The following is a 55,610-nucleotide window of genomic DNA, read 5'->3' as shown; positions in this document are numbered from 1 at the left end:
ACGTGACGGTGTCGAAAAAGAGGATTTCGCGCTCGCCGAGCAGGCCGAAGACACTCTCCAGACTGTTCCAGATGACGTAGAACATGAGGAAGACGCTACCCATCGCGGCTCCGGCGATGGTCGTCGAGCGCGTCAGCGAGGAGAGCGTGACGGCGATGCTCATGTAGGCGACGCCGTAGATGATCGACATCGCGAGCAGCCCGGCGTAATCGACGATATCGAAGGCACCGAGCAACGCCGCGACGACGACGGCGGCGAGCACGAAGCCGACTGTCAGTGACAGCGAGAGGACGGCCGACCGTCCGAGCAGTTTCCCGAGCAGCACGTCCTTTCGAGAGTGGGGCAGCGAGAGGAGGACTTTGATGCTCCCGGACTCGCGCTCGCCCGCGATCGACTTCCAGCCCAGGACCAGCGCGATCAGGGGGACGACGACTTTCGTGATCTGGCTGACGAAGACGACCAGCATGTCGGTCGTCGCTCCCTGCGCTGCGATGTCATTGCCGAAGTACGAAAGCGCCCCGGTCACGACGACCAGGAGCGCGAAGAAGAACGCGCTCAGCCCCCAGAACAGCCACGAGCGGACGGCGTCCTGAAAGTCCTTCTTCGCGACCGCGCGGACGCTCTCGAGGTTGATGGAACTCGAGGCCGAGCCGCCCGAATCCACCGATCCCGTTCCGGTACCCGTATCGGTGCTCATCGCGCGTGCACCTCCGTCCCGGCGTCGGTCGTATACGACTGGAAGACGTCCTCGAGCGACGCTTCGGTCGTCTCGAAGTCCCGGACCTCGATGCCGCGGTCCTCGAGCGCGGAGAGGACGGCCGTCTTGGAGCCGTCGACGGCGACGACGACCGTCGGCGGACTCTGCCCTTGGACGGTGGCGTCACTGACATCGGGAAGCGAGCGGACCGCCTGCAGCGCGTCGTCGTCGATCCGATCGACGGTGACCCGTAGCGTTGTTCCGCCTTCGACGGAGTCGCGCAGTCCCTCGACGGAGTCGACGGCGACCATCTCGCCCTCCCGGAGGATGCCGACGCGGTCGCAGACCGCCTCGACCTGTTCCATGATGTGACTCGAGAAGAAGACGGTCGCGCCCCGCTCGTTCTCCTCGCGGACGATCTCGCGCATCTCGCGGGCCCCGTTGGGGTCGAGCCCGGTCGAGGGCTCGTCGAGGATCAGCAGGTCCGGCTCGCCGACCAGCGCCATCGCGAGCATGAGCCGCTGGGCCATCCCCTTCGAGTAGCCGCCGGCCTTCCTGTCGATGGCGTCGACCAGGCCGACTCGCTCGAGCAGCGCTTCGGGGTCGTCGTCGGCGTTCTTCGAGTCGATCGCGAACTCGAGGTGCTGGCGGGCGGTAAGCCGGTCGTACAACTCGACGCCCTCTGGGAGGACGCCGGTTCGTTGTCGGATGTCCCGGCTGTAGCGCTGGGCGTCCATTCCGAGAACGCTGACCTCGCCGGCCGTCGGGCGGGCGAAGTCCAGAACGATGTTGATCGTCGTGGATTTACCGGCGCCGTTGGGACCGAGGAAGCCGAACACCTCGCCCTCTTCGACCCGGAAGGAGAGATCATCGAGTGCGACGGTTTGACCAAACGACTTGGTCAGGTTGTCGACTGTGATAGCGGGCATGGAAAAGTGGTCGTAGCGTTGCCCGATAAGGTTTGTGACATCACCATTACAGTTGTATTCAACGGTTTCCGGCCGTTATGCGTCGATATCGCCGATTTGCATGCTGAGAGTTAGCACGGTTAGATCGGATCGTCGGGATCGTACTGCTCGGCGGTCCGTTCGATCTCCGTGGCGTAGCGTTCGCGGGTCTCCTCGTCGGCGACTGGCTCGAGTTCGTCGTCGGGGATCTCCGCGGCCGCGGTGACCGTCGACCCGGTCTGTAGCGACGTCGCGGATCGCTCCCGTTGCTGGTAGCGCGAGCCGTCAGGCGTCGCGTAGACAATCGTCACGAGGTTACGGTTATCGAACGTTCGTTCGACGAGCCAGCACTGAACCGTCGAGTCACTCATACGCGTCCGTTGACGGTCGAGCACCGAGAAAGTACCGTGTCGAACCCGTCCCGACTGTCGAGCCCCTTCCGTCGGTAGTGGATCCGCCCCGAAGGCGCGCCCTACTCGCGCGAACGGGCACCGACGTACTTGAGGGTCGACGGTGGAGCAGTGATGACGATCACCGATGGCCGAGACCCGAAGCGAGCGCGTCGCACAGTGGAGTGAACACGCCGATCAGCTGTGTGACGACGGGGAGAGCGTCGAGCGACGCGTCGACCTCGAGAACGCGACGGTCGTCGTCACGAACCGTCGCGTCATGACGTTCGTCCCGGACGCGGACGGGCCGGAGTTTCGCCACGCCGAGCGGCCGAACGTCGGGACCGTGAGCGTCGAAACGGTCGACCGGTTCCGTCGGCTCTGCTGGGGAATCGCCGCCGCTTTCGTCGGCGTCGGGTTGCTCGAGGCGGCGAGGGCCGTCAGCTTCGTTGATTACGTTCCGGCGTCCGGACTCCAAGACACCGGCCCGTTCCCGGGATCGACCGCTATCGAGCGCCTCGTCGACGGCGCGCTCTCGGCGATCGAAACGGTCCTCCTGGTGCTCGACTGGGGCGTTCTCCTGAGCGGCGTCGGCGCGCTGGTCGTCGCCGTCGCCCTGGTCTGGCGCTACGTCCGCTCGCGTTCGCGCCGGATCGTCCTCCGGGTTCGCGGCGGGAACGACATCGTGGTCCCCGTCAGCCGGGCCGATCTCGAGACCGATCTGATCGCCGAGATCGAGACCGCAATTCGACCGAAAGCGGCGTCAGAATCGGCGTCTGCGTCGATGGGGGCGTCGACGCTCGAGGAGAGCGCCGATATCGACGGCGGTCGCGACGAGGGGCTGCGGGACGATCCGCACGATGACGAGCGGGCTCGGACGGACCGACCCGACGCGGAGTGGCTCGGGGACGAGGAGTCAGGCTGAAACCTCCTGACTCCGTAGGGCGGCCGATGAACGCCGACGCGGTTCGCGAGCGCGCCGGATCGTTGCCCCGAGAGCCCGGCGTCTACCAGTTCCGGGAGGACGGAACCACCCTCTACGTCGGGAAAGCGATCGATCTCCGCAGCCGGGTCCGATCCTACGCCGATCCCCGCAGCGCGCGGATCCGTCGGATGGTCGACCGCGCCGACGGGATCGAGATCGCCGTCACCGACACCGAGACGCAGGCGCTGCTGCTCGAGGCGAACCTGATCAAGCGCCACCAGCCACGCTACAACGTCCGGCTCAAGGACGACAAATCGTATCCGATGGTCCAGCTGACGGCCCACGACGCCCCGCGGATCGAAATTACGCGCGATCCTGATGAGTCCGCGACCGTCTTCGGCCCCTACACCAGCAAGACGCAGGTCGAGACGGTCGTGAAGGCGCTGCGGGAGACGTACGGCGTGCGGGGCTGCTCGGATCACAAGTACGCGGGCCGCGAGCGGCCGTGTCTGGACTACGAGATGGGACTCTGTACCGCGCCCTGCACTCGCGAGATCGACCTCGAGCGCTACGCGCAAGACGTCACCGCCGTCGAGCGCTTCCTCGAGGGCGAGACCGGAATCCTCACGGATCCGCTCCGGCGGGAGATGGAAGCCGCCGCGGAATCGCAGAACTTCGAGCGCGCGGCGAACCTGCGGGACCGACTCGAGACCGTCGCGGCCTTCCACGGCGAGGGCGGCGAGGCGGTTCAGTCGACCGGTGACGAGCGGGGCGTCGACGTGCTCGGCGTCGCGATCGAGGGCGAGGACGCGACCGTCGCCCGACTGCGCGCGGAACGCGGTAAACTGATCGACCGGGACCGGCACACGCTCGAGGCGCCCGGCTCCGCGGGGGTCGACGCCGACGGCGGGGCTGACGGCGTTCCGAGCGTTCTGGCGGCGTTCATCGTCCAGTACTACGCCGAACGCGAACTGCCCGACGCCCTGCTCCTGCCCGAGCGCCACGGCGACGACGAGGTCGCGGCCTGGCTCGAGGCCGAAGGGGTCGCCGTCCGGGTCCCAGGCGCGGGCCGAGAGGCGAAACTCGTCGAACTCGCGCTGAAGAACGCCAGACGCAACGTGGGTCGTCGCGACGAGTGCGGCATGCTCGCTGACGCCCTCGAGATCGACTCAGCCCGGCGGATCGAGGGCTTCGACGTGAGCCACGCCCAGGGGAAAGCGGCGGTCGGCAGCGACGTCACCTTCGTCGACGGCAGCGCCGAGAAGGCGGACTACCGGCGGAAGAAGCTCACCGACCAGAACGACGACTACGACAACATGCGCACCCTGCTCGAGTGGCGCGCCAGCCGCGCCGTCGAGGACCGCGACGACCGGCCCGACCCCGATCTATTGCTGATCGACGGCGGCGAGGGGCAACTCGATGCCGCCCGCGACGCGCTCGAGACGGTCGGCTGGGACGTGCCCGCGGTGGCGCTGGCGAAAGCCGAGGAGCGCGTGGTCACGCCCCGTCGAACGTTCTCATGGCCGAGCGACGCGCCGCACCTGCACCTCCTCCAGCGCGTGCGAGGCGAGGCCCACCGCTTCGCGGTGCAGTACCACCAGACCGTCCGCGACGAGGTCAAAACGGTGCTCGACGACGTCCAGGGAGTCGGCCCCGAAACTCGAAAACGGCTTCTGGGACGGTTCGGCAGCGTCGAGAACGTTCGGGACGCGAGCCTCGAGGACCTCCGAAGCGTCGAGGGGATCGGCGAGAAGACCGCCGAGACCATCAGATCGAGACTCTGACAGCCGCTCGATCACGCGGTCTTTCGCTCGAGACGTGCGTTTCCGGAGCCCTGTTGTCCGCCGAACTCCCGTTGCCCGGTTCGTCCCACCCCGCCGGACACCTACGCTTCGGCCACTATCCGGACATCTCCGCCGTTACGGACGCGGACGACGTATCCCTCGTACGTGAATTCGACAGTCACGTCGCAATCGTGTCTGTCCGAATGGGCCATCAACTGTTCCATCGCGGCCGGGTCGATCGTTTCGTACAACGGATCGAGGTCGTGTTCGGGAACTCCTTCCATCGCAGCGATGGCGCGGAGGAGCGCGACAGTCGTCGGTTCGTTCGCGTGCTCCGCGACCAGAGTTCCGGCTCTGTCATCGGCGGCCGGGTCTTCGCGGTGGTGGTCTCGGTGCATTCACCGAATACGGTCTTGCCGGAGATTTCAGCCTGTTCCCATGTTATTTGGAGTGTGAACATCCGAGTTAATCGCTCACGGGGAAGCGAGGGTCCAACGGACGGCCCGAACGACGGGAGAGTGACGGAGTCGAGCCGGGAGAAGCGATACCGTCCGGCGAACTGACCTCTCGAGCCTGGGACCGTTGCAACGGCAAGGACAGGGCTATCCTCGCACACGTCCCATGCGAAGATATGGCAGACAACGACGACCTCGACGACCTGCTCGACGAACTCGACAGCCAGGGGGACCTCGAGACGTCCCAGCAAGTACTGTCGCTGCGGACGGAGAGTCGGCGCTACGACAAACCGGTGACGATCATCGAGGGCTTCGACCTCACACAGTCGGAAATCGAATCGACCGCCTCGGACCTCAAGAGTTCGCTCGGGACGGGCGGAACGGTCGATGAGGGTCGTATCGAACTGCAAGGCGACCACCGTGATCGCGTCCCGGAACTGCTTCGGGATCGAGGGTTCGACGTTCGAGAGTGACCCCCGCTGGGAGCGGCTCCGCTCTACCCGTATGTTACGCGACGACCGAGTCACGGCTCCGTTGGCGCGGTCGCCTCGTGGCAGCGTGTTATTTATGTCCCACGTTCGATGATGAGGTATGAACGTTCGATCCGCGACGTCCGACGACTTCGAGGCGATCACAGCCGTCGCCCGCGACACCTGGCACGACACCTACGACGAACTCGAGGCCGACATGATCGATCGGACCGTCGACGACTGGTACACCGACGACTCGATGCCGCTCGAGGCTCCCGGGACGGTCGTTCTCGTCGCCGAGCGCGCGGAGGAACGGTCCGCGGATGGGAGTCGGACGGAGTCCGACGAACGCGACGGCGACCTCGTCGGCTTTACCCACGCGGTCGTCCAGGGCGAGACGGCCGACATCCTCCGGATGTACGTCCACCCGGACCACCAGGGCAAGGGGATCGGCTCCGAACTCCACGAGCAGCTGATGGCGGAGATCGAATCCCAGGAGGCCGAGCGGGTCCGGTCGTTCGACTTCGCGTTCAACGACGCCAGCCGCGCTTTCTACGAGGGACTTGGCTTCGAGCAGACCGACGAGGGAGAAGTCGAAATCGACGGCGAGTTCTACCCCGAGGCGGTCTACACGCTCGAGCTGTAGGCGGCGGTTTCCTCCGGTCGGAACTGACTCGAGCGAGGGATCGGTCGTCCGCGAGGACCGGGTTCGTTCCCTGCCAGTGCACCGATAGTAACAACTGAAACGGTTCACACACCGATCGCACAGCAGTCGTGCAATCGGGTGTACAGTGACGTTCAGCGGCTCCTATAACACAGTGAGGTGATACCACTTTGGTACTCGCTGTCGTATCCCATCGCATGGAGATCAGACCAGCCACCCGCGACGATCGCGAACAGATCAGGGCCGTCGCCCGCGAGACGTGGCACGACACCTACGACGAACTCGACGATGAGACGATCGACGAGACGATCGATGAGTGGTACGGCGACGAGGCCCTCGAGACGGCGCTGTCGAAACCCGGTACCGCCTTCCTCGTTGCAGAAGCCGACGGCGACCTCGTCGGCTTCACCCACGGCGTCGTCACGGCGGAGGAAGGCGACATCCTTCGGATGTCTGTCCACCCGGGCCACCAGGGCGAGAGGATCGGAACCGCGCTGTACGAGCGGCTGCGAGAGGATCTTCGGGACTTCAACATGGAGCGAATGCGCGCGATCGACCTCGCCTCGAACGAGAGCGGCCGGGAGTTCTACGAGACCCACGGGTTCGAACCGACCGACGAGGACGAGGTTGAAATCGGCGGCGAGCAGCGACGGGAAGTGGTCTACACGCTCGAGTTGTAGCGCGCGACGGCGACGAAGCGGATGGAACTGATCGCTCCAAGACCTTGCAAATGCACCGCACGGACGCAAGTGAGGCGCTGGTGTGGTCCTCCATAGCACGATGGGGACGAAAACGCCGAGCGAGGCCGACATTCTGCGGCCGATCGGAACGACCTCGAAAACGTACTTCGCGATGGTCGCCGTGGCGGGACTGGCGCTTCTCGCCTTCCTCGTCGGCTGGGCCTACCAGCTGCAGGAGGGCCTAGCCGTCACCGCGCTCGGTGACTGGGGGAGCGGCGGCGGCGTCACGTGGGGAATCTACATCGGCGCCTTCATCTGGTGGGTGGGCATCGCCCACGGCGGGATCATCCTCTCGGCCGCGGTCCGTCTGCTGGGGATGGATCGCTACATGCCGGTCGCACGACTCGCCGAGTTGCTGACTCTCGCCGGGCTGTCCGCGGCGGGCTTTTACATCATCGTCCACCTCGGCCGGCCGGACCGGATGGTCACGAGCGTCGTCGGTCACTACCACATCACGATCCACAACTCGCCGCTGGTGTGGGACGTGACCGTCATCACGGCTTACTTCGTATTGACGGCGACCTATCTCTCGCTCACCCTGCGTTACGACGTCAGCCGACTGCGCGACCAGCTTCCCGACCGGCTCGATCCGATCTATCGGCTCATCACGATCGGTTACACCAAGACGGAAGATCGGATCGTCCAGCGTATGGTCTGGTGGCTCGCGCTCGCGATCATCATCATGGCCCCGCTCTTGCTCCACGGCGGCGTCATTCCATGGCTGTTCGCGGTGATCCCGACGATGCCGACCTGGTTCGGCGGCGTACAGGGGCCGCAGTTTCTCACCATCGCGCTCACGTCGGCCATCAGCGGCGTGATCATCCTCGCCTACTCGTTTCGCTACGCCTACGACTGGGACCACATCTTCACCGACGACATCTTCCGCGGACTGCTCCTCTGGCTCGGCTTCTTCTGTCTGCTCTTCCTGTGGCTGCAGCTCCAGCAGAACATCACCGGGCTATTCGCCGCACCCGTCGACCTGACCGTCGCAGCGCTGGCCAGAGCGACCAACCCCATCTACCTCACCTCGATGTCGCTGGTCTTCCTGACTCTGTCGTACATTTTCGCCCAGACGCTCCGGCCGACGCTGTTCACCAAGCGACGGGCCGTCATCTCCGGCCTCGCCGTCCTCACCGCGACGATCCTCGAGAAGGTGCTGTTCGTCGTCGAGGGGTTCCTTCACCCGACGTTCGATATCTACGCGGCCGTCCCGGGCGTCTACATCCCGAGCCTGATCGAACTCGCGTCGATCTTCGGGACGATCGGCATGGTCTGTCTGTTCTTCCTCACCGTCGCCAAAATAGTTCCCGTGGTCGAACTCCACGCGATCAAACACCTGCGTGAGGACCACGAGAACGAATGACAGTCTCCCCGGCGTGAACGCCGAGGTTACCTCGCGCTGAATTAGGCGGGGCCGCGTGACGACGAGCGAGACCGACCGCTCCCGTTCTCTCGTGGGAATGAAATCGAGGGAAACGACCGGTACGGCTGAGCTGACGGCCCGAAGACGGGGTAAACAAACGTGAGCGAAGCGGCGACACCGTATGCGAACGACCGGCAACAGCCACCAGCAACTTTTTATCCTACTATACTAAACCTATTTTTAGAGATGTCTAATCTTTGGGTACCGAGCGCCCAAACCGGAAGTGAGACGCCGTGAACGAACTGCTCGAGGTCCTCCTCGCATCGCTCCGGGACGGCTACGTTCAGGTGAGCGCGTTCGTCGCGGTAACGGTACTGGCCTTCGGTCTGCTCCAGTACGCGACCGACGGGGCCGTCATCGGCGCGATAGAGGACAACGAACGATTGCAGGTGCTGTTCGGCGGCCTCCTCGGGCTGACTCCCGGCTGCGGCGGCGCGATCGTCGTCATGCCGCTGTACGTCCGCGGGACGGTCAGCTTCGGGACCGTCGTCGCGACGCTAGGTGCGACCGCGGGCGACTCGGCGTTCGTCATCCTCGCACTGGCCCCCGAAGCCGCACTCTACGCCTACGCCATCGCCTTCGCGGCCTCCGTCGCGACCGGCTACCTCGTCGACGAAGTCGGACTGGGCGTCTCGCGGGTCGACGCTGCCGTCGCGAAACTCTCGCCAGCGATGGCCGACGGCGGCACCGTGGTCAACAGCGGCGTCGGGCCGAATCCGGCCCACGATTACGGCGGCCCGGCCCCCACCCACGCCCATGAGTCGGGACCGGATCGACACTCTCGAGTGCTCACCCCGCTCTCACACCTCGCGCACGTCCTATGGTGGGGAGCCGCCATCTCGGGGCTCATCTTTGGAAGCCTCTACCTGCTCCGCGGCGGCCCCGAGGTCGCGCTGTCGCTCGGCCTCGGCTTCGATGGACTGTTCACCGTCACCGGCATCGTCGGCGCGGTCCTGTCGCTGTACCTCTACGCCGTCGGCCGCCACTACGTCGGAGAGGGGGAAATCGCCCGGGCTCGAGACTCCTTCGGCTCCGTCTACGACACGCTCACGCACGCGGCGATTGAGACCAGTTTCGTCACCGTCTGGGTGCTCGTGGCCTTCCTCGTCTACGAGTACTTCGTCCTCTTCAGCGGGGCGAACATCGCGACTCTCGCCGCGGCGGCGGGCGTGCTGGCACCGATCGGCGGCGCGGTTGTCGGGCTGATCCCCGGCTGTGGCCCCCAGATCCTGCTCTCGAGCGTCTACGCCGAGGGCGGCCTGCCCTTCTCCGCGCTGAGTGCCAACGCGATCGCCCAGGACGGCGACGCCCTGTTCCCGCTGCTGGCCGTCGACGCCAGGGCCGCCATCATCGCGACTATCTACAACTTCCTGCCCGCCGTGGTCGTCGGCGTCGCGCTCCACTTCCTGTGGGGGCCGGTTTTCGGCATGGCCGAGTTCGGATTCGGCGTGCTGTGAATTTTGTACAGAATCCTCGCAGCAAATATCGACGACAATTAGTGGAATCTCCGTATCAAAATGGGGGTAGCTTCAATCTCGGTAACCGGGGCAGTCACAATAGTTTCGAATTCTATTTCACCATCCTTTCGATGATCTTCGACTCTCCCGCGTTCCCAATCACGTTCCCAATTTCGGTTTTCGTGATCGAAGTTGTCTTATCAATGTACTCCCAACCGTAGCCGCGGTCATAGCCATCCTGCTCATAGATGGCCCCGCTCAGGAGCGCGATCTCGAGGTCATCCGGCGTCTCCCATGCATCCTCAGTCTCGGCACCGATGTTAACGCTCGAGCTGAACGTCTCTGTGGTCACGTCGCTCCCATCATTAAGAACGGTCTCTTGGGCGATTCCGTAAACTGCTGCGCCGCCGAGGGCAGTAGTGATCATGATGCCACCGGTGCCGCTCGAAACGGGTTCCGGGGTGGCGACCAACCCGGCACCCACAGCGACCGACGCCTCTACGACCCGGGGTTTGTTCCCCGAAACGTCGATCACGTATTCTGCCTCCGCACCGGCCTGATCGCTGACGGTTATCTCGACCTTGTCGGGCTTTTCGATGAGCGCTCCGTAACTGGAACTTCTACCGGGTGAGAGATAGATTTTATGCCCACTCTTCCTGAGAAACTACTTGTGAGATGATTTCTTGGAAATGTTTCCGTTTGTACTCAATACGTCGCTCGAGTGATCTCGCAGTGATTTCACTCTTTGTTTGCTGATCAATACCATGTTCAACAGCGTCCGAAACCGTCAGCATGAATGACATATTGATTTCAAATTCGGGTTCGGCGATCCAGCCGATCACGTTGTCACAGCCTTCGTAATAGCTGGCTGCCATATCATACGCATCCGTCCAGTCCTGACGGTCTGCAATCACTCGGAAGTCACCAATATATTCCCACATGATCCCCTGCTGGGGTTCGTACGCCGCAGTGTAGTCGCGAATTTCTTCTGCAAGGAGGATTCCCTGCGAACACCGCATACGGCACCGTTTGATCGTCTCTGCAAGCCGGTAACATAGTGCCGCAGCAAGCATCGATCGCAGTCCGCGTGCAGTATTTACCTGTCCGTGATCTAGCGACTCGCTCGCATAATTTGCGTGCCCGAGGGCCTCGTGAGCAGCAGCAGTATAATAGTGTCCCGCCTGGGCGAACGCTCCATTCGCTCGATGCTCACTTGCTTGTTCTCTGTACACCCTGTAACTCTCAAACGACATTATATTGTTAACTAGTATATTTTGCGCAGTATATCGTTGATATCATTTTCTAGATATTCATCCACATCCGATCGCGTCTCTGCATATATTACGGTACTCACCTCATATATTACCCCGCCTAGTGTATATACCTTGATTATCCACCACGTTCCATCATCCATCTGTTTTACATAGAAGTCTAGTTCCGATCCTTCCCAAATTCCGTCAGCGTTCTCACTTGCATTGACTAATTCCTCGTAGGTTATCTCTTTTCCCTCTCGAATCGCATGTTCTTCGTCCTTGTCAATGTACACCTCGCGGCCGAGTGGATCTTCGACAGTGTCGTAAGCCGACGCACTGATGATCATCCCCTCGAGCACGCGCAGAATGATTTGCCCGTCTCCACCCGGGTTATCGCCGATAATCAGGTCATAGCGACCGTCTTCCTCGATCGCGTTCGGCGCACGAACGATCTCACGGACATCCTCGTGTTGATTGATTCCCGGGAGTTCTTTGATCTGCTCCCACCCGTGCTTGCGCTCGTGCCCATCGTGGATCTCGTGTTCGTAGACAGCCCCACTTGGGAGCGTGATCTCGAGGCCGTCGACCTCTTCCTGCCACAGTGGTTCGGTGACCGGAACGGACTGAACGTACGCTCGTTGGCTGGCCTCGCCGGCTGCGGAGCCGGTCGTCTCGGCCTACACGGCATACCCGCCGGCGGCGACAGCATCGCTGGCAACGACCGCAGCACTCGAGTACTTTGTAGCGGCTACCTCATAGGCGGTAGACGCTCCGTGGAGTCCACCTGCCGGCTGCTTCAGTGAGATTACCAGATTGGCGGAGATATCTAGCTTCTTTTGAAAGGTTCCGTGCTTTTTCCTTCATTGCTAGCAGTTGATGTCGTTTCTTGGTTCGCTTCCATCTTCTATACTTTTAGCCAACGTTACTACCCTCCCAGTGAAGCGGGGAATTTTGGACATGAAGCATCCGCCGTTTCCCGCTTCAACTCCCTAGTTGTAACGGATCAACTCGACGCTGTCTATCGATTCACCAGAGCCAAATAGTGGAAATGTCTGGTGGGAGTCGAAATTTCAAATAGGTTATCTTTCTGCGTACGCAGACTCTCGGAAGGCGAACTCCGCACAGTTCGAGAAGTAGATATCGTTTCGCCCTTGCGGTGCGCTCCCTGAGCTACTTCCCGAACAATTCCCACATTGTGCTAAATCAGAGTACGCGTTTCGGTCAGCCATCACCGATCGAACGCCCCGAATGCTCGTTCCCAGCGCGTGTTGTGCCTCGTAGTCGTTCAGGTCACCATCGGCGCGACTCTGGGCCTCGTTACCGCCGATATACATATGGATAAACTGATGTAACCCTCGATTGATCATATTCGGGGCGTGCCAAAACGTCGATTCGTACGAGACAGCCGATATTTCACGGCGATCGCTGTTCCAAGCGTTCCCTCCTCTGTTGTGGGTCGATCCGTCGAACGAGTTGTTGATCACGTGGTAGTGAATATCTTCATCAAAGCCCTCGTCGGAGAGCCGATCACCAATGGCGCTCGAATCGTTCGGCCCAGTGTAGGTGACGTCAGTCTCGTTGTACTCGATCCAGAATCCTTTGAACCAGTCGAATCTATTGTACAACTGCTTCAGACCAGTGTACACGCCGTCTCGACACTCACGGGACTTGGCACTCGAATTGCACATGTCCACGATGGACACGTGAATTGAGTCCCAACTGCCGCCATACTCTGCATTACCAACTGAGTATCCGTGTGTCTGTGCTTCAGCCGAAGTCGTCGCCGCGGCAAACCCGGTGAGGGCAACCGCTCCCGCACCACTTTTCCGGAGAAGCCCGCGTCTTGACGTCGTTCCGTGCTCGTTTCGCGATGACGACTGTTGGTTAGCGCTTTGTTCCGTTCCGTCTGGTTTCGATTGCTCGTCCATCTTCCTGAACACCGTCTTGTCTGAAGTCGTTGTGACCGACTTCAAATACATATTATTTTTCTGGGATGTAAATTTTACCCAAATAATAATACTATGAAAATTGTTTTGTCGGCGAACACCGGCAGCTGGACGATCACAGTGAATATCCACAGTTCGGCGCTCTGATTGGCGCAGACGGAATCCAGCTAGAACTCCTCGGTCGGCGGCGCGATCCCCTCGTCGCTGCCCTCGAGTTCGAACTCCTCCCGGACCTCCCGAATCCGATCGCGAATATCGGCCGCTAGCTCGAACTCGAGATTCCCCGCCGCGTCCTGCATCCGCTCCTCGAGTTCGTCGACGTACCGCGCCGCGTCGTCTTCGCTCTCGATCTCCCGGCCGGAGACCTCGCTGGTGTCGGTCTTGCTGCCGGGCAGGTTGGTTTCGCTGACCTCCTTTTCGATCGTCGTGGGCTCGAGGCCGTGTTCCTCGTTGTACTCCTGTTGGATCTCGCGGCGGCGCTGGGTTTCCTCGATCGCGGACTCCATGGCGTTCGAGGGCTCGTCCGCGTAGAGGACGACCTCGCCGTTGACGTTCCGGGCCGCCCGGCCCATCGTCTGGACGAGCGTCGTCTCGCTCCGAAGGAACCCCGCCTGGTCCGCATCGAGAATGGCCACTAGCGAGACCTCGGGGATGTCCAGCCCCTCCCGCAGGAGGTTGATCCCGACGAGCACGTCGATCTCACCCAATCGCAGCGAGCGGATGATCTCGTGGCGCTCGAGCGTGTCAGTCTCGTCGTGCATGTAGGCCACGTCGACGCCCGCCTCCTCGAGGTACTCGGTGAGGTCCTCGGCCATCCGTTTGGTCAGCGTCGTCACGAGCGTGCGCTCCTCGCGCTCGATACGCTCGTCGATGCGGTCCATGAGGTCGTCGACCTGCCCCGTCGCGTCGGAAACCTCGATCGCCGGGTCGACGAGGTGGGTCGGCCGAACGATCTGTTCGACGATCTGCTCGCTCTCCTCGCGCTCGTAGTCGCTCGGTGTGGCGCTCACGTAGAGCGTTTGATCGGTTTTCTCCTCGAACTCCTCGAAGGTGAGCGGCCGGTTGTCGTATGCCGTCGGTAGCCGAAAGCCGTTCTCGACCAGCGAGTCCTTCCGGGACTTGTCGCCGGCGAACTGGCCGCGAATCTGCGGGAGGGTGACGTGGGACTCGTCGACCACGGTCAGGAAGTCGTCCGGGAAGTAGTCGAGCAGGGTGTACGGCGCTTCGCCGGACTCCCGATCGGAGAGGTAGACCGAGTAGTTCTCGATCCCCGAACAGTAGCCCGTCTCCTGCATCATCTCGAGGTCGAAGGACGTCCGCTCCTCGATGCGCTGGGCGGCGATCATGTCGCCTTTGCGTTCGAAGTAGGAAATGCGCGAATCCAGATCGTCGCGGATCTCGTCCATCGCGTCCTCGAGCGTGGTCTCGGGAATCGAGTAGTGCTCCGCGGGGTGGACGAGCACCGCTTGCTGGTCGCCCTGGGTTTTCCCCTCGAGCGGGTCGACCTTGACCATGCGGTCGATCTCGTCGCCCCAGAGCTCGACCCGAACGGCGTACCGGCCGTACATCGGGTAGATCTCGACGGTGTCGCCCCGCACCCGGAACGTGCCCTGCGTGAAGTCGACGTCGTTGCGCTCGTAGTTCAGATCCACCAGGCGTTTGAGGAGTTCGTCGCGGCCGATCTCCTCGCCGACCTCGAGTCGCAGGGACATGTCGATGTAGTTGCGCGGGTCACCGAGGCCGTAGATCGCGGAGACACTCGCGACAACGATGACGTCCTCGCGGGTCAGCAGCGACCGCGTGGCGGAGTGGCGCAGGCGGTCGATCTCGTCGTTGACCGAGGCGTCCTTGTCGATGTAGGTGTCGCTCTGCTCGACGTAGGCCTCGGGCTGGTAGTAGTCGTAGTAGGAGACGAAGTACTCGACGGCGTTGTCCGGGAAGAGATTGCGAAACTCCTCGTAGAGCTGGGCCGCCAGCGTCTTGTTGTGGGCGATCACCAGCGTCGGTTTCTGGATCTCTTCGGCGACCCACGAGACGGTGTTCGTTTTCCCGGACCCGGTCACGCCGAGCAGGGTCTGTTTGTCCATTCCGGACCGAAACCCGTCGACTAACTGCTCGATCGCGTCGGGCTGATCACCCGCGGGCTCGAAGGGAGCGTCGACCCGAAACGGGTGATCGACGTTCGGCCGGTCCGGCTGGAGGGGACCTTGCGCGTCACTCATTATCGGAGTCAGGGGCTCGAGCCACTTGACGCGCTCGCATCTGTGAGAGCAGCGGTGAGAACTTCGCTCGAGTATTCGTGCCGACGATCTCGAGCGACTCGGAACTGAAAGAGCGGACTTCGAACGGGACCCCGTCCGCAGCCGAACAGCGCTCCGACTGCAGCCGAACGTGGCCACTGCTCGCCCAACCGTTATGCATCGGCTCGTGCTGAATTCGGACATGACCGACCAACTCCAGCAGGCCCGCGACGACCTCGAGGAGGCCGCAAAGTCGGCGGACAGCGACGACGTCCGCGAGAACATCCGCGAAACGACGGACGCGTTCGCCGACTACGTGACGAGCGATACCGCGCCCGATCACGCCGTCCTCGATGAACGGCTCAATACGCTTCGCCAGGCCCGCGAGCAGGCGGACGGCAATACGGAAGACAAGCTCGAGTCGGCCATCGAGACGACCGAAGACTATCGCGAGACGCTCTATCAGGCCTGAGAACGGACCAAACGGGCGAAATCGACGAGCGAACCCGACGAACGAAACCGCGGCGGTCAGTATTCTCCCGGCGTTCGATCCCCGACGTCGACGTCCGCGTCCGTCTCCGCGAGCAACTCCTCGGAGAATTGGCGACCTGACTCGCCCTCGGTGCGGTGCCGGCTCAGATTTCTTGGCAACTGTGCGGTCAGATCCTCGGCCTCGTCCTCGATCGATCGAGTCAATGAGAGCGCCGGAGATCCGGTCTCGAGGATCGAGCGTCGCACCTCACTAGAGTAGTGGACTCACCGGTAGCGTCTCGTCCGGCGGCGCCTCGTCGAAGAAGCCGCCGACGCCGGCGATTTCGGAACAGCGTCTGATCCAGTCCGCGGTCGATCGCCTCGCGGGGGATCAGGGTTCCGACGAAGCCGTCCGAGCCGTAACGCAGAAGCATCAGACGAATCTGATGGTCTACGGCCCCGGCGGCTACAAGTTCACCGACTTCCTGCGAGGCGGCGGGCCGCTACAGCTCCTCCTGGCAGTGGTCACGACGGGCGGCATCGCGCTGCTCTGGGGCATCTAAAACGAGCGGTCGTTTCGGCGTCCGCGTCCGGGCGAGATCACTCGAGCCGGTCGAGTACCGCCTCTTTTTCGTAGGAGAGCGTGAGCGACCGCGAGCGGCCGCGCCCGTCGACGTCCGCGTAGTCGGCGTCGATCAGGCCGAGCTGGTCGAGTTTGTTGACGATTTCGGAGTAGCGCGTGTAGCCGAGGTCGGTCCGCTCGTGAAAGACCTCGTAGACCTCGCCGGCCTGGTCGCCGTCGCGGTCGGCGATGACCTCAAGCAGCGCCCGTTCGGTGTCGGTCAGTCCCGACAGCGAGCGCGAGAGATTGATGTACTTCGACTTCTCGTAGGCGTTCTCGACGTCCTGTCGCTCGACGGTTCGGCTGGCCCGCATCTCGGCGTTGAGTCCGGCCCGTCGCAGCAGATCGATCCCGACCCGGAGATCGCCGCTCTCGGCGGTGAGTTCCGCGACGTACTCGAGGGTGTCCCGGGCGATGACGCCGTCGTTGAAGCCCCGTTCGACACGCTCCTCGAGGATGTCGACGATCTCGGGCTGGTCGTAGACCGGGAAGTAGACGTCCTCCGGGCGGAAGACGCTCTGCACGCGGGAGTCGAGTTCGTCGATGACGTCCAGGGCGGGGTCGGAGGAGACGACGACGACGCCGATCTTCGCCCCGGGATACTCCTCGTGGGCCCGCAGCAGGGAGTAGAGCGCGTCGGAGGCCTCGTTTTCGTAAAAGAGGTAGTTGATGTCGTCCAGGGCGACGACGAGCACCTTGTCCTCCTCGACGAGCTTCTCGGCGATCTGGCCGAACAGCTTCTTGAAGGAGATGCCCGACGAGGGCGGTTCGTAGTCGAACGTGCCCTCGAAGAGTCGGGAGAACACCGAGTAGCGGGTCGCGTTGACCTGACAGTTGACTCGGATCGTGCGGACCTCGCTCGTCTGGGCCCCCACCTCGTCGAACAGCTTCTGGATCGCCGTCGTCTTTCCCGTCCCGGGCGGTCCCCGAACGACGACGTTCAGCGGCCGCGACCCCCGCACCGCGGGGCGCAGCGCGTACGTCAGGCTCTGGGTCTGGCCCTCGCGGTGCTTGAACGTCTCGGGGACGTAGTCGATCTCGAAGACGTGCTCGTTCTTGAACACGGATTCGTCCCACGACAACATCCCCTCTTCGGGGTCGTCTGCCATCACTTTCACCACGCTGTCGAAGCTACTTAGATGTTTGCCGAATTCTCGGCTCGAGCGGCGTCAGGCCGCCTCGATTCGCTCGAGCCAGCGATCGAGATCCGCCGGGGGAATTCGGTCGCGATGTGCGACGCGGGCGTGGGCTCGCGCGAGTCGTGCGGCCTCGTGATCGGCGTCACAGCGGAGTTCGAAAGAACACCCATCCCTGGGACACTGGAACTGGTATGGCATAGTGTAGCACAGTCGGCCGGCAGTGGTAGATATTATACTTGCATACCCCGGTGCAACGCGGCGACTGGTGTCGGTTGCGACCAGTCCGGCCACCGGGAAGCACGGACGGAGACTACTCGAACTTCTCGAGGAGTCGATCGTAGAACACGGGTGCCGGGTCGCCCTCGCTGTCTGCGGGCGCGCCGCCGTTGGTCGCGACCGCGTCGTCCCGGGCCTCGCCGGCGAGTTTCTCGACGATTAGCTCCGGCGTCGACCGTGCCAGATGGTCCTTGACCGGCGAGCGGTTGACCTCGAGTGCCCCGTCCACGAGCCCGACGGCTTCGATGCCGTCGACGGTCACGTCGTAGTCGGCCATCTCGCGGATCTCGCCGGCCAGATGAGAGACGAAGACGGCCGTCGCGCCGTTTGCCGAGAGGGCCTCCAGAATCCCGGCGATGATCTTCGCCGACGCCCCGGGTTCGGTGATGCTCTCGAGTTCGTCGACTAACACGAGCGAGCCCTCGCCGCCCTGTGCGAGATCCGCGAACTCCCGGACGGTGGATTCGAACGCACCCGCGTCCAGCGTCCCCTGGGTCTTGGCGTGGTAGTGCAGATCGTCGAACCGCCGCAAGCGAACGCGCTCGGCGGGAACGGGGAGCCCCATGTGGGCCAGCACGACGACGCTCGCGACCAGATCCAGCGTGGAGGTCTTCCCGCCGCTGTTGACCCCCGAGAGGAGCGCCACGCCCGAGACCTCGTAATCGACGGGATCGATCGACTCGAGCGGCTCGTCGAGCAGGGGCGAGCGGCCGCCCTCGATCGCGAAGCCGACCTCGGCAACGCTTTTGCTCGCGGTTTCACCGTCGTCTCGCGGCGGTTCGGAAGCCGCTCGACTGTCCGCGGAACTTCGTTCCGCGCTACTCGCTTCCGAGGCGCGTAGCGCCTCGCTATCAGCAAATTCGGGCATCACGCACTCGTACTCCTCGGCGAAGCGGGCGATCGCGAGTTCGACGTCTAGCTCGAGGGCGTCCCGGACGAGCTGACGGGCACCGTCGCGCTGGTCGGCGAGATCGGCCGCGAGCTCGCGCTTCAGTTTGCCCGCGCGGCGGTCCTTGGCCGCCGTCAGCTCCTCGCGTAACCGACCGATGACGTCCTCGTCGCGCTCGACCGGAAACGTGGGTTCGTCGCTGAACGCGCGGCGCGCTATTTCGGCTTCGCCCTGATCGAGATCGAGCGCGTCGACGAGGTGGTCTCGGGCCGCCTCGACCGCCGCGGCGTACTCGTCCGCAAGTTCCCGCGAGAGGAGAGAGTCGACGCCGGCCCCGCGTTCGACCAGCGAGAGCAGGTCCGAGCCCTCGATCGTCACGTCCTGTTCGCGGATCGCCTCCCGAAGGTGGTCGTTTGCGACGCTCTCGGCCGCGCTCGCCGCCGCATCGAGATCGTCGACCGCCGTCGTCAGCCGGTCAAGTTCGTCGTCGCCCGCGACCGTGCCGTCCTCGGCCAGCCGCGAGAGGCCGTCCTCGAGGGCCGAGAGATCGCAGGGCGGCTCGAGGTCGGCGGCCCGATGGACCGCGACGGCCGCCTGCAGGCGGTCCCGATTGCGCGCGAAGAAGGCCAGCGGCCGCTCGGGGACGACTTCAGCCGGGTTCTCGAGGGCGTCGGGACGGACCTGCACGTCGCCCTCGAGCGTGACGCCGGCGAAGGACTCGTCGAGGGCGATCACCGTCGCGTATCCGCGAGCGAGTTCGGCCAGTCCCTGTGCGTCCTCGACGATCTCGACGGAGAGCTCCGGGATCGCCTCGCGCGCCTCGCTGTAGCGCTCGGCGTCGGTCGTCGCCAGACAGCGCTCGCGGACCCGCACGTCGCCCGGCTCTCGAAGGGGTTGGACCCCCTCGAGCGCGTCGAGCACCGCGGGGTCAGGGTCGCATTCGAGCGCCTCGCGGGAGAACTCCTGGACCTCCGCGATGCGCGAGCGCCGCGGGCTCGGATAGATCGTCTCGAGTCGCCGGGCGGCGTAGTCCGTGACCGTGCGCTCCTCGAGCAGGCCGAGGAGCTCTCGATAGACCTCGCGGGCGCGATCGGTCGCGAGGAACCCGCCGGGATCGTCGTGCTCGAGTCGGATCGCACCGCGCGCGATGCGGGCGGCCCGCCCCTGGGAGATCCCCGGGGCGGTCGCGATCGCTTCCACGTCGCCCGCCCGGAGCGCGCGCTCGGGATCGTCGAGCGCGGACAGCGCTCGGGCGGTCTTCTCGCCGACGCCCGGAATCGACTCGAGGTCCATGTTCTCGAGCGGTGTAACAAACCGGAGCGAGGAAAAAGTTCCTGCCCGGGTTTTTCCGCGCCGGCGTGGTAGCTCGGCGCATGCCAACCGGGGCGATCGACTACCACGAGCGGACGAAACACTCGCCCGAAAGCGTTCGCGAGGGCGGTCGCGGCCTGAACTTCGACAACAAACCGCGGCCGTACAAGGAGTACATCGACCTGCCCTCGAAAGCGCTCGCCGACCGAATTCGCCCGCCCCAACAACCCGCGCTCGCGGCAATCGCGGAGCCAACACCCGACGGCGATCCGACTCGAGCGCGCCAGCCGGACCTCGAGACGGTCACGAACCTGTGCTACTACGCAGCCGGCATCACGAAGCGGATCGAGAGGCGCGGTCGCACCCTCCGCTTTCGCGCCGCGGCGACGACCGGTGCGCTCTACCACGTCGACCTGTACGTCGTCTGCGGCGAGCTCGGGGGTGACGACGGCGACGACGAGACCGGTGAACCGGGACGCGAACTCGAGGCCGGCGTCTACCACTTCGATCCCCGGACGCTGTCGCTCGACGTGCTCCGCGAGGGGGACTACCGCGGCGTGCTCGCGAGCGCCAGCGAGCACGCGGGCGTCGCCGACGCGCCGCTGTCGATCGTCGCGACCTCGACGTGGTGGCGAAACGCCTGGAAGTACGGGGACCGAACGTTTCGCCACGCGTTCTGGGACTCCGGGACGCACCTCGCGAACCTGCTGGCGGTCGCCCATGCGCTCGACTACCGCGCCGAGGTCGTCACCGGCTTCGCGGATCGTCCCGTCGCGGACCTGCTCGGACTCGAGCCCGAACGCGAAGCGCCACTCGAGATCGTGCCGATCGGTTCGGGAAACACCGATTCCGAGTCCGATTTCGCCGCCGGTTCCGACGCCAATTCCGGTTCGGCTGACATCGACCCGATCGATCCCGACACCGAACCGCTCTCGCCGAACGAGCGGGCGTTCCCGCTGATCCACGAGGCGTGGTCGGCTGGCACTCTCGAGAGCGGCGGCGCGGCCGACTCCTGGCGGTCCGGGCGGCCGGTGGGACCGATCGGTATCCGCGAACCCGGTGACGGCGAACGGGTTGCACTCGAGCCGGTCGATCACGAGACGGCCTCGAGCCGGCCGCTCCACGAGACGATCCGTCGCCGCGGCTCCTGTCGCGAGTACGAGCGCAAGCCGATCAGTTTCCGGAAGCTATCGACCGTGCTCGACCGGGCCGTTCGCGGGGTGGCGATGGACAGCCGTCTCGCGGACGACCCGCCGCTCTCCTTCGTCGATCCCTATCTCATCGTCAACGGCGTCGACGGCCTCGCATCGGGCAGCTACTGCTACCATCCGGCTCGAGGCGAACTCGAGCGGCTGCAGGCCGGCGACTTTCGCAGCGAGGCGGGCCACCTCGCGCTGGATCAGCGGTTGGCCGCCGACGCCGCGGTCTGCGTCTACTTCCTGTCCGACCTCGAGGAGATCGTCGACGCGCTCGGCGATCGCGGCTACCGGGTGGCACAGCTCGAGGCGTCGCTGACGGCCGGCCGACTGTATCTGGGGACGTACGCCCATCGCGATCTCGGCGGGACCGGGCTGACGTTCTACGACGACATCGTCTCGGACTTCTTCGCCCCCCGCGCCGCGGGACAGACGCCGATGTTCCTGTACACGATTGGACGGCCGGCCTGAAACCGCGGTTCGCCGAGCCGGACGGCGACGATGGCCAGGGACGGAGACGAGGATGGGGGACTGAGACAAGGATGGAAGACGGTAAACGAGGACGGGGAGCACGCGCTGACGAGGTTGTCGCACTTTTATACGGACGCGCGTCGCCCCATCGACCATGCAGGCGAAACGGCGGCTCGGTCGCTCGGGCTCGAAACGGTGGCATCGAACGCTGTCCAGCCGCGACGCCGACCGGCGACGCCAGGAACGAACACATGGAGTATGAACGAACCGACGTCGTCGTCGACCGACTCGAGTTGCTTCGGGCCTACGGCTACGGGCTCTGCATGGGGACGGCCGACGCCCTCCCCGGCGTCTCCGGCGGCACCGTCGCGCTCCTGCTGGGCTTCTACGGCCGGCTGATCGCCGCCGTCACGGCGTTTACGCCTCGCCGAGCCATCGCCATCCTCCGGGGGTACCGTCCCGAGCGGCGCGAGCGGGCGCGCGAGGCGCTGCTCGAACTGGATTTCGGATTCCTGCTCCCGCTGGGCGTCGGCATGGCCACCGCGGTGGTGCTGATCGCCGACCTCGTCTCGACACTCGCGGAGTCCAACCCGGTCGCGATGTTCGGCTTCTTCACCGGGTTGATCGCCGCCTCGGCGATCACGCTCGGCCGGAGTCTGACGTTCACGACGCCCGTTCACGCAGGGACCGCGGCCGCGGGTGCCGGGCTCGCGTTACTGGTCGCCGCCGACCTCGTCACGCTCCCGGGAGGCGGTCCGGTCGTGATCCTCGTCGCCGGCGCGATCGCCGTCAGCGCGATGATCCTGCCGGGAATCTCCGGTTCGCTCATCCTAATACTGCTCGGCCAGTACATCTTCCTCTCCGACGAACTGAGTGCGTTCGTCCGCGCCATCGGCGACCTGCTCGGCGATGGCTCGCTCGCCGACGTCATCGATCCGGGAACGACCGTCGTGCTGTTCCTCGCTGGCGGCGTCGTCGGCCTCGTTACCATCGCCCGCGTCGTGCGTATCGCGCTGGCCCGCAACCGCGAGTTGACCCTCGTCTTCCTGGTCAGCCTCATCGCCGGCTCGGTTCCGGCCCCGCTGCACAACATCGCCGAAACGCACGCATGGACCACCGAAACGATCGCGCTGACGGCCGCTTGGGCCGCCCTCGGCGCGATCGCGCTGTTCGCGCTCGAGTATCTCGTCGGTGGGTTCGATCCGGAGTGAGCGCTCGGGTCCCCGTACCGAGGAGCTGATCGGATTCAGTCGCCGAAATCGGCCTCCTCGAAGTGCTCGTTCGCGAGGTCGCCGATCAGCTCCGTTATCTCTTTTCTGTTTGTCGTCGTCGAGGTCCTCCCGGTCGAATCGGACTCACACCGGCGGGAGCGACGGCCCGATGAAATACGGGTGGCGGCTGCAGGGCACGGTCACTTCCACGAATCGATCCAATCGGACCGACACCGACGACGAGTACCGGTTTTCCAGCCGGCAGACCGAGCCGAATGACGTCGTCGCGGATCGCACTGCAACCCGACCGACGAGAGCGAAGGACCCTCGAGCATGCAAACGAGTATCGAAGTCGAGTACTGGGTCGTCGATAGCGACGGCGATCTCACCGAACCGGGGCCGCTCGCGGACGTATCGACGCGGACCGAACGAGCGTCCGTCGAGCCGCTACTCGCGGTGAAAACGCCGTCCTGCGAGTCGATCTCGGAACTCCGGACGGCGCTCGCGAAGGAACTCGAGGGAGTCCTCTCGCGGGCGTCGACGCTGGACAAGCGCCTCGTCCCCTTCGCCACGCCGATCAACGGCGACGTGACCGATCGGCGTACAGATGGGCAAGAGCGTATCCGGACGGCAGTGATCGGCGAACGCGTCGACTGCGCGAAATACTGTGCCGGCGCGGGGATCCACATCGAGCAGCGAAACGTCACCGACCAGCTTAACACCCTCCTCGCCCTCGATCCGGCGCTCGCGCTGGTCAACTCGTCGCCGTACGTTCGAGGCGACCGGATTGCCAACGGGGCCCGTTCCCGCTGCCACCGAACGGAGAACGGCGAGGCGTTCCCGAAACGCGGCCGGCGCTGGCGCTACGTCGAGACCGTCGGAGAGTGGTATCGGTGGCTCGAGCGCCGCTACGAGGGGTTCAGAGACGCGGCCGTCTCGGCGGGTGTCGACGCGGCGACGGTCGAGGAGTCCGTCTCGCCCGACGACGTAGGCTGGACGCCCGTGCGACTGCACGAGTCGATGTCCACGATCGAATGGCGCTCGCCCGACGCCGCCCTGCCGAGTCAGTTACTTCGGCTGGTCGACGACCTCGAGACGATGCTGGACCGGCTCCACCGCACCACCGTTCGAATCGACGGAGTGAACGAGGGAGCGGCTGGTAACTGGACGAGCGACGATGGCGACGGCTGGACGAGCGACGACGGAATCGGGTACCGGTACGGCGGTCCGACCGCTCGACCCGGCCACATCACGGGCGATGGAATCACCCTCCCCGCGTTCGAAACCGTCAGTGAACTCACCGAGTCAGCGATCCGCGACGGCATCGAGTCGCCGGCCGTCGCGAACTATCTCGAGCGGATGGGGTTCTCTGTCGGCGACTATCATCCGATCTCGACGCGGATCGACGGCCGCCAGTACGTGACCCGGGCCGACGCCCGAGACCTGCGCCTCGAGTACGCGAGTCGATTCGAGGAAGACGTCGACAAGCTGAGCGGGACCGACGGTTAGTTGCCGTTATCGTACTCGTACTCCCGTTCCGGATCCTCTACGCCCTCGGTTCGGGAGCCGACCCAGGCCCCGAGCGAAAGGCCATAAACGAGGTGGCCGGCGTGAAAGAGCGCGAGTTCGTCGGCCTCGAGACGGATATCGAGCAGTTCCTGTAACACGACCTGTGTACCGAAGGCCGACAGGGCCATGCCGTAGACCGAGCCCCAGACGAGTCCGCGCTGTTCGGGCTCGATCGATCGGCCGGCGTCGTACAGGGAGAACAGCACGCCGAAGACGGCGCCGGAGCTGACGCCGTAGAGGAGGTGCAGGGCGAGGCCGGGGATCGTGTGATCATCGGGATCGCCGCCGGCGACGTACTGCGACCAGAAGTTCGCCGACGGCGGCAGCGATCGCAAGAGCGGGAGGCGAAAGGCGGTCATGATCAGCGTCGCAACGAACCCGCCCTGGATCCCGCGGGCCACCGCGTCGGCGACGTGTTCTTCGCGCGAGTGCTCGTCGATGTCGCTGGTGTGCCCTTCCGTCTCGGCGAGTGAGCGCAACCGTTGCAGGTGGTCGGAGACAGCCATAGTGGTCTCGATAGTCGTGGTACCACGGACACGACCTTAACCGTCCGGCGCGCTGATGACTGCAACGGGCCGCGCGACGCACCCGAAACGGCTCGTCCTCGCGACCGCCGGCGTCCGACGGAAGCGATATCCGCGACCTGACGACAACGCGCTTTTGCCCGTTCGGTCCGAACGACGGGCAATGACTTCGGTCGAGGCGAAACTCGAGGCCGCCCGCACCGACCTCGCAGGCCGAAACGGGGTTCTCGTGGCCTTCTCAGGCGGAGTCGACTCGAGCGTGGTGGCCGCGCTCGCCCACGACGCGCTCGGCGAGGACGCCGTCGCCTGCACCGCGAAGAGCGAGACGCTTCCTGCGGCCGAACTCGAGGACGCCAAACGGGTCGCACGCGAGATCGGCATCCGCCACGAAATCGTCTCCTTCTCCGAACTCGAGAGCGACGCGTTCGTCGCGAACGACGACGACCGCTGCTATCACTGTCGGACGATGCGACTCGGCGAGATGCTCGAGACCGCCCGCGACCTCGAGGTCGGAACGGTCTGTGACGGCACGAACGCGGACGATCCGGGCGCGGGCCACCGACCCGGACTGCAGGCGGTGGAGGAACTCGACGTGCATTCACCGCTGTTGGCCCACGACATCGCGAAGGACGAGGTCCGCGAGATCGCCGACCGCTACGATCTGTCGGTCGCCGACAAACCCTCGATGGCCTGTCTCTCCTCGCGGATTCCGACCGGCCTCGACGTCACCGACGACCGACTCGCACGGATCGAGCAGGCCGAGGCGCTGCTCCGCCAGTGGGGGTTCGACCAGTTCCGCGTCCGCGACCACGACGGCCTCGCCCGCATCGAGGTCGCACCCGACGAACTCGAGCGCGCCCTGGAACGCGAGTTCGTCGAGACGGTCCGCAAAGCGCTGTCGACGCTCGGCTTCGATCACGTCACGCTCGATCTCCACGGCTATCGGACGGGGAGCGTGAGTCCCGAGGCCGAAGACGAAGCGTTAGTCACCGAGGCAGGCCCCTCGAGCGACGACTAACAACGAACTTTTGCTCTGCGTGCGGTCGCTTCGCGACCGCACTCGGCAAAATCTCGAGAGAGCGCAAAGCGCTCTCTCGGACCTCGCGGGATCTTCGATCCCGCTTAGCTTCGATGAAAAGCACTCCTCCTTCCGTTCGTTTCACTCACATCAGTCGTCGACCCGCTCGCTCACTGCGTTCGCTCACGGCGAGTATCGGTGAACCGCCTGCCCTTCCCCGAGTCGCGCAGCTCTCGCATCTGCTCGAGCCGCGCTCCCGGCCAACGCAGTAGTGCGTGCCAGTCACTCATAGGGTGCCTGATATCGAATCCGCGAGCGACGACCGACAACGACGGACTGCACCATCCCAGCCGATCACCGGACGTGAGAGCGAAACCGGCTGCCGGGACGAGGACAGATTCGTCGATCGTTCGGCTAGTGCGTGGGAGAGATGGACGTTCACCCAATATATAATCAATAACACCCCATAGAACTAATCGATATTCCAGGTCATGGACTTCCGTCCGATAATATTGCTTGTTGCGATACGAACGTAGCGCTCGGGTTAGTATCAGTGATCGATGGAAGCCGACGTGCCGCTCGAGTGGAACGCCGAAGAGTGTCGGACCTATACCCCGGCCGACATGGACCGGGAAATGCAGTATCGGACGTATCTCCACGAATCGGGTGATTTGCGGCTCAAGGTCGCGCCCGCCTCGCTCGACGGTGAAGATCATCCCGGCTACTCGCTGACGGCGACGAGCTACCCGGGGCTCGATCTCTCCGAAACGATGCGAGTCAGAACCGTCCTGACGTTCGAACGGTGTAACCGGATCGCTCGAGACTTCATGGATCTCTTCTCGGCCAGCTACGACGGCCCCGGCTCGCTCGAGGACGCCCTCGATTACGCGTACGAACGAACGCGAGAGCACCGCTAATCGCGTCGTCAGTGAGCCGACTGCGGGCGATCACCACCCGCACCACGCAAGCAGTAGAACGGCTGGATTATTCGATTTCGAGCGGTCCACCGCCGTTCCCGTCCCCGTCTCCTTCGCCGGCTTCGTCCCACTCGAGTTCGAATTCGACGCTCAGTTCGCCGGGCGCGTCGGCCGGTCCCTCGCGTTCGGCTTTGACCTCGAAGGTGGGACGGGCTGGCGGCTCGAGCGTCACGGATTCGGATCCCGCTTTGAGCGTGATCGCCTCGCCGTCCTCGAGGTTGTCCGCGACGCGTCGGAGAAGGGACGCGATATCCGCTCGACTCTGGTCGCTCTCGGATTTGAAGAGTACGTCTTCGGGCATGGTCGACTATACGGTCCGGAAGTTGATAAATACACGCCTGAGAAATCGGTTTGATACCGCCGAAAGAACACAGAATCGGTGCCGTCTCAGTCGTCCGAGGGAGCCGCGGACTCCTCGCCGACAGCGGCCGCCGCGGACTCGCTCTCCGCGAAGGGGTACCACGACTGCTTGGCGTCGGCCATGTACGGTGCCTCGAAGTCGGTCTCCTCGGGCTCGCAGAACTCGACGAGCTGTTCCTCGGCCGTCGCCTCGACCCACTGCCGGAACGTCTGTCCGTCCGAACGGTGGGCCGCGTAGGCCTGCAACAGGTTCCGGATCGCGCCGGGGGCCTCGTCGGCCGGCACGCGCTGTTGCACCCAGTCGATGAACGAGGGCTCCTCGCCGACGCCGCCGCCGACGCCGATATCGAAGGCCTCGACCATCTCACCGTCTTTGCGGGCGCGCATCCCCTGCAGACCGATGTCCGCGGTCATCGCCTGCCCGCAGTCAGCGGTACAGCCGGAGTAGTGCATCTTGATTTTGCCGACATCGTTGGGTAGGTCGACGTTCTTGTTGAACCAGCGCAGCATGCGAGCCATCCGGCCCTTCGTCTCGGTCAGCGCGATCGAACAGAACTCGGTTCCCGTACAGGCCATCGCACCGCGCTCGAAGGGGCTCGGCTCGGCAGGGTACGCCTCGAGCAGCGGTTCGGCGAGCAGGGCCTCGAGATCCTCGTCGGCGACATCGACGATGACGGGGTTCTGGCGGCGGGTCAGGCGGACCTCGCCGGAGCCGTACTCGTCGGCGTAGTCGGCCAGTTCGATGGCGTCCTCGGCGGGCAGGCGGCCGACGGGAACGCTCAAACCGACGTAATTCCGGCCATCCTTCTGGTCGCCGACGCCGACGTGATCGTGCTGGCCGTCCTCGACGGGACGGCCGGCGTTGTAGGTGTACTCCTCGCGGAAGTCCTCGCCCGCCGTGTGCATTTCGAACTCGACGTACTCCTCCTGAAGCGTCTCGCGGATCTTCTCCATGCCCCAGTCCTCGGCGAAGAACCGCGCGCGGTTCTTCGAACGGTTCTGGCGGTTGCCGTAGTCGTGGTAGAGCTCGACGAAACCGCGGCCCACCTCGTAGGCGTTCTCGGGCCGGACGAAGATATCGAGCGGCGTCGCGGCGCGGGGCTGACGACCGCCGAGCCCGCCGCCGACGCGGACGTTGAACCCGCGGGCTTCCTCGCCGTCTACCTCCTTCGTCGCCGGCTCGAACCCGATATCGTTGATCGAGTCCTGCGCACAGCCGACCGTACAACCCGACGCGCTGATGTTGAACTTCCGGGGCATGTTCGCGAGCGCGTCGTCCGTGCGAAGCTCCTCCTCGAAGCGCTCGAGTAGGGGGCCGGCCTCGACGAACTCTTCGGCCTTCCCGTGGAGCGGACAGCCGGAGATGTTGCGCATCGTGTCACCGCCCGCGGATCGGGAGTGAACGCCGGCCGACTCGAGTTGCTCCCAGATCTCGGGCACGTCCTCGAGTTTGAGCCAGTGCAACTGGACGGACTGGCGGGTCGTCAGATCAATCCAGCCGTTGCCGAACTCGGGGTTCTCGACGGGACCCGTCGCGTACTCGCGGGCGACCTCGCCGATCGTTCGCAGCTGGTCGGGCTCGAGAATGCCGCTGGCGTTGGTCAGTCGCATCATGAAGTACGACTCCTGCCCGGAGCGCTGGTGGAACAGTCCCCAGAACTTGAACCGGGTGAACCACGTCTCGCGTTCGTCCTCCGGAATCGCTTCGTAGCCGCCGTTTTCGGCGAACTCGAGGATGTGTTCACGGACCTCATCGCCGTAACAGCCCTCCTTGAGTTCTTCTTTCTTATGCGCCATCGCGGACCACCCCGACCGAACGATCGGACTCGAATTCGCAGAGTTCCTCGCCAAACATGTCGTAATTCACGTTTTGGCGTCATGTTCCTAAAGCATATAACAGTGATCGTTTACAAACAACTTATTTTGACCCGTATTCGGAGCCGGACGTGGGATATCCAATGAGATATGGTCAGTATTAGGATGTATATCACGGATCAGCGGGGGAGAGAATGGGTGATTTCAAAGACGGCCGGCGCGACTCTATCCCGTCTCGCGAGCAATCGCGAATTTCGTCTTCGGTCCCGGGGCACGAAGCCGACGCGCGGCGGGTGACACGGCCGGGACGGCATCACGACCGGGTGTGTGGCTGGCCCCAAACTCGACAATCGGGCAGAAAGTGGGTCAAAAACCGGACAGGTTCAATCGTCGGACGGAACCGGGCCGTCCGGCGTCGGCACCACTCGAGCGCGGTACAGCCCGCCCGAGAGCCCAATCGAGGCGATCGCGAGGACGAGGAAAACGACGAAACCGTTCGCGTAGCCGGCGGGCCCCTGCAGATCGACGAAGAGCCCGAGAATCGGCGGGATGACGAAGCCGCCGAACGCGCCGAGGCCGCCGACCAGCCCCGACGCGCCGCCGACGGCCTCCGGCACGTACTTCGGGACGAGCCCGAACACAGCCGCGTTGGCGATGCCGATCCCGATACCGAGCAGGACCGTCGCGGCGACCGCGATCGGGACGGTCCGAGCCGCCATCAGAACGGCCGCAGCGACGGCGACGACAGCGAAACTCGCGATCGCGGTCCGTTCGCCGCCGATTCGGTCACTGATGATGCCCCCCGGAACGCGAATGAGCGCCGCGAGTAGCGTGAAGGCGATCGCGGTGAGGGCACCCGACGCCTGCAGGTCGAGATCGTGGACGGCCGTCCAGTAGGACGGAAACCAGGTCGTCAACGCGAGGAAGCCGCCGAACGACGCGAAAAAGAGCGCGACGAGCACCCACGTTCGCGGGATGCCGGCCGCCTCGCGGATCGACGCCATCGCGTCCCCGCTCGGGAACAGCTCCTGGCCCCGCGTTTCGGCCCGTTGCTTCGCTGTCTCGGTCTGGAGTCCCTGCTTCCGGAGCTGGAAGAACGGGGGATCGACGGCGATGACGCCGTAGACGAACGTCCCGCAGACGAGAAAGCCGAACCACGCGAGGTAGGCACCCGTCAGGCCGAGCGCGGCGAGCGCGACGGGGACGAGGAGGGTGAAGATTCCCGGCGAGCTGTTGCCCAGGCCCGCGTACACAGCGAGCATCGTTCCCTGTCGGTCCTCCGGTGACCAGTACGACGTCTGGGCCGCCCCGACGGAGAACGTCGCGATTCCACAGCCCGAAAGCGCGCCGAACAGGAAGACGAGCGGGTAGTGGGCCATCGTCAGACCGTCGGTCCCGAGGGTTACGAGAATCGTCGACAGGCCGGCCATCCCCACGACGGCACCGCCGAGCAAAACCAGGAACGGCTTCGCCGCCCCGACGTCCTCGACCCACGCGCCGAAGGGAATGCGAAGGAGCGACCCGGTCAACTGCGGCGCTGCGACCAGCAGTCCGAGCGTGAGCCCAGAGAGGCCCATCGCCCCCTCGAGTTCGGTCGCGACGGGGCCGTAGAGCACCACGCCGGCGAATCCGACGAAGAAGCCGAGCGTCGCGGACGCCACACCCCGTCGCGGACTCCCCCGGATTGGGGGTGTGCCGTCGCTCGCGGGACCAGATGTCGATTTCGCGGTCATACGTCCTCAGGCACTCGCTTCCGCGACCGCCCTGACGTCGCGCTCCCGCGGCGCCTCGAGGCGGACGGCACACTGCTTGAAGTTCGGCTCGTTCGAGCGCGGGTCGACGTCGGGCAGGGTGAGGTCGTTCACGTCGGGGTGGTGAATCGGCAGCCAGACGACCCCGTCGGGGATCGCCTCGTCGGTCTCCACGCTGACGGTGACCGATGCCCGTCGAGAGACCACGCGGCCGTACTGCCGGTCCTCGTCTCCCTCGTCGGCCTCGTCGCTCATGTGGCCGTCAGCGGGGGCCTCGAGCTCGTCCGCGATCGCGGCGGCCGTCGCCGGGCTGACCCGCGCCGTCGGCGGTTCGTCCTCGCGGGTCCGGACCCCGGTATTGTACGCGTCCGGGCGGCGTGCAGTGGTCAGCGTGAACGGATAGGACTCGTCGGTCGGCTCGGGAAGCGGCCGGGCCTCGCCCGTCGAGAACCGCGCGCGGCCTGACTGGGTGTAGAACGACCACGATTCGTCGGTCGGGCCGCCGGAATCAGTCTCGCCGTCGATCGCATCTCCGTCGTCGGCCGTTCGCTCGCCGGTATCGTTCGTCGTCTGCTCGTCATCGTTGTCACCCGTCTGCTCGTCGCCGCGATCCCCGGCCTCGTAGTATCGGTAGCCCGCCGACGCGTCCGGTGCCGGTGCCGGCCAGCGAACCGCGCGTTCGGCCTCGAGGCGCTCGTAGCTGATCCCGGAGAGATCGGCGGGGGTGTCGGCTGTCAGCGCCGCGAACTCGTCGAAGACCGCTTCGGGCTCCTGCGTCCGATCGAACAGATCGGGGACGATACGATCGGCGAGGTCGCCGATCAACTCGAGGTCCGTCCGGACGCCCGAGGGAGTCTCCGTTGCGGCCCGAACCCGGGAGACGGTCCGCTCCATGTTGGTCGTCGTCCCCTCGGACTCGCCCCACGTCGCCGCGGGCAGGACGACGTCGGCGTACTCGACCGTTTCGCTCCGGAAGGCGTCCTGCACGACGAGGAACGCGTCCTCGAGTTTCTCGCGGACGCGCGTCGCATCGGGCATGCCCGCGACGGGGTTGGTCGCGACCGCGTAGACGGCGTCGACGTCGTCGCCGAGCGCGTCGACGATGCCGACCGGTCCCGGCCCCGTGTCGTCGGGAAATCGCGAGACCGGCACGCCCCATGTCTCGGCGACCGCCCTGCGGTGGTCCGGATCCGCGAACGGGCGGTGACCGGGCCACGACCCCTTCGAGGAGCAGACGCGGGTCCCCATCGAGTTGGCCTGTCCGGTCAGCGAGAACGGTCCCGACCCCGGCCGGAGGTTGCCGGTCGCGAGACAGCAATCGATCAGCGCGCCCGCGGCCGCGGTCCCGTTGACGCTCTGGTTGATGCCCATCCCCCAGTAGAGTAGTGCGGGATCCTCGAGCGCCGCTGCGAGGCGGTCGACGTCGGCCATCGAGACACCCGCCATCTCGGCGGCCTCGGCTGCATCGGGAAGCTCCGCGCGGAGTTCGTCGAAGCCGACCGTCGCCTCCTCGACGAACGCCTCGTCGATCCGGTCCGTCTCGACGACGCGAGCGAGAACGGCTCGAGCAAGCGCGAGATCGGCACCTGGCTCGAGCGGGACGTGGTGGTCGGCGACCTCGACGGTCTCGCTGTGAACGGGGTCAACTACGATGAGTTCGGAGTCGTCCTCGTCGGCGGACTGGCGGATCCAGCGAAACATGACCGGGTGGGCGGCCGACGGATTCGCGCCCCAGACGACGTGCGTCTCGGCCTCGGGGATGTCGTCGTAGGTCGGCGGCGGCGCGTCACTGCCGAACGCGTCGTAGTAGGCGGTGACGGCCGAGGCCATACACAGCGTCGTGTTGGCGTCGTAGTAGCGGGTCCCGAAGCCGCCGCGGGCGAGCTTGCCCAGGGCATAGGCGGCCTCGTTGGTCTGCTGCCCGCTCCCCAGGACCGCGACGCTGTCGCTCCCGCCGTCTTCCAGCGCGGTACCGAGGCCTTCCGCCGCGCGCTCGAGGGCCGATTCGATGGTGGTCGCCACGAGCTCGCCGTCTTTGCGTACGAGCGGCCTGGTGAGCCACTCGCCGCCCGGATCGGCGGTCTCGCTGACGCCGCGCTGGCAGGCCAGTCCCCGGTTGACCGGATGACTCGGATCGCCGCGGACGGTCCCGAGGCCGTAGCCGCGGTCGGGAGCCTGCTGGACGTGCCCGCAGCCGACCGCACATCGCATACACGTGGTCGGCACCAGATCGGTCACGGCTCACACCTCCGAGACGCGACGCGGACGGGAATGTGTGATTTACAATCACACCTATCGGAGAGAGATTTGCTCGATATCATTCAGAGTTTCACGCCTCAAGAAAACATATGCAACTACTAAACGGTGATCGTTTACAAACCGAGTATTTTCCACGCCGAATCGAAGAGAGTCCACAATATGCGAACGGATAGGGAGAATATAAGGGGATTAAACGGCGGCTATTCCGCCGAATCGAGCGGACATATGTCCACGAATGTATCCCGCGGTACTAAGTAGCAAGATCGGGTCGTCGCACAGCGAGCGACGAACTATCACACCAGTCAGAAATCTCGGACGATCGCCCGGTCGATCACGCGAAGCGACAGCCGAGAGGAACACGACCGACCCGACACCGGCTCGAAACGGGGCCGCGTCGGACTACTCGCGTCCGACCCACTTCAGGACGAACAGCGTCCCTTCGAACAGCAGGATCATCGTGACAGCGACCAGGATGGGAGCCATCCCGGTCGGATCGAGCGTGAACATGAACGAGAGCCCCGCGAAGCCCGCCCAGAAGTACAGCCGCTTCTGGGCCAGCCAGCGGCGGGTCGTCACGCCCATCATGATCGCCAGCATGATGAAGAGCGGAATCTGGAACACGATCGCGAGAAAGCCCATGAGCGTGATGATCAGGTTGAACGTGTCGCCCAGCGCGTACGCGATCTCGGCGCTTCCCTCCGCGTAGTAGGTGAAGTACCGAAAGAGGATCGGCAACACGAGCACGTAGGAAAACAACATCCCGATCGCGCCGAGAACGACGCTCGTCGGCACCGCCGCGAGGTAGTACTTGCGCTCGTTCGGATACAGCCCCGGCCGCATGAACAGGTAACACTCGTAGACGAACGCCGGCAGCGCGATCATGATCCCGAGCAGCGACGAGATCTTGATCCGGGTCAACCACAGCTCGAGCGGGTTGTAAACGTGAGGTGGCGGGACCTCGCCGGCGTCGTAGGGGAAGACGTTGAACCAGATGAATTCGATCGCGTCGGAGGCCCACAGCAGCCCGATCGCCGTCCCGCCGGCTCCGAACAGCAAGACGACCGCCAGCCGGAGCACCATCTCCTCGATGTGATCGGCCAGGGGCATCTCCTCGTCGTCCGGCGGCGTCGAGAGTCCGCCGATATCGTCGTCAGGATCGGGGTACGGCTGCTCGGGGGTGTGCGGATCGCCGACGACGCCTTCGCCGTCGGTCTCGAGGTTCGGCGACTCCACACCGTCGGTCGCTGACGATCCGGTATCGGAGGCGGGGTCGGATTCGGCGGCATCGTCCGGAGCTAGCGGTCGCTCGTCGAGGTCGCCCCGTGACTCGTCAGGGCCCTCGATATCGGGGTCGTCCCGTGACTCTTCGGGAGACTCGGCATCGCGATCGTCCGCCGGCTCGTCCGACATCTACGGAATACTGATAGGCCACCGGTTATAGGCCTTTTTCTTACGACTACCCCTCGAGAGTGAGAAGGCCGCTCGATCGCCCCACGAACCCGCACACCCACTCGAAAGGTTGATAACTGGATGTCAGTTACCCCAACCCAATGAGTTCTGCCGTCGACGAGGACACCGCCCGGGCCATCAACAGCGGCCGGGAGACGATCGGCGCGCTCCTCTCGGGTGCCCAAGAGCACCTGCAGAAGGTATTTATCGTCTTTCTCATCGGCTTTGTCAGCTCCTTTTACGCGCTCCGCGTGGTCGTCTGGGACTTCCTCGAGGCGACCGCGAAGGGGCAGATGAACGAGGAGATCGCCGGCTCGACTGACATCATCACGCGAACGCCGTTCGAGGTGATCCTCTTACAGGCCAAGATCGGGATGATCACGGGCGCCGTCGTCGCGATTCCCGCACTGCTCTTTTTCTCCCGGAAAGCGATCCGTCGGCGCGGCTATCACAGCGTCGTCCCGATCTCGAAGGGGTATATCGCCGGCTTCGTCGTGATGGCGCTCTCGCTGTTCGTGGCGGGGGTCATCTACGCCTACACCATCTTCTTCCCGTATGCGTTCGGCTTCCTCGCGGGGAACGCCGTCAGTGCCGGCGTCAAACCCAGTTACGGGATCACCGAGTTCACCGAGTTCATGGCGCTGCTGACGCTCTCGTTCGGACTTGCCGCCCAGCTCCCGCTGTTGATGGGCGTGCTGTCCTACACCGAGATCATTCCCTACGAGACGTTCCGGGACAAGTGGCGACACGCCGTCGTCGGGATCGTCATCTTCGGGGCCCTGTTCTCGCCGCCGGATCCGTTCACGCAGGTCATGTGGGCCATGCCGATGGTTATCCTCTACGTCTTCAGCCTCGGCCTGGCGAAGGTCGTCACCAACGTTCGCCGGCGCGGCGCGGCGAAATCCGAGGGGACGGGAACCGACCACGTCAAGCGGCGTCTCCTCCAGTTCGGCGGCGTGCTCGCCGTCGTCGCGGCCGCGATTTCCGCCGCCGTCAACCAGGGCGGCTTCGGCTACCTCCGCGAGTCCGTCTACCCGACGTTCCCGTCGTGGCTGCGCCCCAGCGGGACCCTCGGACTCGAGGCGATGGCGAACACGCACGGTCTCGCCGGTGAGATCGCGGTCGGTCTCCTGGTCAGCGCCGCCGTCGGGTTCGTAGTCCTGCTTGGCTACACGATCCACGTGCTCCAGCAACCGGTCTACCCGCGAGCGGACGACATTCGGCGGGCCGACACCCACGAGGACGTCGACTTCGAGACGCTCGCGGTCGAGGACATCGACGACGTGTCGGTGCAAGTCTTCCACAGTATGAGCGAGGACCAGGCGCTCGAGTACTCCCGGCAGGCGATGTACGACGACGATCGGGAAAAGGCACAAGCCATCCTCGACAGGTTCGATTCGATCGAGACGGCCGACGATGGCGGTGACGGCGCGGCCGCGAGCGCTACCGCGAGCGCCGCAGGCGGTGACACCGGCGAGGACGAGAGCCTCTTCGCGAGTACCGCGGCCGGCATGCTCGACCCGTTCACTGAGGAGGAGACGGACGAGGACGACATCGGGGGCTACGCCTACGACATCGCCTTCATCTTCAACAGTCTCACCTCGAAGGTGTTCCGCATCGTCGGGCTGTTCATGGTCGTCATGGGCGGCACCTTCTTCTGGCTCTACTCGGGCGGTCTCGGGGACATCCTCAGGCTCTTCCTCGATCGGGTTCCCCAGAACGTGCTCGATGAGGTCGCTACCCGCAACGACATCGACCCGAGCGGGATGGATCTCGGCGAACTCATCGAAGCGATGGACATCGTCGTCGCGTTGCATCCGGTCGAAGTGCTCATCTTCGAGGCGAAAGTGAGCGCCCTCGCCGGGCTCGTCGCCACGCTGCCGGTGATACTGTTCTACGCCTGGCCGGCCGCCAAGGAGCGCGGGCTGGTGTACGGCGACCGGCGCACGTTCGTCGTCTGGGGCGGCGGCCTGCTCGTCGGCTTCGCCGTCGGAACCTATCTCGGGTTCTTCTGGGTCGCGCCGACGATCATCTCGTATCTGGTCTCGGACGCGATCAGCAACGGGATGATCATCTCCTACCGGATCAAGAGCTTCTTCTGGCTCGTGATCGCCACGACCGTCGGCATCGGCTTCCTGCTCAACATCATCGTCACGATGGCGCTGTTCCACGTCGGCGGCGTCGCCAGCTACCGCTCGATGCTCGAGCGCTGGCGGCCCGTCGTCGTCGGCATCTTCGTCATCGCTGCCTTCTTCAGCCCGAAGGGGATCCTGATGATGTTGCTGTTCGCCATCCCGATCTCGCTGACCTACCTGCTCGGTCTCGCCGTTCTCTACGTCCTCACGGGCGGCGGCCGGCTGTTCGGCGGTGGTGGCGGCGGCTCGGCGGCTCCGTCGGACACCGAGGACGCCGGTCCGACCGCGACGGAGTGACGGCGTCCACTGTTCCTCGACCGACGTTTCATCGCTCGCTCAGTCTTGCAGCTGCTTCGTAGAGGGGATCGCTGTACCGCTCAGACGACGCAACCCACATGCGGTGGCGCGCGCTGCCCGCTGGCCGAACAGGAGTAAGGACAGCTGACGATAGTGTGCGAGGTCTTCGCGAGTATTACGGTCGAAATCGTTCGAGACGGCAAAGCCGTCTCGTGATGCGAAAATCTCCGGGTTTTCAGCAGCTTGTCAGAGCGTGCTCTGGCAGTGGACGAGCGAACGCAGTGAGTGAGCGGTAGGGCAAGACCGGAGGTCCCACGAATCATGCGAATAGTGCGAGGCCGTGGGCCTCGCAGACCATGTGAACGGGCAGAAAGCCCGTGAACAGACGGTGCCGCCGTGAGCACACGGGTGCCGAAGCCCCGGTAAGTCGAAATCGACTGGCGGGGGCATGGCGATTCCGTGTTGCCACGATAGAGGACGCTTCGTTACACTGCTCCCGCCCGAATAAGCCGCTCCATCCTCCCAATCAATCACCGCTCAGAGAAACCGTTTTACATGCTGTACGTGCCCTCTATCACTCGCTTGTCGACGGAATATCCTGCACCTCGTTCTTTTGTACTTCGGTAACGATCACGTCCCAGTCCGGATAGTCGGTTCCGTTCCGACAGTCCCACCCGCCTTCGATCTCGAGGTCACTGTCGTACGCGCGACGGAGAAGCGCTTTCAGTTCGGCACGTAACTCCGCTTCGGACGAGGGCGGCGTCTCGTCGGTCGTCATTGGCGTGTGATTCCGACGTTCTCGCGGGCGACACGTTCGGAGTTCAGTGGAGAGAGCGTTATCTCCCCGTTACTGAGCGCGGTTATTTCGTGCCCTTCGACCGTAAACGAGACACTGACCGGTTCGTTCGATGAGTCCCGACATCGAACCAGATCATCGAGGGCATCGGTATCGATCGTGTTGTGAAGCGGGTCCAGTTCGAGCGGGTCGGTATCCAGAACGTTCGACACTGCGGCGACAACGGCCATGCTCGTGGCAGTCGCGTCCTGATCGTACCGGGCACGGTACGTGTCTGACTCCCGATCGAACTCAAGCGACTCTAACTCGACACTGGCTAAACTGGCAGTCATAGATATCTACAATACGCTAGCGGTCTGCGGCGGTTTAACACAGACACTGATTATACAGGAGGTATTAATACTGCTGTCCGGATTTCCGGTCGAGATTACTGATTGGTGAGCGTCCCGCCGATGAGCCGTCGGTGACCGCGTCTGAGTCGAGACGAAAGCGACTGCTGCGTGATTCCGAGTTCCGCGGCGATATCCTCGAGCGAGGCCTCACGCGGCGAATCGAAGTATCCGCGTTCGTAAGCCAACACCAGCGCTTCTCGCTGGGTGTCGGTCAACTCGTAGTCGTCGCCCTGTATCGGGAGCAACTGGTGAACTGCGGTAATCTCAATGGGAATGTCGTGCGCTTGGCAGTTGGTACGGAAGTCGCTGATCGCCTCACGGCTCTCACCGCGGACTTCGAAGTCCCACCCCGCTTTCGTTCCGACTCCGGAGAGAACGGAGATGTTGGTTTCGGTAAGGGCGCTCAGGATGCCGAAATACTCCGGTTCCCACTCCGCACGCATGAGATACTCGTCGTCGACGCTGTCGATGAGTTTGAGGGTAACCAATCCAGCGTGGGTTTCGAACGCAGCTTCGATGTCCTCGGCGGCCGCACCCCGGACCCAGAAATACGGGATTATCAGGTCCTCCTGGGGGAGGAGTCGCTCCATCTTGATCGTTACCTCGGGGAGATTTTGGAAGACCGTCCCCAATGGAAACTCGTCCGCCGGACTCGTAAATTCCATCACGGTAGCCATACCGGTGGTTCGCCACGAAGGCCGATAACCCACGTGGGTGGTGTACCAAGCACCGACGGTGATGGCTTGTACGCGACGGCATCAGAGAGGAGTGATAGAGAGCCACAATCTATCGGTTCCGGACGTGCATGGTGGACCATGCCAGTCCGTTTTATCTATGTATTGCCAATCAACGCAGCACGAAATGAGCGTGATTGCAGAATTCCGGGTTCCATCTTCGGATTTCGAACTCGGACGGATTCTCGACGTGGAGGGGATCACGTCCATCGAACTCGAGAATCTCGTCCCGATCGGCGAGGCGACCGTTCCGCTCTTCTGGATCCACAACTCGACGCGACACTCGTTTCTCGAGTCCGTCCAGCGCCACCCGGCCGTCACCAGCGCGGCTGAGGTAGACGTGTTCGACGACAGGGCGCTCGTCACCCTCGACTGGGATGCGAACCACGATCACCTCTTCGAGGGAATCACCGAGAGCGAGGGACAGCTATTGAGTGCCATCGGAACGCGCGATTCGTGGGAGTTCGAGTTGCGATTTCCCGATCACGACGCCCTCAGCGAGTTCAGAACACACTGTGAGGACGCACAGATTTCACTGGAGGTACAGCGCGTGTACAACCCGACGAAACCGGACGCCGGTCCGTGGTACGGATTGACCGAACTCCAGCGCGAAGCGATCACGCTCGCCGTCCGGATGGGATACTACGACATACCGAGAGGCTGTACGACCAAGGAACTCGCGGACGAACTCGGGATTTCGGATCAGGCCGTGACGGAACGACTCCGTCGTGCGATCGTGTCGCTCGTCACGTACACGCTCGTCCAGTCCGAGTCGGAGGGCTGAACCGTCTCGTTCCCTCGTGTACCAAGGCAAATCCACACAGGGTTGGCGAAGTAATGAGTTCATATGGGCCGTAAGCAGGGATTGGGACGAGTTGACAGGAGAATTCGTATGACGGTCAGTGAAAACGAACAGGAGACGGTGATCCCTTCGAATGACGGTCTCTCGACAGTCGCCAGCGAACACCGTCGGGCCGTACTTCGATCGCTGGATCGAACTGATAATAACATAACATATTACTCCGCACGGAACCGACGTGTGATCCGAATATCACCACTTGAGGGGGCTCAATGATGCACAATGATGCCGCGTTCGAGGCGTTGGCTGACGGTCAGCGACGCGGGTTATTGATCGAGTTACTGGAATCCGGCCGATACCACGTCCCAGAGTTGTCCAGCAGTTCCCAGGAAATTGTTGAAGCGAACCAGCGGTTCCTCCGCGAGTATCTGTCCACCGATCAAGAGAGCAACGCGGGCGACAAGGAACTCATCCGTATGCACGCGGTTCACATTCCAAAGCTCGCTGGCGACCGCTTCATCGAGTGGGACCGACACGATTACGTCGCCACGAAAGGTCCTCGGTTCGACGAGCTGGTGCCCGTTCTCGAACTGGTAGACGAGTTGCGAGACGACCGTCCCGTGGCGGATGCCGTCATCACTCTCAAACAGTGAGAACGGATCAGTAACGATAACAGCCGCTGAACGTCACTGCACCGCCGATCGCACGACTACTGTGCGATCGATGTGTAAATCGGTTCAGTTGTTGCTATACTGAAACGTGTGGTAACAGGGTATGTTCTGCTGCGCTGGCAGCACGGAAGTATCACGCCTCCCCCGACCGCACGCCCACCTCAGCCGATTTCCACTCACGAGCAACTCGAGACTCCGGGTGAGATATCGTTCGCCTGAACGGCATCCCGGCCGAGTCGGAATCCGTCTCGAAACGAAATCCCGATCGAAACCGTGCGATCAACCCTCTTAAGTCGAGGACGTGCGAACGACTATCCAGACTGATGCCCAAGATCAGCGTCGAAATTCCGCAGGAACTCCTCGAGGATCTGGACGACCACGTCGGCGACGACGGGAAGTTCGTCAACCGCAGCGACGCGATTCGCTCCTCGATCCGAAAGAACCTGGACATCTTGGACGAGATCGACGAGCGCCACGACCGCCTCGAGACGGAGGAGTAGCCGACCGGTCAGTCCCGGTCGATCCGCTGTGCGAAGCCGAAGTTCGGCTTGACGTCCTCGACGCACACTGTGACGGTCTCGCCTTCCTCCGTGTCGGGGACGAACAGCCGGTAGCCGTCGACGCTCGCCATGCCGTCGCCCTCGTTCCCGACGGCGTCGATCTCGACCTCGAGTTCGTCGCCCGGCCGCACCGTCGCGGTGAGCCGTCCCTTTCCGATAAAGTAGACCTCGGAGGACTCGTCACGGCTGGCCTTCGGCGACGTCGCACGGACGTACTGGAACTCCTTCTCAACGTCCGCTCGGAAGTCGTCGACATCCGGCCCCTCGAAGACCTTCACGACGAAGTCCCCGCCGCTGTCCAGGAGTTCGATGGACGTCTCGAAGGCCTGTCGTGCGAGGTGCAGCGAGCGGGCCTGATCGAGCGAGTACTCCCCGGACATGTTGGGTGCCATGTCGGAGACGACGACGTCGACCGGGCCCCCGGCGGCGTCGATAACCCGATCGCGGGTCTTGTCCTCGGTCATGTCCCCGCGGAGCGTCTCCACGTTGTCGTGGTCCTCGAAGTCCTTGATCCGCTGGAAGTCGACGCCGATAACGTTCCCCTCCGAGCCGACCGCCTCGGCGGCGACCTCGAGCCAGCCGCCGGGGGCCGCCCCCAGGTCGACGACCGTATCGCCGCGATCGATGACGTTCTCGAGCTGGTCGAGCTGTTTGAGCTTGTATGCCGCTCGAGAGCGATACCCTTCCTGCTTCGCCTTGTTGTAGTAGTGGTCTTTACCTGCCATCGAAATTGCACTCAGTTAGCGTCGCTAGGCGGTCGAGACGGATAGGTGCCGCGACTCGCGGTTTCAGGCCGCGAATACGCGGTCCCGACTCGAGAAGCCGCGTCCATCACTGCCCGCTCGATCGCGCGGTCCCCGGAAACGAGTTCCTCCTCGAGGCGGTGTCGTCCGGCGATCACCGCCAAGCCACGAGTCGAGATTGCTCGAGCCCGCTCGCGCGTAAAGGGTGGCTTTTTATGGCGACCGTCCGTACGCCAACCTATATGTTCAAGGCCATCGTGAGCGCCGAAACGCTCACCAGCGCGCTCGATTCGGTGAGCGTGCTGGTCGACGAGTGCAAGATCCACCTCGAGGAAGACGGACTGGAGATCCGCGCCGTCGACCCCGCGAACGTCGGGATGGTCGACCTCTCGCTCGATGCGTCTGCGTTCGAATCCTACGAGGCGGACGGCGGACTGATCGGCGTCGACCTCTCGCGGCTCGAGGATATCGCCGGCATGGCCGACACCGGCCAGCTCATCCAGCTCGAACTCGACGAGGAGACCCGCAAGCTCCACATCCAGATCGACGGGCTCGAGTACACGCTCGCGCTCATCGATCCCGACTCGATCCGCCAAGAGCCGGACATTCCGGACCTCGACCTGCCCGCGGAGGTCGTCCTCGAGGGGAAAGACGTCAACCGCTCCGTAACGGCCGCCGACATGGTGTCCGATCACATCGCACTCGGCGTCGACGAAACTGACGAGTTCTTCTACGTCAACGCGGAGGGCGACACCGACGACGTCCACCTCGAGCTCACCCAGGACGATCTGATCGATCTGCAGGTCGGTCCAGCCCGCTCGCTGTTCTCGCTGGACTACCTCAAGGACATGAACAAGGCGATTCCCAAGGACACCGAGGTCACGCTCGACCTCGGCGAGGAGTTCCCCGTCAAGATCTACTTCGGCTTCGCGGAGGGGCAGGGACAGGTTACCTACATGCTCGCGCCGCGCATCCAGAGCGACTGATACGGCAGCTGTAACTGTTTGCGGGCGCATTCGTATGGCCGGTCGCAGGTGCGCCGGAACTGACTGACAGCAGACCGGATGACGCGCTCGAGCGTCATCGGCTACTTAATACGATGATATAGGCAGGCGAGTGGCTACCCGAGTTCTCGACAATAACAGGGTATGCCCTCCCCAAACGATTCGACGGACGAGTCGGAGTCGCCCGATCACAGCTACGTCACCACGTTCGATCCGGCGGACGGCCGGCCGAGCGAGGCCGTTGTCACCGCAGTCGCCGCGGTTCTCGAGGCCGATCCCGCCGAGCTAGCGCCGCTGTACGACGTCATGGATCCGGGCGCGCTCAACGATCTGGTCGAGCACGCCCAGCGAGGCGAGACCGACGACACTCATCTGGTGTGGTTCACCTACGAGGGCCTCGATGTCGGCGTCCGAAGCGACGGTGAGATCCGGATCCGGGACGTCACTGCAGCCAGCTGACGACCGTTTCCCGAGCAGCGCCAAGACGGCCGCCAGTCTCGGACCCCTCGTCACTCCTGCTCGTCGAGGAAGGCCAGCAGGTGTTCGTTGACCAGTTCGTCGTCTTCGATGAAGAAGAGGTGCGAACCGCCCTCGACGAGTTCGAGGCGGCTGTCCGAAATCTTCTCCTCGAGCAGCCGCGCGTTTTCGACGGGGACGACCTGGTCGTCGGTCCCGTGGAGGAGCAACGTCGGCACGCGGAGCCCGTCGAGGCGGTCGCTGACGTCGAAGTTCTGGACGGCGGCAGCCTGGGCCTCGCGAGCGGGGGCACCGGCGTCCTGCTCGAGTCGCCACTCGATGATTCGATCCATCAGGTGGGGGTTCCGGTTGGTGAACCGCTCGTTGAACGCGGGTCGCATTCGGTGGCGGATCGTCTCCCGCTCGCTGGCTCCGTCCGGCGTCTCGAACATGCGTTCCTGCGTCTCCTCGGGCACCGGTGCCGCGTCGGGACCCCCGTGGGACGTACAACACAGCGTCAGTGACTTCGTCCGGGAGTACTCCAGCGCGTAGCGCTGGGCGATCATCCCGCCCATGCTCGCGCCGACGATGTGGGCGTCGTAGATCCCCGCGTCGTCGAGAACGGCCTCGAGGTCCGCTGCGAGCCCCCCCATCGAGTAACCGGCCAGTTTGAGGAGGACGAGGGCGCGGAGCGTCCCCGGCAGTCGCGCCACGAGCGGCGGCAGGCCGACGTCCGAGCGGCCGGTGCCCCGGTTGTCCGGAGCGATCACGTCGTACTCGTCGGCAACTGCCTCGCGCTGCCAGCGCCACATCCACCGACCGAATCCGAGTCCCTGCACGAACACGATCGGCGCTCGCCCGTCCCCGTCACGTCGCTCGTGTTCGTAGTAAATCGACACGCCGTCTCTCGTCGCCTGTGGCATACCCTGGACGACGTGTCGAACACCCTTGAAATCGATCCTCGAAAGTGGGGGCGTCGGCCCGCCTCACGCGATCGGCCGTCGGGGAGCAGTAATACGATATTATCGCGTCGGTGACGGCCTCGCGACGGCCGTCTCGATGTCGACCGACCGAGATCAATCTCGAGGCCCACCTGTCGGAACGGTTCAGCGGGATAAAGACTGATTGTGGTAATCAGCGCGTTTATCCCGTCGCGGTAAAATATTGTTACCGATGCAGCGACTGCACGCGCGGTACCCGTTTCTCGAGGCCGCTCGCGAGTCCGTCGCGACGGAGGCGGTCGATCTCGCGACCGTCGTCGAGCAGGATCAGGCGGTCGTCGACCGCGCACGCCAACGCGTTATTACCGCGCTCGAGGAGGGGGAGGTCGGAGACTCACACCGCGACGCTCGCGTCGAGTTGCTCTCCTATCCCGTCGCGCGGGTGCTCGTCTCACTGGTCGGAGAGCGAGTGCTCGTCCGAAAGTACGCCCGCGGGGAAGCCGCGGCGGCCTACAACCGCTTTACCGCCGACATGGCCGACACCACCGAACTGAAGAGCGTCGAGACGACGGGTCTCGAGCTCGAGGACCTGCTCGCCGAGTTCGACCTGCGGGACGACGTTCGCGAGGCGACCGACGGCGACGGCTATCGGATCGACGTCGGCACCTACCTCCCGCTGGCCGAGGACCTGTGGGAAGACGAGTGGCGACTGGTTAATCGACCGTTGGATGCCGGCGAGGTGCCTGTCGACGCGGAGGAGTTGCTCGCGCTCTTGCGCGAGGCGATCCGGAGCCGTATCGAGGATGGCCTTCCGTTCGAGGTGCCAGACACCATCGCGACCGCGCTCGAGGACGATGCGGCCGAGATCCGTGAGGTGGTCGCCGATCTCGAGTTGACCCAGGACATCGACACGGTCGTTCCGGACCTGTTCCCGCCGTGTATGAAGGCCCTGCTCGATCAGATCCAGAAGGGCGAACACTTGGCGCACCACTCCCGATTCGCGATCACGGCGTTCCTGACGAGTATCGGGATGACCACCGATCAGATCGTCGACCTCTATCGCGTCAACTCGTCGTTCGGCGAGGAGATGACCCGCTACCAGACCGACCACATCCGCGGCGATAGCTCCCCGACGGAGTACTCGCCGCCCTCGTGTGCGACGATGCAGTCCTACGGCGACTGCGTGAACAAAGACGACCTCTGCGAGCGCATTCCGCATCCGATGGCCTACTACGAACAGCGGATCGACGACGCCGACGACGACGAGATCGAGGACTGGCGAGAGGGGGCCGACGGTGAGGACAGTGCCGCGAGCGGCGACTGATGGCAGTTGCTCTCGGCTGCTAGCGGGGGTCGATCGTGGGGCCGCGTGCGATCGAAACTCGACGGTTCTGCGTCGTGCGTCACTTTTTCTGGGGCTCGTCGGACAGTTCGTCCGCCTGTCGCTGAATGTCCCGTAGCGCTCGTTCCTGTTCGCCGCGAGCGATGCCGCCGGATTCGGCGTGTCGACCGTCGTACTGGTCGGACGGGATCGCGTTCCAGACGCTCGAGTCGTCACCCCCGTCGTCTTCGGCCTCATGATCGGCCGTCGACCCGTCCGTCGCGGCCAGTCGGCCCAGGAGCGCGAGCGCGAGGACCGTCGGCCCCGCCACCGCGCCGGCGGCGACAACCGGATCGACGATGGACAGCACGCTCACGAGCAGCGACGAACAGAGCAGGACAAGCACGACGATGGCGGCAGCCTGACTGGAACGGAATCCGTCCGCTCGAGCCGAACCGGAGTCAGCACTGTCCATAGATCTTGTCAAACTGGCAACGTGAAAAGCGTACCGACCCCCTCAGAACGTTCCCTGCGCGTCCGCATCGTCGTCATCGTCGTTGGCCTCGAGGCCGTTCTCGGGGTCGTTGAGCAGGTAGGCGAGGAGGATGCCAGCCGCGGTCATCAGGAGGATGAAGCCGGCGATGACCGCCACCAGTATCTGTCCGCCTTCGGGCGAGAGCGTGCTGTTATCGGCCCCGTAGGAGGAGCCGACGGCGATCATGGCCCCCAGCATCAGAAAGACGGCAGTAACGGCGACGACGATTTCGATGAGCTGTTCGCGATCGAGCATTGTCCCAGCGGTTTCGCCGGACCGGTGAAAAGCGCTTCGAAGGGCGCCTCGAGGCGGATCGTTGGCACGATCGTCAGTCGTCCGCAGTCCGCCGTATAAACCGCGGCCATGAGAGTGCAAGCGGGCCCGTTATGCTCCTCGATCCCCTATCCACGTCGAATAGCCAGCCGACCAGCGAATCCACTTCGACGCACCGATGAAAACAACAGCGTCACCGAAAGCACCGCTTCCAGTACCGTCCACAGACCACCTCACGAAGCGATCGCGCCGGGCGCGCACCGAACCGATGTCGGTCCTGCCGCTGGGCGACGGCCTCTACGAGGTCGAGTCCGCGAGCGACCACACCTACCTCGTCGACCTCGAGGCGGGTCGGTGCACCTGCCCGGATCACGTCTTCCGCGAGGCCCGCTGCAAGCACGTCCGCAGAGTCGCGATCGAGATCACCGAGGGCCGGACACCGCCGCCGGGCGAGGTCGCGGTCGACTGTCGCGACTGCGGCGAGACGGTCTTCGTCGACGAGGACGAACCCACGCCGTTCTACTGCGACGAGCACGCGATCTACGCGGGCGACACCGTCCGTGACCGCGAGACCGGCGATCGACTCACCGTTGTCGACGTCTCGGAACTTCGAGCCGACGCCGTCGAGATCGGAGCGGCCGACACGACGGTCGCGGAGTACGAGACCAACGCGGACTACGATCCCGACGTCCCCGTCGTCGGCGCGATCTATCCCCACGCCACCGTCGCGCCAAACGGCGTCGTCCCCTCGTCGCTGAAGGTCTACGTCTTCCCGCGGACCCGCCTCGAGAAGGCGGCGTAGCGACTCGAGCGGGTTTCGCGGGGAGACACCGAACCGGCAACGCCACCGGCGCTCGAGGCGCCAACGGCTCGCTCACTCCTGTTTCGAAGTGTTCACCGCCGCGCTATTGCTCGAGGAGGCACACGCCGACCTCGAAAACGGTGACGGCCGGACGGCGCTCGTCGCGCAACGATTCGTCGCGACCGAACTCGAAGAGAGGGAAGCGCGGGGAATCACCGGTGGCGATCGGTTCGTCCTCGAGGCGTTCGAACCGATCGTCCGCTATGCGCCGGTCGATCCCGAGACGGTCTCGGAGACGGTGGCAGCCGACGACTGAGACAGGTCCCCGAACGCCGATCGGTCGAATTCGCTCACTCGAGCACTTTCGCGGCCTCCTCGACGTCCATCACGCCCTGCTCGACGGCGTTGAGCACGCGGAGGATCTCCTCGTCGGGTCCGGTATCGGCCCCGCCCTCGCCGACTTCCTCGAGCGTGACCTTCTCGGATCGGCCGGTGAACTCGGGAAAATCGGTTCCCTCGGCGATGGCCGTCTCCTTCTTGACCCGGTAGTTGCCGCCGTCGGTCACGTGGAGGTCGCCAGGGTGGAAGAAGTACCAGTCCTCTCGGTCGAAGCGGATCCCGATCCGGGGTTTCGCGCCGAAGTTCTGCGCGAAGTAGATAAGCGCTTCGACCTCCTCGCCGGTGAGATAGATCGGGTCGCCCGAACTCGATTTCGCCTCGATCGCGTAGAACTGTTCGCTGTCGCCGGCGAGCACGTCGGGGAGTTCGCGTTCGGTCGCAGAACCGCTGGCGGGCGCACGCATGACCGCGAAGCCGGCCTCGTCGAGCGCGTTGACGAGTTCCCGCTCGCGGCGGTCGCCCTTCGCCTGAGACATACCCCACCGTCACCGCCGGCCGGTAATAAAGGAACGGACAGCGCGGCGGAAGTGGTCATTGGGGGACGAGTACGGAGGCGCAGCCGATACCAGCGAGGCTTACAGCGGGACAACCGCCAGCAGGTCGACGAGCAGCGACGTCGACGGCTCGGCGGTCTCGATATCGTACTCGAGGGCGATGTAGAGGATGCCGAACTGGATGGCGTTGAAGGCGGCGTGGGCGGCGATCGGCACGAAGAGGTTGTCCGTTTTCGCGTAGAGCAACCCGAAGATGATCGAGCCGCCGAAGACGATGACGACCGGAACGACGGTGGCGAGCAGCGACTGGGAGACGGCGTACGACAGGATGTGGATCAGCGCGAAGATGGCGCTGGCGATGATAACCGCCTGAAGCCGAGAGAACGCATCGTAGAGGCGCTTCTGGACGATATTCCGAAAGAGGAACTCCTCGGCCGGCGCGTTGAAGAGGAAGACGATCGCGATCATGACGAGAACCATCGTCTGGTCGTCGCCGATGAAGCCCGAGACCGAGTTGTCCGCGGTGGGGAGGGAAAGCAACTGGACGAGCAGGCTGACGAGAACGTAAAACACGAAGCTCCCGACGACGCCGGCGAGGATGTAGCCCCAGCCCCGTTTCGTCGGGGTTCGGAGGTCGACGTACGACCAGCCGCGGTCGGTCGCCGCGAGGTAGATCCCACCGGCGAGCGCGAAGCCGACGAAGTTCAGGGTCAACAGGAGTGCTCGACTCGTGATCGACGCCTCCATCGGTGACGTGACTACCGCTGGATCGAGCAGGACGGCGGGGAGGACCGTGAACTGACTGGCGAGGATACCGAACGCTGCCAGGCCGATCGCGACGAGCGTCGATCGAATCGGGCCGTCGTCGCGATGGCGTGCGGGCGTTTCCATGGAGAGACGTATGACGACGGGGGCCTTGGGCGTTGCTCATCCGAAACGGCCCGTCTCGCCGGGGAGCACCCTCGTCGAACGGCCGATGCCGATCGATCACTCCGCGGGAACCGGCAGTTCGTCCTCGAACAGCTGTGCCAGCAGTCGCTGCTGGCCGATTCGAAGGTGTCTGTTGACCGTCGGCTGCGTCACCGCGAGCAACTCTGCGATCTCCTCGCCGGTGCTCTCGCGGGGCCACTCGAAGAAGCCGGCGAAGTAGGCCGTACGAAGCACTTCGAGTTGCCGGTCGGTCAGCGCCTCGAACAGCGACGTGACGAGTTCGCGTCGCGTCCCCATCGATCGCTCGACGTGGCGGCGGGATCGGAGCTCGACGGTCGGATACCCCTCGCGGAGCATCTCGACGAACTCGCGGACGTCGGTGCCCATCGAGACGTCGACGGTGATCTCGGTCCCCGTCGCGTCGGCGTGCATCGAGCGCGGACTGCCGCCGTGGCGGACCAGCCGCGAGGCGATGACCTCGCCGGTGACGGTCGCCTCGAACCGGCAGTCGCCGTCGGCGTCGCTGATGAGCCGGGAGTCCGTCACCGAGACGAGATCGTCGAGGACCGCGCGAACGTCGTCGGGGGAGACGCCGCTGGTCTCGAAGAACAGCAGCGTCTCGTCGCCGGAGTGCGTCCCCAGACCCGCGTACTCGACCCGGGCACCCGTCTTCGCCGCGATCCGAGACAGCAGGTCCTCCGAACCCTCGATCCGCAGGGTCAACTCGAGCACCGTTTCGGCGTGCAGTGCCTCCCGAGTTTTGGCGGCGGTGATCGCGTTCGCGATCCCCTCGCCGAGTTCCGTCATGACCGTCCGCTCGAGGTCGGCGAACGCGTCCGGTTCGTCGGCGTAGACCGTGAGGACGCCGTAGGAGTACTCCGCATGCGAGAGGGGGACACTGATGACCGACTGGAACCCCCGGTCGACGGCTCGTCGCCGCCAGGGGTCGCCTTGCAGCCCTTCGACGACGTTCGAGACGACCGTCGGCGTCTCGGTCCGGGCGGTCCGGACGGCCGGCTCAACCGACGCGTCACCCTCGAGGGAGACGTCGTCGAGATACTCTTGGCCGGTGCCCGCCCAGGCCCGGGGCTCGAGTCGAGTGCCGCCGGCGTCGAGCTGGCCGATCCACGCGAACGCGACGTCGTCGGCCTCGATCAGCCGCTCGGGGACGGTCCGTTCGATCTCCGCACGGCCGTCGGCCCCGATCAGCGACTGATCGATCCGCCTGATGAGTTCGGTAATCTCGATCTGGCGGTTGAGCCGGCGGTTCCGTTCCTCGAGCTCCGCCTCCCGCTCGCGGAGGCTGGCCTCGCTCGCGAGGCGATCGAACGCGGCCTCGGTCGTGGCGACGAGCGTCTCGATCAGCCGCCGAGCGTCGGTGTCGATCGTTCCGTCGCCCGACGCGACCGCGAAGACCCCGTGATCGCCGATCGGAACGACGACCCCGCTCTCGACCGCCGGCCCGAAGACCTGCGATCGATCGAACGATACCGGATCGTCGACGACCGTCCCCGTTTCCGTCACGTAGGCGTTCCAGAGAACGGAGTCGTCGTCGCCGACGGCGACCGACGGCGGTCCCGAACAGAGCGTCGCGAACTCGTCGGTGTACGCGACGGGCTCGAACCGGTTCACGTCGGAGTCGAGGGCGTAAACGGCCACGCCCGACGCCTCGAGGATATCTTCAGCCGTTTCGACGACCAGCGCCGCGACCTCCCGTTCGGTGTCGGTGCCCAGCAGGTCGCGGGCGGCGTCGTGGAGCGACTCGAGGGCCAGTTCGCGCTCCTTTCTCGCCGTGATGTCCTGAATCGATCCCCGGACCCCGACGATGCTGTCGCCGGGCTGCGGCAACTTCCGGTCGTCGACAGCAGGGCCGCCCGCGTGATCGTGAGTCGCCGGCTCGGCGTCAGCCGGCCGGCCGTCGCCGTCCCGGTAGACCGGCTCGCCGATCGATCGAACCCAGCGCACGTCTCCCTCGATAGTCTCTATGCGGTGTTCGATCTCGTAGCTCTTCCCCCGCTCGAGTGCCGCAGCGACGATGTCCGAAACCATCGCTTCGTCGTCCGGATGCGGGAACGACAACGCCAGTTCCGGATCGACGTCCGCGTCCAGCGGCAGGTCGTAAAGGCGCCGCAGCCCGTCGGTCAGGGTCACGTCGGGGAAGTCACCGCTTACGTCGAGTTCCCAGCCGCCGATGCTGGCGATCCGTTCGGCCTGCTCTAAGAGTTCCGTCGTCCGCTCGAGTTCGCGTTCGTGTTCCTTGCGCTGAGAGATGTCGTTGTTGATCCCGACTACGCGCTTGCTCCCGTCCTCGTCGTGGACGACCCGACCGCGGGCACCGACCCAGACCCAGCCCCCGTCTTCGTGTCGAAGCCTGAACTCCGTCTGGAACAGTTCGTCGCGCTCGATAGCGCGGGTGACCTCCTCGTTGACGCGAGCGACGTCGTTCGGATGGACGCGCTGTTCGAAGGCGTCGAACGTTCCGCCGAAAGCCCCCTCCTCGAGGCCCAACAGTCCCTCGTACGTCTCGTTCCAGTCGACCGTATCGGTTGCTAAGTCCCACTCCCAGACGCCCGTGTTGGTCCCCTCAAGCGTGAGTTCGAGGCGGCGTTTCGTCTCGCGAAGGTCCCGCTCGCGTTTCTTCCGCTCGGTGATGTCGCGGCTGATAGCCATAAAGCGGTTCTCGTTCTCGAAGTCGAGACAGATCAGGTGGATTTCGACGGGGAACGTCGACCCGTTGCGGCGCCGATACTCGCCTTCGAATTTCTGTCGTTCGCCGACCGACATCTCCTCGAGCTGAGTCAGGACGTCGGCCGCGTCGACCAGGCGATCGTACTCCCAAATTTTCGTGTCGAGCAGTTCGTCCGCGGGATAGCCCAGTTCGTTGGCGAGCCGTTTGTTGGCGTCGACGATCGTTCCCTCGGTATCGAGCACGTTGATCATGTCGGGAGAGTTCTCGAAGAGCGCCTCGAGCCGTGCGCTCGTCGCTTCGAGTTCGCGTTCGCGCTCCTTGCGCTCGGTGATGTCGCGGATAACGCCCGCGGTTCCGGCAAACTCGTCGTCGGCCATCGGCAACAGCGCCATGTGATTTTCCGCGTCGAGCACGTCCCCGTGAACGGTCTCGAGGGCCATCTCGAACGTCCGAGACGGTTCGTCGGCGCGGAGCAGGTCGCGGATCCGCTCCCTGGCCGTCTCGAGATCCCCGTCGGCCAGCACCGTCGAAACGTGCTCGCCGATCAACTCCTCGGGCTCATAGCCGGTGATCGACGTGAGAGCGTCGTTCAGGAAGGTGAAGCGGCCCTCGGCGTCGATCGTGTACACCAGTTCGTCAAGCGCCTGAATGATCGTCTCGGTGCGCTCGAGTTCGCGTTCGCGCTCCTTGCGCTCGGTGATGTCCTGAAACGATCCTCTGACTTTGATGACGTCGCCGTCGCCGGACTGCAGTCGGCCTTCGGCGGAGCGGTACTCCGCTCCGCTCTCGAAGACCGGTTCGCCGATCGCCCGAACCCATCGTCGGTCACCGTCGTCCGTCGTGATGCGGAGTTCGAGATCGTAGCGCTCTCCGTCCTCGATCGCGCGCTCGACCGCCTCGCGAACCCGCGGTCGGTCGTCGGGGTGGTAGAATCCGAGCGACCGCTCGAGGTCGATCGTCTCGTCGGACGAAACGCCGTGGATTCGGCGAACCTCGGCGGTCCACCATAGCTCGTACGGCTCCTCGGTCACGTCGAGTTCCCACGCGCCGATCTCCGCCAGCCGCTGGGACTGCTCGAGCAGGTGCGTGGTTCGCTCGAGTCGGGCCTCGCGCTCGCGGAGCCGACGCTCTTTGTCCCTGCGCTTGCTGATGTCACGGCCAATCCCGACCTCGACGGGCTGGCCGTCGGGAGCCTCGAGGACCGATGCGACGAACTCGTAGGGGATCCGCTCGCCCGATTTCGGTTGCACCGCCGCCTCGACCCGCGTCTCGCCCGTCTCGAAGGCCTCTTCGATCGAGTCGCGGATAGCCGACCGGTGTTCCTCGTCGAAGAAGTCCAGGGCGTCCATCGACTCGATCTCGGCGTTCGAATACCCCGACATCTCGACCAGCGTCTCGTTCCAGCGCTGGAGGACCCCGTCCTCGTCGAGGATGTAGAACACGTCGTCCAACGCGTCGAGGACGTCGTTCGTGAACTGCTTGTATCGCTCGAGCCGTCGCTCTTTGTCCCTGCGCTCGCTGATATCGCGGCCCACGCCGGCGATGAGCCGGTCTCCGTCCGGGCCCTCGAGGACCGATCCGGCGAACTCGTAGGGGATCCGCCGGCCGTCGCTGGTCACGAGTGGGGCGTCGATGCGCGTCGATCCGGTTTCGAGAACCTCCTCGATCGCGGCCATGATCCGGTCGTGGTCGGTCTCGTCGAAGAAGTCCAGGGCGTGCAACGGCTCGATCTCGGTGTCCGCGTAGCCGGTCGTCTCGCACAGGCTCTCGTTCCATCGCCGGACCTCGCCGTCCTCGTCGAGCAGATAGACGACGTCGTCGACGGCGTCGAGCATGTCGTCGGTGAACTGCTGGGCTCGCTCGAGGCGTCGAACGTACGTGCGCCGCTCGACGGCCTGGCTCATCCAGCGGCTCATCAGATCCACGAACGATTTTTCGGCGGCCGTAAACGGCCGGTCCCGGGAGTCGCGGTTCAGGAAACAGAGCGTCCCGTAGAGTTCGCCATCGACGACGATCTTGGCGCCGAGATAGCAACTGATACCGCGTTCGTCGGCCGCCGGGTGTGATTCCCGGTCCGTCGCTTCGGCGTCGTGGATTCCCAGAATATCGTCCGACGTGATCGCGTCTCGACAGTAGATCGTCGAGAGATCCAGTACCGCCCCCTCGAGGTCGTCCTCGTGGCCGACGGCCGTCTCGACCTCGTAGCGGTCGGTCGACTCGTCGATCCGAGAGAGGAGCCCGGTCTCGAGCCCCAGCCGGTCACAGCCGAGCTCGAGCAGTCGTCGGATCTTCGCCTCGCCCCGGAGTTCGGGGTCGGACGTGACCCGGTAGAGGTCCCGTCGGTCGCGATCGCGCTCGGCGCGTCGCCGTTCGCGCTCGCGCACCGCGACCGTCAGGTCCTCGATGACCTCGGAGAGTCGGCCGACCTCGTCGTCCCGATCGATCGCGAAGTCGATAGCGTCGGCGATATCGGTCGATTCATCGGCGCGGTCGGCCTCGGACGACGCGGGATCATCCTCGATGCGCGAAATGAACTGCCGGAGTTCGTCGGTGAGTCGCTCGATATCGGTCGGTCCATCGGAGCCGCTCCGCGCGGCGAGTCCCACGACGAGTAGTCCGGGTTCCGTCGCCGCGCCGAACCCCAGCGTCGCCAGATCGGGCGGTGCGATCCCGCTGATGAGAGCGACCACCACGCCGATCGTTCCGAGCAAAACCGAGATCGAACGCGTCGTGGCGTTCGCGAGCAGTCCGTGATAAACGGCGATACCGACCATAGGGCACCTACGGAATGACTGCCAATGATATGCGCGGTTTATTTTCCGTATACTACGCAGATATTTAGAGGGGGTTGACTCCGGTGAAATCCGGTTCCAGTGGCGAGACAGACGGTCGGATCGGTGCCAGGGGACCTGCGGCGAGACCGGGGACAACAGCGACGCTGGCTCGCCGACGGCCGTGACACTATACACGTAGTGTCGCAGCTGCGTCGGCGTTACGTGTATAACGACCAAGCGGATACCGGTCGCTCGCGTTTCTCCGACTACGATGACTGGAACGACGGTAGAGCAATACAGCGATTCGATCAGTCTCCGCGTCGTCGAGGCGCTCGCGACTGCAACCGACACCGCCGCACACGAACTCGAGCCCCTGTACAACGTCGTCGATCCCGAGGCGCTCGATCAGCTCTTCCAACAGGACACGAACGGCGGGGTTCGCGTCACGTTCGAATACGGCGATTCGCTGGTCGAGGTTCGAAGCGACGGCACCGTCAGCATCGACGGGAACGTCCATGAGGGCAGGTAAGCACCGGCGGCTCGAGACCACTTCGATGGCTGAAAGCGACGTGAGACGGCGATCGAGTGACATGAACAGCCCGAGACGACGATCGGCAGGCGCGATTTGACCCCAAACCGAACGCGGTCGCGCAACGAGACCGTGCCGAAACCGAGACCACTGTTGAAATCAACTGCTGTCGTCCCCGAACCCCCCGTTCGAACGCGGCCAACACAGATTCGTCTCCTCGTCGTCGGCCGCGAGTGCGACGCGATCGACCGCGCGTTCGACGACGAAACCGAAGTCACCGTCGAGTCGGTCCCCACGCTCGAGAGCGCGCGGCCCCGATTCGACGACATCGACTGTCTCGTCGTGCAGTCGCCGACGACGGCGGCCAACGGAACTGAGGACCGCGGCGAAAGTGGCGAGCGGACCGATGATACGACGAGGGACACGCCGACCGACAACGGGAGCGCAGGTGACGTTGCGGACCGACTCGAGACGATCAGGACCGACGCGCCCGAACTACCGGTCGTCGTCCTCGCGGACGAGCTCACGCTCGCACTGACGCGGACGGTCCGCTCGGACGGGTGGACCGCCATCGTCGAACGGGACGAGACGCTCGCGCTGTTCCCCGACCGCGTCCACGATCTCCTCGAGCGCCGCCG

At 64.5% G+C, this 55,610-nt stretch carries 54 protein-coding genes and 1 pseudogene (2 of these 55 cut by a window edge); 25 read left to right on the top strand and 30 right to left on the bottom strand.

Features of this window, described 5'->3' with window-relative positions:
• The 3 genes from CP556_RS08285 to CP556_RS08275 all read right to left on the bottom strand — a co-directional run.
• Nucleotides 1–697: the 5' portion of an ABC transporter permease gene (locus tag CP556_RS08285; RefSeq protein WP_098725185.1), read on the bottom strand. The gene continues 278 nt to the left of window position 1, outside the view; 697 of the gene's 975 nt are visible here — the first part of the coding sequence; it begins with the start codon at nt 695–697; the stop codon falls past the left edge of the window.
• On the bottom strand, nt 694–1,626 hold the full coding sequence (locus CP556_RS08280; protein WP_098725184.1) for an ABC transporter ATP-binding protein: 933 nt from the start codon (nt 1,624–1,626) through the stop codon (nt 694–696). Before CP556_RS08280 ends, CP556_RS08285 begins: the two co-directional genes overlap by 4 nt.
• Nucleotides 1,627–1,745: 119 nt before the next feature.
• Nucleotides 1,746–2,015, bottom strand: coding sequence for a DUF7967 family protein (locus tag CP556_RS08275; protein ID WP_098725183.1), 270 nt, complete (start codon nt 2,013–2,015; stop codon nt 1,746–1,748).
• A 166-nt stretch (nt 2,016–2,181) separates the two neighbouring features.
• On the opposite strand from CP556_RS08275, the gene CP556_RS08270 reads away from it, so the two are divergent.
• Nucleotides 2,182–2,958, top strand: a complete 777-nt coding sequence (locus CP556_RS08270; RefSeq protein WP_098725182.1) for a hypothetical protein — start codon at nt 2,182–2,184, stop codon at nt 2,956–2,958.
• A 26-nt stretch (nt 2,959–2,984) separates the two neighbouring features.
• Complete coding sequence (locus tag CP556_RS08265; protein WP_098725181.1) at nt 2,985–4,742, top strand: excinuclease ABC subunit C; 1,758 nt, start codon at nt 2,985–2,987, stop codon at nt 4,740–4,742.
• A 101-nt stretch (nt 4,743–4,843) separates the two neighbouring features.
• Here the strand turns inward: CP556_RS08265 and CP556_RS08260 are convergent, their stop codons facing one another.
• The gene (locus CP556_RS08260; protein ID WP_098725180.1) at nt 4,844–5,140 is read right to left on the bottom strand and encodes a HalOD1 output domain-containing protein; all 297 of its coding nucleotides are present in this window, start codon (nt 5,138–5,140) and stop codon (nt 4,844–4,846) included.
• Nucleotides 5,141–5,373: 233 nt separating this feature from the next.
• Between CP556_RS08260 and CP556_RS08255 the strand changes: the two genes are divergently transcribed.
• From CP556_RS08255 to CP556_RS08235, 5 genes are all read left to right on the top strand, one after another.
• Nucleotides 5,374–5,670: an SUI1 family translation initiation factor gene (locus CP556_RS08255; RefSeq protein WP_098725179.1), complete on the top strand. Its 297-nt coding sequence runs from the start codon at nt 5,374–5,376 to the stop codon at nt 5,668–5,670.
• Nucleotides 5,671–5,788: 118 nt separating this feature from the next.
• A complete protein-coding gene (locus tag CP556_RS08250; RefSeq protein WP_098725178.1) occupies nt 5,789–6,313 on the top strand; it encodes a GNAT family N-acetyltransferase in 525 nt (174 codons plus the stop codon).
• Between the two features lie 215 nt (nt 6,314–6,528).
• Nucleotides 6,529–7,011: a GNAT family N-acetyltransferase gene (locus CP556_RS08245; RefSeq protein WP_098725177.1), complete on the top strand. Its 483-nt coding sequence runs from the start codon at nt 6,529–6,531 to the stop codon at nt 7,009–7,011.
• 100 nt (nt 7,012–7,111) lie between these two features.
• Entirely contained in the window at nt 7,112–8,434 is a 1,323-nt protein-coding gene (gene nrfD, locus CP556_RS08240; RefSeq protein WP_098725176.1) for an NrfD/PsrC family molybdoenzyme membrane anchor subunit, read from the top strand.
• A 293-nt stretch (nt 8,435–8,727) separates the two neighbouring features.
• Nucleotides 8,728–9,951, top strand: coding sequence for a putative manganese transporter (locus tag CP556_RS08235; protein ID WP_098725175.1), 1,224 nt, complete (start codon nt 8,728–8,730; stop codon nt 9,949–9,951).
• 112 nt (nt 9,952–10,063) lie between these two features.
• Here the strand turns inward: CP556_RS08235 and CP556_RS08230 are convergent, their stop codons facing one another.
• The 3 genes from CP556_RS08230 to CP556_RS25240 form a co-directional block, all read right to left on the bottom strand.
• A complete protein-coding gene (locus tag CP556_RS08230) occupies nt 10,064–10,486 on the bottom strand; it encodes a hypothetical protein (RefSeq protein WP_098725174.1) in 423 nt (140 codons plus the stop codon).
• Between the two features lie 106 nt (nt 10,487–10,592).
• Complete coding sequence (locus CP556_RS08225) at nt 10,593–11,024, bottom strand: hypothetical protein (RefSeq protein WP_141551650.1); 432 nt, start codon at nt 11,022–11,024, stop codon at nt 10,593–10,595.
• Nucleotides 11,025–11,215: 191 nt separating this feature from the next.
• Nucleotides 11,216–11,563, bottom strand: a complete 348-nt coding sequence (locus tag CP556_RS25240) for a hypothetical protein (RefSeq protein ID WP_141551649.1) — start codon at nt 11,561–11,563, stop codon at nt 11,216–11,218.
• 12 nt (nt 11,564–11,575) lie between these two features.
• Here CP556_RS25240 and CP556_RS08220 point away from each other — a divergent pair, with 12 nt between their 5' ends.
• The gene (locus CP556_RS08220) at nt 11,576–12,007 is read left to right on the top strand and encodes a hypothetical protein (RefSeq protein WP_141551648.1); all 432 of its coding nucleotides are present in this window, start codon (nt 11,576–11,578) and stop codon (nt 12,005–12,007) included.
• Nucleotides 12,008–12,283: 276 nt separating this feature from the next.
• On the opposite strand, the gene CP556_RS08215 is transcribed toward CP556_RS08220, so the two are convergent.
• Together CP556_RS08215 and uvrB are read right to left on the bottom strand one after the other, a co-directional pair.
• On the bottom strand, nt 12,284–13,132 hold the full coding sequence (locus tag CP556_RS08215) for a hypothetical protein (RefSeq protein WP_141551647.1): 849 nt from the start codon (nt 13,130–13,132) through the stop codon (nt 12,284–12,286).
• Between the two features lie 185 nt (nt 13,133–13,317).
• Complete coding sequence (uvrB, locus tag CP556_RS08210) at nt 13,318–15,372, bottom strand: excinuclease ABC subunit UvrB (protein ID WP_098725170.1); 2,055 nt, start codon at nt 15,370–15,372, stop codon at nt 13,318–13,320.
• 220 nt (nt 15,373–15,592) lie between these two features.
• Between uvrB and CP556_RS08205 the strand changes: the two genes are divergently transcribed.
• On the top strand, nt 15,593–15,862 hold the full coding sequence (locus tag CP556_RS08205) for a DUF7553 family protein (protein ID WP_098727329.1): 270 nt from the start codon (nt 15,593–15,595) through the stop codon (nt 15,860–15,862).
• Nucleotides 15,863–15,918: 56 nt separating this feature from the next.
• On the opposite strand, the gene CP556_RS08200 is transcribed toward CP556_RS08205, so the two are convergent.
• The 4 genes from CP556_RS08200 to CP556_RS08190 all read right to left on the bottom strand — a co-directional run bounded on the left by CP556_RS08200 (nt 15,919) and on the right by CP556_RS08190 (nt 20,080).
• A complete protein-coding gene (locus CP556_RS08200) occupies nt 15,919–16,128 on the bottom strand; it encodes a hypothetical protein (RefSeq protein ID WP_098725169.1) in 210 nt (69 codons plus the stop codon).
• A 333-nt stretch (nt 16,129–16,461) separates the two neighbouring features.
• Nucleotides 16,462–17,592 carry an ORC1-type DNA replication protein gene (locus tag CP556_RS08195; RefSeq protein ID WP_098725168.1) on the bottom strand — a complete coding sequence of 377 codons (1,131 nt, stop codon included), beginning with the start codon at nt 17,590–17,592 and terminating at the stop codon, nt 16,462–16,464.
• A 60-nt stretch (nt 17,593–17,652) separates the two neighbouring features.
• Nucleotides 17,653–17,820 carry a DUF1059 domain-containing protein gene (locus CP556_RS25235; protein ID WP_141551646.1) on the bottom strand — a complete coding sequence of 56 codons (168 nt, stop codon included), beginning with the start codon at nt 17,818–17,820 and terminating at the stop codon, nt 17,653–17,655.
• Between the two features lie 112 nt (nt 17,821–17,932).
• On the bottom strand, nt 17,933–20,080 hold the full coding sequence (locus CP556_RS08190) for a MutS-related protein (protein WP_098725167.1): 2,148 nt from the start codon (nt 20,078–20,080) through the stop codon (nt 17,933–17,935).
• A gap of 80 nt (nt 20,081–20,160) precedes the next feature.
• Here CP556_RS08190 and CP556_RS08185 point away from each other — a divergent pair, with 80 nt between their 5' ends.
• The 3 genes from CP556_RS08185 (at nt 20,161) to CP556_RS08175 (ending at nt 24,485) form a co-directional block, all read left to right on the top strand.
• Complete coding sequence (locus tag CP556_RS08185; RefSeq protein ID WP_098725166.1) at nt 20,161–21,765, top strand: SagB/ThcOx family dehydrogenase; 1,605 nt, start codon at nt 20,161–20,163, stop codon at nt 21,763–21,765.
• Nucleotides 21,766–22,016: 251 nt separating this feature from the next.
• Nucleotides 22,017–22,976: a DUF368 domain-containing protein gene (locus CP556_RS08180; protein ID WP_098725165.1), complete on the top strand. Its 960-nt coding sequence runs from the start codon at nt 22,017–22,019 to the stop codon at nt 22,974–22,976.
• Between the two features lie 333 nt (nt 22,977–23,309).
• A complete protein-coding gene (locus tag CP556_RS08175; protein ID WP_098725164.1) occupies nt 23,310–24,485 on the top strand; it encodes a hypothetical protein in 1,176 nt (391 codons plus the stop codon).
• Here the strand turns inward: CP556_RS08175 and CP556_RS08170 are convergent.
• Nucleotides 24,482–25,051: a DUF6789 family protein gene (locus CP556_RS08170; RefSeq protein ID WP_098725163.1), complete on the bottom strand. Its 570-nt coding sequence runs from the start codon at nt 25,049–25,051 to the stop codon at nt 24,482–24,484. The genes CP556_RS08175 and CP556_RS08170 overlap by 4 nt on opposite strands.
• Nucleotides 25,052–25,232: 181 nt before the next feature.
• On the opposite strand from CP556_RS08170, the gene larE reads away from it, so the two are divergent.
• Together larE and CP556_RS08160 are read left to right on the top strand one after the other, a co-directional pair.
• Complete coding sequence (gene larE, locus CP556_RS08165; protein ID WP_098727328.1) at nt 25,233–26,087, top strand: ATP-dependent sacrificial sulfur transferase LarE; 855 nt, start codon at nt 25,233–25,235, stop codon at nt 26,085–26,087.
• Between the two features lie 560 nt (nt 26,088–26,647).
• Nucleotides 26,648–27,004 carry a hypothetical protein gene (locus CP556_RS08160; RefSeq protein WP_098725162.1) on the top strand — a complete coding sequence of 119 codons (357 nt, stop codon included), beginning with the start codon at nt 26,648–26,650 and terminating at the stop codon, nt 27,002–27,004.
• Nucleotides 27,005–27,071: 67 nt separating this feature from the next.
• Here CP556_RS08160 and CP556_RS08155 read toward each other — a convergent pair whose 3' ends face one another.
• The 5 genes from CP556_RS08155 to tatC form a co-directional block, all read right to left on the bottom strand.
• Nucleotides 27,072–27,365, bottom strand: coding sequence for an amphi-Trp domain-containing protein (locus CP556_RS08155; RefSeq protein WP_098725161.1), 294 nt, complete (start codon nt 27,363–27,365; stop codon nt 27,072–27,074).
• Nucleotides 27,366–27,451: 86 nt separating this feature from the next.
• On the bottom strand, nt 27,452–29,221 hold the full coding sequence (locus CP556_RS08150) for a nitrite/sulfite reductase (protein ID WP_098725160.1): 1,770 nt from the start codon (nt 29,219–29,221) through the stop codon (nt 27,452–27,454).
• Nucleotides 29,222–29,622: 401 nt separating this feature from the next.
• On the bottom strand, nt 29,623–30,972 hold the full coding sequence (locus tag CP556_RS08145; protein ID WP_098725159.1) for an MFS transporter: 1,350 nt from the start codon (nt 30,970–30,972) through the stop codon (nt 29,623–29,625).
• Between the two features lie 6 nt (nt 30,973–30,978).
• Nucleotides 30,979–33,201: an assimilatory nitrate reductase NasA gene (nasA, locus tag CP556_RS08140; protein ID WP_255291519.1), complete on the bottom strand. Its 2,223-nt coding sequence runs from the start codon at nt 33,199–33,201 to the stop codon at nt 30,979–30,981.
• Between the two features lie 447 nt (nt 33,202–33,648).
• Nucleotides 33,649–34,659 (bottom strand): twin-arginine translocase subunit TatC, encoded by a 1,011-nt coding sequence (gene tatC, locus CP556_RS08135; RefSeq protein WP_098725157.1) that lies wholly within the window; start codon nt 34,657–34,659, stop codon nt 33,649–33,651.
• Between the two features lie 140 nt (nt 34,660–34,799).
• Here tatC and CP556_RS08130 point away from each other — a divergent pair, with 140 nt between their 5' ends.
• On the top strand, nt 34,800–37,130 hold the full coding sequence (locus tag CP556_RS08130; protein WP_098725156.1) for a twin-arginine translocase subunit TatC: 2,331 nt from the start codon (nt 34,800–34,802) through the stop codon (nt 37,128–37,130).
• A gap of 574 nt (nt 37,131–37,704) precedes the next feature.
• Here CP556_RS08130 and CP556_RS08125 read toward each other — a convergent pair.
• From CP556_RS08125 to CP556_RS08115, 3 genes are all read right to left on the bottom strand, one after another.
• Nucleotides 37,705–37,908 (bottom strand): hypothetical protein, encoded by a 204-nt coding sequence (locus tag CP556_RS08125; protein ID WP_098725155.1) that lies wholly within the window; start codon nt 37,906–37,908, stop codon nt 37,705–37,707.
• Complete coding sequence (locus tag CP556_RS08120; RefSeq protein WP_098725154.1) at nt 37,905–38,258, bottom strand: HalOD1 output domain-containing protein; 354 nt, start codon at nt 38,256–38,258, stop codon at nt 37,905–37,907. The genes CP556_RS08125 and CP556_RS08120 overlap by 4 nt, the downstream gene beginning before the upstream one ends.
• Nucleotides 38,259–38,353: 95 nt before the next feature.
• Nucleotides 38,354–38,995 (bottom strand): helix-turn-helix domain-containing protein, encoded by a 642-nt coding sequence (locus CP556_RS08115; RefSeq protein ID WP_098725153.1) that lies wholly within the window; start codon nt 38,993–38,995, stop codon nt 38,354–38,356.
• A gap of 184 nt (nt 38,996–39,179) precedes the next feature.
• Between CP556_RS08115 and CP556_RS08110 the strand changes: the two genes are divergently transcribed.
• The 3 genes from CP556_RS08110 to CP556_RS08100 all read left to right on the top strand — a co-directional run bounded on the left by CP556_RS08110 (nt 39,180) and on the right by CP556_RS08100 (nt 41,022).
• Nucleotides 39,180–39,836, top strand: a complete 657-nt coding sequence (locus CP556_RS08110; protein ID WP_098725152.1) for a helix-turn-helix domain-containing protein — start codon at nt 39,180–39,182, stop codon at nt 39,834–39,836.
• A gap of 287 nt (nt 39,837–40,123) precedes the next feature.
• Nucleotides 40,124–40,504 carry a hypothetical protein gene (locus tag CP556_RS08105; protein WP_098725151.1) on the top strand — a complete coding sequence of 127 codons (381 nt, stop codon included), beginning with the start codon at nt 40,124–40,126 and terminating at the stop codon, nt 40,502–40,504.
• Between the two features lie 341 nt (nt 40,505–40,845).
• Nucleotides 40,846–41,022: a ribbon-helix-helix domain-containing protein gene (locus tag CP556_RS08100; RefSeq protein WP_098725150.1), complete on the top strand. Its 177-nt coding sequence runs from the start codon at nt 40,846–40,848 to the stop codon at nt 41,020–41,022.
• Nucleotides 41,023–41,030: 8 nt separating this feature from the next.
• On the opposite strand, the gene CP556_RS08095 is transcribed toward CP556_RS08100, so the two are convergent.
• Together CP556_RS08095 and CP556_RS25890 are read right to left on the bottom strand one after the other, a co-directional pair.
• Complete coding sequence (locus tag CP556_RS08095; protein WP_098725149.1) at nt 41,031–41,807, bottom strand: 23S rRNA (uridine(2552)-2'-O)-methyltransferase; 777 nt, start codon at nt 41,805–41,807, stop codon at nt 41,031–41,033.
• Between the two features lie 11 nt (nt 41,808–41,818).
• Nucleotides 41,819–41,983, bottom strand: a complete 165-nt coding sequence (locus tag CP556_RS25890) for a hypothetical protein (RefSeq protein ID WP_176548149.1) — start codon at nt 41,981–41,983, stop codon at nt 41,819–41,821.
• Between the two features lie 84 nt (nt 41,984–42,067).
• On the opposite strand from CP556_RS25890, the gene CP556_RS08090 reads away from it, so the two are divergent.
• Both CP556_RS08090 and CP556_RS08085 read left to right on the top strand, forming a co-directional pair.
• Nucleotides 42,068–42,811, top strand: a complete 744-nt coding sequence (locus CP556_RS08090; protein WP_098727327.1) for a DNA polymerase sliding clamp — start codon at nt 42,068–42,070, stop codon at nt 42,809–42,811.
• 162 nt (nt 42,812–42,973) lie between these two features.
• On the top strand, nt 42,974–43,288 hold the full coding sequence (locus CP556_RS08085; protein WP_098725148.1) for a HalOD1 output domain-containing protein: 315 nt from the start codon (nt 42,974–42,976) through the stop codon (nt 43,286–43,288).
• A gap of 50 nt (nt 43,289–43,338) precedes the next feature.
• Here CP556_RS08085 and CP556_RS08080 read toward each other — a convergent pair whose 3' ends face one another.
• Nucleotides 43,339–44,208, bottom strand: a complete 870-nt coding sequence (locus CP556_RS08080) for an alpha/beta fold hydrolase (RefSeq protein WP_098725147.1) — start codon at nt 44,206–44,208, stop codon at nt 43,339–43,341.
• A gap of 250 nt (nt 44,209–44,458) precedes the next feature.
• Here CP556_RS08080 and priL point away from each other — a divergent pair, with 250 nt between their 5' ends.
• Entirely contained in the window at nt 44,459–45,550 is a 1,092-nt protein-coding gene (priL, locus tag CP556_RS08075; protein WP_098725146.1) for a DNA primase regulatory subunit PriL, read from the top strand.
• A 79-nt stretch (nt 45,551–45,629) separates the two neighbouring features.
• Here the strand turns inward: priL and CP556_RS08070 are convergent, their stop codons facing one another.
• Together CP556_RS08070 and CP556_RS08065 are read right to left on the bottom strand one after the other, a co-directional pair.
• Nucleotides 45,630–46,022 carry a hypothetical protein gene (locus CP556_RS08070; RefSeq protein WP_098725145.1) on the bottom strand — a complete coding sequence of 131 codons (393 nt, stop codon included), beginning with the start codon at nt 46,020–46,022 and terminating at the stop codon, nt 45,630–45,632.
• A 42-nt stretch (nt 46,023–46,064) separates the two neighbouring features.
• On the bottom strand, nt 46,065–46,337 hold the full coding sequence (locus CP556_RS08065) for a DUF7472 family protein (RefSeq protein WP_098725144.1): 273 nt from the start codon (nt 46,335–46,337) through the stop codon (nt 46,065–46,067).
• A 196-nt stretch (nt 46,338–46,533) separates the two neighbouring features.
• On the opposite strand from CP556_RS08065, the gene CP556_RS08060 reads away from it, so the two are divergent.
• Both CP556_RS08060 and CP556_RS08055 read left to right on the top strand, forming a co-directional pair.
• On the top strand, nt 46,534–47,157 hold the full coding sequence (locus CP556_RS08060; protein WP_098725143.1) for a hypothetical protein: 624 nt from the start codon (nt 46,534–46,536) through the stop codon (nt 47,155–47,157).
• A 61-nt stretch (nt 47,158–47,218) separates the two neighbouring features.
• Nucleotides 47,219–47,473, top strand: a pseudogene (locus CP556_RS08055) (acyl-CoA dehydrogenase family protein); the annotation flags it as partial.
• A gap of 34 nt (nt 47,474–47,507) precedes the next feature.
• On the opposite strand, the gene hjc reads toward CP556_RS08055, so the two are convergent.
• From hjc to CP556_RS08040, 3 genes are all read right to left on the bottom strand, one after another.
• On the bottom strand, nt 47,508–48,032 hold the full coding sequence (hjc, locus tag CP556_RS08050; RefSeq protein ID WP_098725142.1) for a Holliday junction resolvase Hjc: 525 nt from the start codon (nt 48,030–48,032) through the stop codon (nt 47,508–47,510).
• Nucleotides 48,033–48,131: 99 nt separating this feature from the next.
• Nucleotides 48,132–48,941: a CPBP family intramembrane glutamic endopeptidase gene (locus CP556_RS08045; protein ID WP_098725141.1), complete on the bottom strand. Its 810-nt coding sequence runs from the start codon at nt 48,939–48,941 to the stop codon at nt 48,132–48,134.
• Between the two features lie 96 nt (nt 48,942–49,037).
• Complete coding sequence (locus CP556_RS08040; protein ID WP_098725140.1) at nt 49,038–54,443, bottom strand: PAS domain S-box protein; 5,406 nt, start codon at nt 54,441–54,443, stop codon at nt 49,038–49,040.
• Between the two features lie 271 nt (nt 54,444–54,714).
• On the opposite strand from CP556_RS08040, the gene ddfA reads away from it, so the two are divergent.
• Complete coding sequence (ddfA, locus tag CP556_RS08035; protein WP_098725139.1) at nt 54,715–54,972, top strand: DdfA family disk-determining factor; 258 nt, start codon at nt 54,715–54,717, stop codon at nt 54,970–54,972.
• Nucleotides 54,973–55,122: 150 nt separating this feature from the next.
• Nucleotides 55,123–55,610, top strand: the 5' portion of a protein-coding gene (locus CP556_RS08030; RefSeq protein WP_098727326.1) for a PAS domain-containing protein. It continues 364 nt past the right edge of the window; the window shows 488 of its 852 coding nt (coding positions 1–488); it begins with the start codon at nt 55,123–55,125; its stop codon lies off the right edge, out of view.

This window comes from Natrinema sp. CBA1119, assembly GCF_002572525.1.
Classification (GTDB): Archaea; Halobacteriota; Halobacteria; order Halobacteriales; family Natrialbaceae; genus Natrinema.
This window is presented reverse-complemented; position numbering and strand designations above follow the sequence as displayed.

What these genes read in the sequence shown, in the direction of transcription:
- CP556_RS08130 (WP_098725156.1), top strand. Translation starts at nt 34,800, where the DNA reads ATGAGTTCTGCCGTCGACGAGGACACCGCCCGGGCCATCAACAGCGGC.
- larE (WP_098727328.1), top strand. Translation starts at nt 25,233, where the DNA reads ATGACTTCGGTCGAGGCGAAACTCGAGGCCGCCCGCACCGACCTCGCA.
- CP556_RS08255 (WP_098725179.1), top strand. Translation starts at nt 5,374, where the DNA reads ATGGCAGACAACGACGACCTCGACGACCTGCTCGACGAACTCGACAGC.
- CP556_RS08145 (WP_098725159.1), bottom strand. Translation starts at nt 30,972, where the DNA reads ATGACCGCGAAATCGACATCTGGTCCCGCGAGCGACGGCACACCCCCA.
- CP556_RS08160 (WP_098725162.1), top strand. Translation starts at nt 26,648, where the DNA reads ATGGAAGCCGACGTGCCGCTCGAGTGGAACGCCGAAGAGTGTCGGACC.
- CP556_RS08205 (WP_098727329.1), top strand. Translation starts at nt 15,593, where the DNA reads ATGACCGACCAACTCCAGCAGGCCCGCGACGACCTCGAGGAGGCCGCA.
- CP556_RS08150 (WP_098725160.1), bottom strand. Translation starts at nt 29,221, where the DNA reads ATGGCGCATAAGAAAGAAGAACTCAAGGAGGGCTGTTACGGCGATGAG.
- CP556_RS08275 (WP_098725183.1), bottom strand. Translation starts at nt 2,015, where the DNA reads ATGAGTGACTCGACGGTTCAGTGCTGGCTCGTCGAACGAACGTTCGAT.
- CP556_RS08115 (WP_098725153.1), bottom strand. Translation starts at nt 38,995, where the DNA reads ATGGCTACCGTGATGGAATTTACGAGTCCGGCGGACGAGTTTCCATTG.
- CP556_RS08080 (WP_098725147.1), bottom strand. Translation starts at nt 44,208, where the DNA reads ATGCCACAGGCGACGAGAGACGGCGTGTCGATTTACTACGAACACGAG.
- CP556_RS08260 (WP_098725180.1), bottom strand. Translation starts at nt 5,140, where the DNA reads ATGCACCGAGACCACCACCGCGAAGACCCGGCCGCCGATGACAGAGCC.
- CP556_RS08175 (WP_098725164.1), top strand. Translation starts at nt 23,310, where the DNA reads ATGCAAACGAGTATCGAAGTCGAGTACTGGGTCGTCGATAGCGACGGC.
- CP556_RS08085 (WP_098725148.1), top strand. Translation starts at nt 42,974, where the DNA reads ATGCCCTCCCCAAACGATTCGACGGACGAGTCGGAGTCGCCCGATCAC.
- priL (WP_098725146.1), top strand. Translation starts at nt 44,459, where the DNA reads ATGCAGCGACTGCACGCGCGGTACCCGTTTCTCGAGGCCGCTCGCGAG.
- CP556_RS08120 (WP_098725154.1), bottom strand. Translation starts at nt 38,258, where the DNA reads ATGACTGCCAGTTTAGCCAGTGTCGAGTTAGAGTCGCTTGAGTTCGAT.
- CP556_RS08045 (WP_098725141.1), bottom strand. Translation starts at nt 48,941, where the DNA reads ATGGAAACGCCCGCACGCCATCGCGACGACGGCCCGATTCGATCGACG.
- CP556_RS08125 (WP_098725155.1), bottom strand. Translation starts at nt 37,908, where the DNA reads ATGACGACCGACGAGACGCCGCCCTCGTCCGAAGCGGAGTTACGTGCC.
- hjc (WP_098725142.1), bottom strand. Translation starts at nt 48,032, where the DNA reads ATGTCTCAGGCGAAGGGCGACCGCCGCGAGCGGGAACTCGTCAACGCG.
- CP556_RS08215 (WP_141551647.1), bottom strand. Translation starts at nt 13,132, where the DNA reads ATGGACGAGCAATCGAAACCAGACGGAACGGAACAAAGCGCTAACCAA.
- CP556_RS08280 (WP_098725184.1), bottom strand. Translation starts at nt 1,626, where the DNA reads ATGCCCGCTATCACAGTCGACAACCTGACCAAGTCGTTTGGTCAAACC.
- nasA (WP_255291519.1), bottom strand. Translation starts at nt 33,201, where the DNA reads ATGCGATGTGCGGTCGGCTGCGGGCACGTCCAGCAGGCTCCCGACCGC.
- CP556_RS08270 (WP_098725182.1), top strand. Translation starts at nt 2,182, where the DNA reads ATGGCCGAGACCCGAAGCGAGCGCGTCGCACAGTGGAGTGAACACGCC.
- CP556_RS08170 (WP_098725163.1), bottom strand. Translation starts at nt 25,051, where the DNA reads ATGGCTGTCTCCGACCACCTGCAACGGTTGCGCTCACTCGCCGAGACG.
- CP556_RS08190 (WP_098725167.1), bottom strand. Translation starts at nt 20,080, where the DNA reads ATGGACCTCGAGTCGATTCCGGGCGTCGGCGAGAAGACCGCCCGAGCG.
- CP556_RS08245 (WP_098725177.1), top strand. Translation starts at nt 6,529, where the DNA reads ATGGAGATCAGACCAGCCACCCGCGACGATCGCGAACAGATCAGGGCC.
- CP556_RS08265 (WP_098725181.1), top strand. Translation starts at nt 2,985, where the DNA reads ATGAACGCCGACGCGGTTCGCGAGCGCGCCGGATCGTTGCCCCGAGAG.
- CP556_RS08060 (WP_098725143.1), top strand. Translation starts at nt 46,534, where the DNA reads ATGAAAACAACAGCGTCACCGAAAGCACCGCTTCCAGTACCGTCCACA.
- CP556_RS08040 (WP_098725140.1), bottom strand. Translation starts at nt 54,443, where the DNA reads ATGGTCGGTATCGCCGTTTATCACGGACTGCTCGCGAACGCCACGACG.
- CP556_RS08090 (WP_098727327.1), top strand. Translation starts at nt 42,068, where the DNA reads ATGTTCAAGGCCATCGTGAGCGCCGAAACGCTCACCAGCGCGCTCGAT.
- nrfD (WP_098725176.1), top strand. Translation starts at nt 7,112, where the DNA reads ATGGGGACGAAAACGCCGAGCGAGGCCGACATTCTGCGGCCGATCGGA.
- CP556_RS08095 (WP_098725149.1), bottom strand. Translation starts at nt 41,807, where the DNA reads ATGGCAGGTAAAGACCACTACTACAACAAGGCGAAGCAGGAAGGGTAT.
- CP556_RS08195 (WP_098725168.1), bottom strand. Translation starts at nt 17,592, where the DNA reads ATGGCAGACGACCCCGAAGAGGGGATGTTGTCGTGGGACGAATCCGTG.
- tatC (WP_098725157.1), bottom strand. Translation starts at nt 34,659, where the DNA reads ATGTCGGACGAGCCGGCGGACGATCGCGATGCCGAGTCTCCCGAAGAG.
- CP556_RS08105 (WP_098725151.1), top strand. Translation starts at nt 40,124, where the DNA reads ATGATGCACAATGATGCCGCGTTCGAGGCGTTGGCTGACGGTCAGCGA.
- CP556_RS08100 (WP_098725150.1), top strand. Translation starts at nt 40,846, where the DNA reads ATGCCCAAGATCAGCGTCGAAATTCCGCAGGAACTCCTCGAGGATCTG.
- ddfA (WP_098725139.1), top strand. Translation starts at nt 54,715, where the DNA reads ATGACTGGAACGACGGTAGAGCAATACAGCGATTCGATCAGTCTCCGC.
- CP556_RS08180 (WP_098725165.1), top strand. Translation starts at nt 22,017, where the DNA reads ATGGAGTATGAACGAACCGACGTCGTCGTCGACCGACTCGAGTTGCTT.
- CP556_RS08225 (WP_141551650.1), bottom strand. Translation starts at nt 11,024, where the DNA reads ATGCTTGCTGCGGCACTATGTTACCGGCTTGCAGAGACGATCAAACGG.
- uvrB (WP_098725170.1), bottom strand. Translation starts at nt 15,372, where the DNA reads ATGAGTGACGCGCAAGGTCCCCTCCAGCCGGACCGGCCGAACGTCGAT.
- CP556_RS08250 (WP_098725178.1), top strand. Translation starts at nt 5,789, where the DNA reads ATGAACGTTCGATCCGCGACGTCCGACGACTTCGAGGCGATCACAGCC.
- CP556_RS08070 (WP_098725145.1), bottom strand. Translation starts at nt 46,022, where the DNA reads ATGGACAGTGCTGACTCCGGTTCGGCTCGAGCGGACGGATTCCGTTCC.
- CP556_RS25235 (WP_141551646.1), bottom strand. Translation starts at nt 17,820, where the DNA reads ATGCCATACCAGTTCCAGTGTCCCAGGGATGGGTGTTCTTTCGAACTC.
- CP556_RS08185 (WP_098725166.1), top strand. Translation starts at nt 20,161, where the DNA reads ATGCCAACCGGGGCGATCGACTACCACGAGCGGACGAAACACTCGCCC.
- CP556_RS08110 (WP_098725152.1), top strand. Translation starts at nt 39,180, where the DNA reads ATGAGCGTGATTGCAGAATTCCGGGTTCCATCTTCGGATTTCGAACTC.
- CP556_RS08155 (WP_098725161.1), bottom strand. Translation starts at nt 27,365, where the DNA reads ATGCCCGAAGACGTACTCTTCAAATCCGAGAGCGACCAGAGTCGAGCG.
- CP556_RS08065 (WP_098725144.1), bottom strand. Translation starts at nt 46,337, where the DNA reads ATGCTCGATCGCGAACAGCTCATCGAAATCGTCGTCGCCGTTACTGCC.